The following is a 56619-nucleotide window of genomic DNA, read 5'->3' as shown; positions in this document are numbered from 1 at the left end:
CAAGGCTAGCCTTTCTGATCTCGAAGAAGACATCCGTAGCTGATTTGGCTGGCGTCCGCGATAGAGAACAGGAGAAACGCAGTGCCTGATAACAAGATCACCATGACTTCCAGTCGCCCCTATTTGGTGCGCGCTTTTAATGAGTGGATACTGGATAATGACTGCACTCCGTACATAGTAGTGGATGCGGGCATTCAGGGTGTTCAGGTGCCGACAGCGCATGTGGCGAATGGCCAGATTGTTCTGAATATTAGCCCGGGTGCAGTGCGTTCGCTGGTTGTTGGCAATAGTGCTCTGGAGTTCAGTGCGCGATTTGGCGGTGTGCCTATGCAGGTGTTCATTCCTCTGCAGGCGGTCATGGCCATTTACGCGAAAGAGAATGGCGAAGGCATGGTGTTTGGTAGTGAGCCGGGCTCTCCGGATCCGGACGGCACTAATGATCGCGAGAATTCCAGGCAGAATGGTCAGGAAGAGCGGCCTTCTGGGCGGCCTACGCTGAAGGTCGTGAAGTAAGTTACAAGTATTAGGTTCAAGTTCTGACAAAAATGCCGGCGCAAGCCGGCATTTTTGTTCAGCCCCCAAATAGTTTTCCGTCTACCAGCGAACACAGGGCATTGATCACCAGCATAAGCATAGGTGTGGCCTCAGTGGGAGACAGGTCGTTTAATGCGATCTCGTGGTCTTCTGAGTGCATCAGGGAGGTTATGTCGGACTTCTCCCGTGCGCTTAGCACAACCACATTCATTTCCCTGTCGTGGGCTGCCTGGATAGCCTGAATGAGGTTGGCTTTGTGGCCGTCATCAACAATCACGAACAGAAGGTCTCCAGGTTTGCCTATGGCTTTAACCTGGCGTGAGAAGGTGTCATTAAAACGGTTGTCACGACAGATAGCTGAATAGGTAGTGGCGTCTGCTCCCAGGTTGATGGCTGGAAGGGCTGGCCGGTCTTGTTCAAAGCGATTAAGAAAAGCCGTACAGAAATACTGAGCGACTACGTTGGCGTTACCATTGGCGCAGGTGATGATTTTCCCGTCATGGAGTAGTGCGTTTACGAAGGCGTCCGCTGCCTGCTCTATGGCTGGGCCAACACTGCTTGCCGCTTGTGCAGTGTGCTCCATGTGGCTGGCAAATAACTGGTTGATCATGTTGCCCATGTCGTTCATCAGAGTCTATATATCCGCCTGGATTGCATTTTTGATCCATTGTACCCGGTATTTTTTTACGGTTCCCGGGCTGATTGCCACTACGTCTATTCGGGTGTTGGCGTCCCAGAGGTGGTGGCGATGCAGATAGAAGGATGCAGCTTTCAGAAGCCGCTTTTGCTTCGGGTAAGAAATCGAGCTGGCTGGGTCAACAAGACTGCCACTGCCTCGGTATCGCACTTCGAAGAAAACGAGGGTGTCCTGGTCTTGCCCTATTAGATCTATCTCGCCGCCGCGGCTGTACACGTTGCGCTCCCGGATATGTACTCCGTGAGCCTCAAGGTATCGCGCGGCTACACCTTCAAAATACGTTCCAATGGCTTTTCGGCCTTCCATGGCGCTTGTTTTCCATGTGAGAGTGGCTGTCAGTTTGTCAGCATCTGAGGGCTCGCTGCGTCTTCATTGTTTTCAGGGGCTGGTTCGGGTAGCCGTTTGGGTGTCCCGTTCCTGAATTGAGCCCAAAGTTGCTGCCTGTGAATGCTTCCTTCAGGGGTCATGGTAAGTTGGCCTGTTTGTCCATCGATTGAAGCGGTCTGGACCTGGCGAAGCAAGGGGAGACGTTTGCTCAGTTGCCATGCATCGGCTCCCATGGCAAATAGCCGACCGAGTTGGCCTCGGGTACCCGGTAAGGCCTTGGCTGCCTCTTCACGCAATGGGTTTTTATCGTTTAGCACCCAGGGGATGTCCGTGAAAACTACCCGGTTGAGATCGCGATCGCGGCCAGCATCTGGTGTGCCTTCGTAAATAATTGAAGGTGAATAGACCGGCAGGTCGCCTCCAAAATAGTAGGCGAACAGGGGTTTGAGTTGGCGAGCAACGGCTGGCTCGGCCACCATGACAATCGCCTCTGCATCCTGTCTGCGGCGCGGTTCGAACTCTACGTTCAGTCCAATGGTTCGCTCAACCTGAATGGCTCGGTCCCGCGACACGGTGATGCCTAGCAGGTCTGCAGTGACAGCTCGCAGGTTGTCCTCGCGGAAGAAGCGTTCTATATCCAGAGCAATTGCGCCGTTCTGCTGCATACGCTTCAGCAGGGCTGCCTCGACGCGGTCACCCCACTCACCCTGGGGAATCAGCACCAGAACCTGGTTGATGTTTTGCCCAGACAGTCTGTCTGCAATTTGACGGGCTTCGTCCTCAGCCGATAGGCCAAACTGGTACAAGCCATCGGGCAGCGTTGTGCCATCAGGCAGGTAGTTAAGTCCCAGCGCTGGCACGGGCAGGGTTTTCATATTTGTAAGGCTTGCCAGGGCTTCCTTCTCAAGGGGGCCGATAATCAGGTCAATATCTTCAGCAGCAAGTTCTTTGTAGAGTTTTTCAAACGGTTTGCCGGATGTATCAATGACGCGAATGTCGGTTTTGCTTCGATCTGCTGATTTATCCTGATAGTAAGCCGCCAGGAACCCATCTCGAATGGCTTTGCCAGCACTGGCCAAAGGGCCATTAAGTGGCAGGGCGAGCGCGATTTTTTCTGGCCGGCTTTCCGCCAGGTTGGCGATGAGTTGAAGTTCTGACGGCAGTATCTGCGCAGCAGGGTGCCCGGGCCGGCTATTTTGCCAGCGCCTGATAATTCGGCCTTGATCGTCGATGCTGAGTCCGGGTGTACGAATGCTGACTGCGAGTTCGAGCCATCCCTCAGTTTCAAAACCGATGCTCCGCTCTTTTGCGGCTGCGAGTTTTTGATCTGGAACCGCTTTCAGGAATGCCCAGATCTGGTCATGTATCTGCTGCGGATTTACATTGCCGTCAGATTGGGAGAGCAGCACTAGTGTCATGGCGGCGGAGAGACGGTCATCTACGAGGGCATAGGTTTCGGCCTGAAGGTTGGCAGCCCGGCTAACGAGTTCCGAGTTGTAGCCTTTGAAGTTGTCTGGAGAAATTTTGGTGACAATGCTACCTGCCCACTCGCGATCTTCGAGCGCCACTGCGCTGGCCATGGAGAGTAGTTGCTTTTGTGCATGGAGGGCAGGTGCAGGTTGCGCCAGTTGAGTGCTCTGCAGTAATGTGCGGGCGGCGCGGTGGTCATCCCGATCCTGGAACTGGCTGGCGACCTTTAGAAGGTATCGCTGCGCAACTTCAGGGTTGCTTTCTTTTGCCGCAAGCTCAAGTGCCTGGGAAGGAGACTGGGCAATGTGCGAGTCCAGGTCGATACTGGCGCACCCTGCAAACAGCAGGGTGAGCATGAAAATACCGGCCAGGGCACGATGATTAGCAGGATTCTTTGTCATGGCAAGCTCTATAGATTCCGGAGTTTTGGCTTGTGGCGTCGATCTGATGGTGGCAAGTTTAACAGCTCCCGGGCCAATTCACATGACGCAGGTGTCATGGTGGCGCCGTCTCTCCATGCGAGGCACACATTTTGAAATCTGAATCGGATCAGCCTGCCGTGCAGGTAATAAGGCCAGGTGATAATCGGGGAACGCTCTATATCGTTGCGACCCCTATTGGCAATATGGATGATCTATCACCGCGCGCGGTTAAGGTGCTTTCGAGCGTGGCCGTCATTGCGGCAGAGGATACTCGCCACAGTGGGCGGTTGTTACAACATATTGGTATCAGCAAGCCGTTGATCGCATTACATGATCACAATGAGCGGGGCAGGGTTCAGAATATACTGGAGCAGCTGTTGGCTGGTGCTGATGTTGCTTTGATCTCAGACGCGGGCACGCCGTTAATCTCCGATCCGGGTTATGTGCTGGTTCGGGAAGCCAGGGCGGAAGGGCTGCGGGTTAGCCCGATACCCGGGCCTTGCGCGCTGGTAGCTGCCCTGAGTGCTGCGGGTCTGCCCACCGACCGGTTTTTGTTCGTGGGTTTTCTGCCCGCAAAGGGTGCTGGTCGGCGCACAGCCCTGGAAGAGCTTCGCAAGGAGGTTGCGACGCTGGTGTTTTACGAGTCGCCTCACAGGATACTGAATACGGTCGCGGATATAGCGGAGGTTATGGGGGCGCAGCGGGAGATTGTGCTTGGTCGCGAGATCACCAAGGCCTTTGAAACGTTCTATTCTGGTACGGCAGCAGATGTGCACGCCACCTTGACGGATGACCCCCACGGCAGTCGTGGCGAGTTCGTTGTGATGGTGCGAGGAGCGGAAAAGGCCGAGGCCGGGTTGATGGCCGGTGAATTGGATGTTGATCATTTGCTGGGCCTTCTGATGGCGGAGCTGCCGCTGAAAAAAGTGGCAAAGATAGCCTCCGGTTTGAGTGGCCTGAGCAAGAACGAACTGTATCAGCGTGCCTTGGAGCTCAAGGAGGGTTGACCTTTTGTTCTGCGCTTTTCCTTGCATGGTGCGTGGTGCAATAGTATTGTCTCGCCCGAGCTCGCCAGACAGTCGCCGCCGGTTTTTACCGGGGGAGGAAAGTCCGGGCTCCGCAGGGCAAGGTGCCAGGTAACTCCTGGGCGGCGTGAGCCGACGGAAAGTGCAACAGAAAGTAGACCGCCTAAGTGTTCGTGATTCGTTCGCGGACACCGGTAAGGGTGAAACGGTGCGGTAAGAGCGCACCGCGTGGCTGGCAACAGTCCACGGCGATGGTAAACCCCACCTGGAGCAAGACCAAATAGGAGTCCTATGGCGTGGCCCGCGCTGGACTCGGGTAGGTTGCTTGAGGCCTGTGGTGACGCAGGCCCTAGATGAATGACTGTCCAAGACAGAACCCGGCTTATCGGCGAGCTCGCCTTTTTTCCCTTCATGAAGCCTGTTTATTATCACTGCACATTTCTTATAGCCAAAAAATCTTAAACCTCACTTGTCTTCTTCAGACATTTTTGCAGGTGTTTGATTTTCCTTCTTTTCTTTTCCGTAATGTCACCTCTGACTCACACGAGTCGCCGTAACCTGTTGTCATAAAAGGAACTTTCCCAAGAGTGGCGTCGTTGACGGCGCTTGCATTGTGAATTGCGTGTTTCTATAGTGTGCACAAGTGGGAAAAAGTGGTTTCTAGTGGTTATTTGTGGAATTTGAGTCTCCAGAGACGGTGTAAATGAGCAATTTTCTCGGCAGTCATGCCATCAATATGGATGCAAAGGGTCGCTTGGCGATCCCCGCCAAGGTGCGCGAGACCCTCGCGCAAGCCTGTGGTGGCCGCATTGTATTGACTGCAAATGCTGATGAAGAGCGCTGTGTACTGGTTTACCCGGAGCCTGAGTGGGAGATTCTTCGTGTGAAGATCGAAGATCTTCCCAACATGAAAAAGCCAGTTCGTCGTCTGCAGCGCCTGGTCTTAGGTAATGCAGCGCCCATGGAAATGGACTCGGCCGGTCGCATTCTGGTACCACCAACCTTGCGCAGGCACGCCAATCTGGAAAAAAAGCTGATGCTCGTCGGGCAGGGCAAGAAGCTGGAGTTATGGAGTGAAGAGCGTTGGTTCGAATGGCTGGACGAGACTTCATGCGATGAAGACATTCCGCCCGAGATGGAGGCGCTTTCCCTATGACCTCTGATCGCAAGCCGGAGGCCGGAGCGGAATTTTCCCATCGCTCGGTGCTCCTGGATTCGGCGGTCGACTATATGGTCAGCGATCCCGATGGTAGCTATGTAGACGCAACATTCGGCCGCGGTGGGCATAGTCAGCTCGTTTTGGGGTGTTTGGGTACCTCTGGCCAGTTGCTGGGCATCGACAAAGACCCCGAGGCGATCCTCGTAGCTGAAAAGCTTGCGGAAGCCGATTCCCGTTTCAAGTATTTTCACGGCTCCTTTGCTGAGCTCGGCCGCGCTGTGTCTGAAGCAGGTTGGGAGCAGGTTGATGGCGTGCTGATGGATCTTGGTGTCTCGTCGCCGCAGCTGGATGATGCGTCCAGAGGCTTCAGCTTTATGCGTGATGGTCCCCTTGATATGCGCATGAACCCCCAGCAGTCGCCAAGTGCGGCAGAGTGGTTGATGTATGCCGAAGAACAGGAAATTGCAGATGTGATTTTTCGCTACGGCGAGGAGAAGTTTTCCCGCCGCATTGCTCGGCAGGTCGTTGAGCGGCGTAAAGAAGCACCGATCGAAACAACACTTCAGTTGGCCGCATTGGTCAGCGAAGCCGTGCCCAGGAAAGAGAAGCATAAACACCCGGCAACCCGGACGTTCCAGGCGATACGAATCTTTATAAATCGCGAGTTGGAAGATCTGGAAATCGGGTTGCAGGCGGCGGTCGACAGGCTTGCGCCTGGTGGACGGTTGGTTGTGATCAGTTTTCACTCGCTGGAAGACCGGCTGGTAAAGCGCTTTATGCGAGATCTCGCTCGCGGCCCCAGGTTACCCAAGGGTATTCCGGTAACGGCGGCACAGGAGACTTCGGATTTCAGGTTGATAGGCAAGGCGAGCAAGGCCGGTGCCGGTGAGGTTAGTGAGAATGTTCGGGCCCGTAGTGCTGTTATGAGGGTTCTTGAGCGTATCGACAATACAAAGACGTCGCAGGGGAGCGCGTAATTATGGGCGCCATAGCCATAGAAACGGCTGTAAAGCCGGCAAAGTTGAACAAGGAAAAGGTTCGTGAGGGTGTCGTGGCAGCTGTGCGAATCTCCCGACGGGTTTTCGATGCCACGCGCCAAAAAAATGTTTTGGTGTCTCTGGGCTTGGCTGTGCTGCTTGTGGGTTCGTCCATAGGTGTTGTTGTGAGTGCCCATGAGAACCGCGCGCTGTTCAATACCCTGTCTCAGCTGCAGGCAGAGCGTGACAGTTTTCAGGCCGAATGGAGTCAGTTGCTTCTGGAGCAAAGCTCCATGGGTGGCCACGGTCGCGTCGAGCGGCTAGCGGCAGAACGTTTCAATATGGTGGTGCCTGGGCGTCAGGATATTGTTCTGGTGCCCCTGATGTCGCCGCTGGCATCCCGGTAATTTACAACAATAACAACTTCAGGGTGATCTGATTGTCCAATCAGGAGTCAGCAAGAACATTGAGCCAGAGAGTCGCGGCGGGCCTGAAAGCCTGGCGCTTTGGCTCTGTGCTGGGTGTGTTTCTGGTTGTTGTGCTGGCCCTTGGATGGCGTCTGGTTGATCTGCATGTTGTGGATAACGATTTTCTGCGCAAGCAGGGTGACGTGCGCACGATTCGCGTAGAGACCATTGACGCCCACCGTGGCGTAGTGACCGATCGTTATGGTGAGCCCCTGGCTGTAAGTACCCCGGTTCAGACACTCTGGGCCAACCCTTCCGAGACCGATCCCGCCGAGCCACGCCTGACCAATCTGGCTCGGGTGCTGGACATCAGTGAAGCCAGGCTGCGGGAGCGGCTGGCAACATACGCTGGCCGCGAATTCATTTATCTGCGCAGAAAGGTGCAGCCCGGGCTGGCCGCAAAGGCTATGGAGCTGGATATTCCTGGCATCTACACGCGGCAGGAATACCGTCGTTATTACCCTGCGGGCGAGGTGACATCGCATGTTGTCGGGTTTACCAATATCGACGAGCGAGGCCAGGAAGGCCTGGAACTGGCTTATAACGATTGGCTATCTGGTGAGTCGGGTCGCAAGCGTGTTCTAAAGGATAATCGCGGGCGGATCATCAAGGATCTGGCGCTCATCCGTGATGCGGCTCCTGGTCACAATCTTGAACTCAGCATAGATCTGCGCCTGCAGTATCTGGCTTATCGTGAGCTGAAAGCTGTGGTTAGTTCACATAAGGCCCGCGGCGGCACTCTTGTGATGCTGGATGTCGAGACGGGTGAAGTGCTCGCGATGGTCAATCAGGGATCCTATAACCCCAACGATCGCAGCCAGTTCGCATCGGAAAATCTCCGTAATAAGGCCATTACTGATTTGTTTGAGCCTGGCTCAACCATGAAGCCCATCTCTATGGCAGCGGCGCTTGAATCCGGGCAATACACCGCTAATGAGACCATTGATACCTCGCCCGGTTATCGGCGTTTTGGCAGGTTCACAATCCGCGATTACCGGAATTACGGCGTTATTAGCCTTACCGACATCATCGTGAAATCGAGCAACGTAGGTATCAGCAAGATCGCTACGGAATTGGGTGGTGACACGATTCGCAACCTCTACGCCCGCCTCGGGTTTGGTCAGCCAACAGGTATTGGATTTCCGGGAGAAGCTGTAGGGGTATTGCCAGCACCACCGAAGTGGCGCCCCTCCGAGGAAGCAACGCTCTCATACGGTTACGGAATGAGCGTGAATGCACTTCAGTTAGCTCAGGCCTATATGGTTATCGCCAATGGCGGTGTGCGTTACCCCCTAAGCCTGATGAAGCTGAACGAAAAGCCTGTTGGTGAAAGGGTTCTTTCCGAGCGGGTAACAAGTGATGTTCGGGCAATGCTGGGAGAAGTGGTTTCCAGAGGTTCTGGCAAACGTGCTCAGCCTGGCTTTTATAGTGCCGGAGGCAAAACAGGAACGGTTCATCTGGTTGGTGCCCAAGGCTACGAAGACAGCCAGTACAAGGCAATTTTTGCCGGTATGGCCCCCATCGACAACCCAAGAATTGTCACAGTTGTAGCAGTGGATGCGCCGCAGTCAGGTGAATACTACGGCGGCGAAGTGGCCGCGCCAGTGTTTTCTCGGGTGATGAGCGATGCGCTGCGTCTGCTTAACGTAAAGCCTGAGCTGGAGGTTGGCGCAACAAGTCGGCAGCCGGTAAACATCGGGGCGAGGGGGTAGGCCTATGTGCATAACATCTCTCAGTACGTTGTTGCAGGGTATTGCGCCCGTGCCTTCTGTTTTCGATGTGACCATCCACGGGCTGCAAACGGATAGCCGTGAAGTTCGTTCCGGAGATGCATTTGTTGCTTTGGCAGGCGCAAAGACGCCGGCTGACCAGTATGTGGATCAAGCAATAGCGGCAGGCGCCACAGTTGTGCTTCTGGAAACGGAGAGCAGCGGCGAGTGCCAGGAATATCGGGGTGCATTGATTGTGCCTGTTCCGGAACTCCGACAACTACTGGGGAAAATTGCAGCCCGCTTTTACGAGCACCCTTCGCGCAGGCTGCGGTTGATCGGCGTTACCGGTACCAACGGAAAAACCTCGGTGAGCCATTACATCGCCCAGTTACTAGGCGCGGCAGACACGCCCTGTGGTGTTCTGGGGACTTTGGGTTACGGCATGCCCGGTTCCTTGCAGAAGGCCAGCCATACTACGCCTGACGCGGTTCAGATTAATCGTGCTTTGTCGGGCATTCTTGCCAGTGGCGGCCGCGCAGCAGCGATGGAAGTGTCTTCCCATGGTCTGGATCAAGGCAGAGTAGACGGCCTGGCAATAACCGGTGCCGTGTTTACCAATCTGACGCGGGACCATCTGGACTATCACGGTTCAATGGAGTCCTACGGTGCGACCAAGGCACGATTGTTCGAGCGTGAGGATGTGCACTTCTCGGTGATCAATTTTGATGATCCCTTTGGTCGTCAGCTCTATGAAAAGCTTGAAGGTAAGTGTGATCGCATTCGCTACAGCCTTCACGAATCCGAAGTCGAGCTGTGGCTGAAAGAATTTCGTCCCACAGATAACGGCTTTGATGCTGTGGTTGATGGCGAGTGGGGCGAATTTGGCTTTTCCGCGCCGCTGATGGGGAGTTTCAATGCCAGCAACGTGCTTGCGGCAATTGCAGCGGTTATGACCCTGAATGTGACGGTCGAACAGGTACGGCAGGCGGTAGAACTGTTAACACCGCCACCCGGGCGGCTTGAGCGTTTCTGTGGCGCAAGCGGCGTTCGTGCTGTGGTTGATTATGCGCACACACCCGATGCGCTCGCGAATGCTTTAGCTGCGCTGCGGCCTCACGTAACAGGCAAGCTGATCTGTGTGTTTGGTTGCGGTGGCGACCGGGATAGCGGCAAACGGCCTGAAATGGCGAAGGAAGCTGAAAAGTGCGCCGATGTCCTTATCGTTACAGATGACAACCCGCGGACAGAAAACCCGGTGGAGATTGTGCAGGACATTCTGGCGGGCTTCTCCCGGCCGGATGCCGCCACAGTTATTCACGACCGGGCTGAGGCGATTCGCACAGCCATAAATATGTCAGAGCCAGGCGACCTTGTTCTTGTTGCAGGCAAAGGCCACGAATCCTGGCAAGAGATAGCGGGTCAGAAGCTCCCGTTCAGTGACGCAAGTCATGTGCGCCAAGGCTTGAATATCGAGGGGGCGGACCTATGATGCGCGCCTTCTCTATCGCTGAGGCTGTGGGTTTTACCAGCGCAAAGTGTGTGTCGCAGGGGCTGGATGCGGTTCAGTTCACTGGCGTGTCCACAGACACGCGCGTATTGAAAGCAGGTGAGCTATTTGTCGCCCTGCGCGGTGACAACTTTGATGGTCACAAGTTTTTACAGGCTGCTCAGAAGCTGGGTGCCAGTGCTGCCGTGGTTGATACGCCGGTAGATAACAGCCCCGATATGCCGCAGCTGGTTGTGGCAGACACCGTTGAGGCGCTGGCGAATCTTGCTGCGGGCAATCGCAATGAAAGCGACGCGAAGCTGGTTGCGATTACAGGTAGCAGTGGCAAAACCACTGTTAAAGAGCTGGTCGCTGCCATTCTGGCACGAATGGGGGAAACCCTTGCGACACGCGGCAACCTGAACAATCACATTGGTGTGCCCTTGACCCTGTTCGGCCTGGAGCCCAGGCACGAATATGGTGTTGTTGAATTAGGTGCCAGCGGGATTGGTGAAATCGCCCATACCGTTGCAATGACCAAGCCTCAGGTTGTGATTCTCACGAATGCGGGAGAAGCACACCTCGAGGGCTTTGGCAGTTACGAGAATATCGTGCGGGCCAAGGGCGAAATTATCGAAGGTGTCAGCGATGCCGGCTTGGTGGTTCTGAACCGGGATGACCCTGCGTTCGAACAGTGGCTTGCCCGAGCCGGGAACCGACGGGTTGTCAGTGTCAGTCGCTTGGGGCACCCCGAGGCGGACTACAGTGCAGTTATCCAGCCAAAGCAAAGCATACAGGCGGAAGTTGTGTGTGCAGGGCCTGACGGATGGGGGCTCACGTTCCTGTTGCCCCTCGAAGGCGAGCACAACGTAACCAACGCTCTGCTGGCGATTGCAGCAGCCCGTGAGCTGGGTGCAACGGATTCGGCAATCAAAGACGGTCTGGCCGGGGTCCAGCCAGCACGTGGGCGCCTCCAGGTAGTCAATCTTCCGGGAGAATTGTCAGTTATTGATGACAGTTACAACGCAAACCCGGCCTCCATGAAAGCAGCGTTGGGTGTTCTGGCAAAGCGCCAAGGCGCGCATATTGCGGTTTTAGGAGCGATGGGCGAACTCGGGCCAACCGCTCGCGAACTTCACCGTGAAGTGGGTGCCTTTGCTTCGGAGTTGGGCATTGCCCGCCTGGTAACGGTAGGTCCCGGCTGCGAAGGCTATGCCGAGGGTTTTGGTGAAGGGACAGAGATGTATGAAACACACGATGAGGCCGTGCAGGTCATTTATCGGGCTAAAGAGCGGCCAATGACCGTGCTGGTTAAAGGGTCCAGAAGTTCCGCCATGGATCTCGTGGCGGATGGAATTATAAACAAGGTGAATAAAGCATGTTGCTCTGGCTGACAGGGGTTCTTTCAGACTATTTTTCGGCGCTGACGGTGTTTCAGTACCTGACCGTGCGCGGAATTCTGGGCACGTTAACCGCGCTCCTGATCTCTTTGCTTATCGGACCAGTGATGATCCGCAAACTGAGTCAGTATCAGATTGGTCAGGCGATTCGTGATGATGGTCCCCAGACACACCTCAGTAAAGCTGGAACGCCAACCATGGGCGGCGCGCTGATTCTGGTCTCTATCGGCATCAGCACATTGTTGTGGGCGGACCTGTCCAACCGTTATGTGTGGGTGACGTTGCTGGTTACCTTGCTGTTCGGCGCTATTGGCTGGGTGGATGATTACCGGAAAGTGGTTGAGCGCAACCCTCGTGGCCTGCCTGCACGGTGGAAGTACTTCTGGCAGTCTTTGATTGGTGCAGCCGCAGCCATAGTGTTGTACTTCAGTTCCGCTTTGCCCCAGGAAACCTCGTTGTACCTGCCATTTCTTAAAAATGTGTCACTGACCCTCGGGCCGGTGCTCTTTATCCTGCTTACTTATTTTGTGATTGTCGGTAGCAGCAACGCGGTGAACCTGACAGATGGTCTGGATGGCCTCGCAATCATGCCCACCGTCATGGTTGCAGGTGCCTTGGGCATTTTCGCCTACGTATCCGGTAACGTGCAGTTCGCAAATTATCTGCTGATCCCGCACTTGCCGGGTACCGGCGAACTGATTGTCTTTTGCGGGGCCCTCGTGGGCGCCGGTCTTGGCTTCCTCTGGTTTAACACTTATCCCGCCCAAGTATTTATGGGTGACGTTGGCGCCTTGGCTTTGGGTGCAGCTTTGGGTGTGGTTGCAGTGATCGTGCGCCAGGAAATCATTCTTTTCATCATGGGCGGCGTGTTTGTAATGGAAACAGTGTCAGTGATCCTTCAGGTTGCCTCGTTCCGGCTGACTGGTCGCCGGATATTCCGGATGGCACCACTGCATCACCATTTTGAACTTAAAGGATGGCCAGAACCGCGTGTGATTGTGCGTTTCTGGGTCATCACTGTAATTCTCGTTCTGATTGGCTTGTCCAGTCTGAAATTACGATAGGAAGCCGGACTGATTATGAGTGTCATCACTTCAGATCGTCGCACACTGGTAGTAGGGCTCGGTAAAACCGGGCTCTCCTGCGTGCGCTATCTGACTGCGCAGGGGCGAGAGGTTGCCGTGGCGGATAGCCGCGAAGCGCCGCCGTGCCTGGATGACCTTCGCGCCGAATGGCCTGATATTTCGGTGCATCTTGGATCGTTCAACTCTGAGCTGTTTGCCGGTTTCAATGAACTGATTGTAAGCCCGGGAATCAGCATCGCTGAGCCTGCCATCGCCTATGCCGCCGAACAAGGTGCTCGCATACGGGGCGATATTGATCTGTTTGCTGAGGCTGCCGACGCGCCTGTTGTGGCCATAACGGGCTCCAACGGTAAGACCACTGTTACGACCTTGCTGGGTGAAATGGCGCGTTCTGCGGGTCGCAAGGTTCAGGTTGGCGGGAATATCGGCACACCGGCACTGGATTTGCTGGGCCTGGGCGCCGACTTGTACGTGCTTGAACTCTCCAGCTTTCAGTTGGAAACCACTACAGGTCTGAATGCGCTGGCGGCAACCGTGCTGAATGTCAGTGATGATCATCTGGATCGCTATCCGGACAAGATGGCTTATTTCCAGGCAAAGCAACGAATCTTCCAGGGCTGCAAGAACGCTATCGTGAACCTGGACGATGCGCTCAGCACTCCCATGGCGCGGGACAACCTGCGGTTTGTGTGTTTTGGCTTTAATCGGGTGAACCCGCAAACGTTCAGTACCCGGGAAGACGATCAGGGCCTATGGCTGACCTTCGGCTTCGATAACCTGCTCAATGCCAGCGAGCTGAAACTGATGGGCTGGCACAACCTCAGCAACGTAATGGCTGCGTTGGCACTTGGGCAGGCCGCGGGACTGCCAATGGACATCATGTTGGATAGCGCGCGGAACTTCAGTGGGTTGCCGCACCGCTGTGAGCTTGTGCGCAGGCTTGCAGGCGTGGATTACATCAATGACTCCAAGGGCACGAATGTTGGAGCCACCGTCGCCGCCATAAAAAGCCTGGTGCCGGAAGGCGAAGGGAAACTCGTGCTGATTGCTGGTGGAGAAGGCAAGGGTGCCGAGTTTACAGAGCTGGCGGCCCCCGTCAGTGACGGTTGCCGCGCGGTTGTATTGATTGGCCGCGATGCAGATCGTATTGCTGGGGCTCTGGCCTCCGAGACGCCGGTATACCGGGCCGAAACCTTGAAGGCTGCGGTGGAAAAATCTGCCGAGCTTGCGCAGCAAGGCGATCGGGTACTCTTTTCCCCCGCTTGCGCGAGCTTCGATATGTTTGCGGACTATATGGATCGTGGTGAGCAATTCCGCACCCAGGTCCAATCACTGCGGGAGGTGAACTGATGCAGTTAGGGCTATCAGCAGCACCCGCAAGGACACAATGGTTGGGCGAAATTCAGCCCCTGCCGGTTCTGGTTATCAGCTCGGTTGCCTTGCTGATTATCGGGGTTGTGATGATTTCCTCCGCTTCCATGGACTTGGCGGTAGAGACCATGGGCAATGGTTATCACTATGTGATTCGCCAGCTCATGTTCGCGGTTATGGGCTGCATGCTGGCATTGGTGTCGGTCAACGTGCCAGTGGCCTGGTGGGAGCGCAGCGGTTGGTTGTTGCTCGGGATAGGGCTGCTGGTGCTGGTCCTGGTTCTTACGCCACTGGGTCGCACCGTGAACGGTTCTACGCGCTGGATCCCGTTTGGGCTGTTCAACGTGCAAGTGTCGGAAGTGGCAAAGCTATGCCTGATTGCATACCTGGCCGGCTACGTTGTAAGGCGCCGCGATGAGTTGCTGAATACCTGGCCGGGCTTTTTGAAGCCGCTGGTCGTTCTTGGCGTGGCATCTGCCTTGTTGGTTATTCAGCCTGACTTTGGGGCGACAGTGGTTCTGGTGACCGCAGCTGCGGGCATGATTTTCCTTAGCGGTGTGCGGCTTAGCCGGTTTGTACCGCTGATTGCCATTCTGGTGGTGCTCGGGGTGATTCTGGTACTGACGCAGCCCTACCGGCTGAAGCGCGTAGTGAGTTACCTCGACCCCTGGAAAGATCAGTTCGACAGCGGCTACCAGCTAACGCAGTCATTGATTGCTTTTGGTCGCGGCGACTGGAGTGGCGTTGGCCTCGGAAACTCAATACAGAAGCTGTTCTTCCTGCCGGAGGCTCATACAGACTTTATTTTCGCCATCATCGCGGAAGAGTTCGGGCTGATTGGCTCACTGATCGTGCTGGGGCTGTTTACTGTGCTGGTTGTAACCGGATTCGTGATTGCACGGCGGGCAGAAAAGGCAGATATGCCGTTTGGTGCCTGCTTCGCCTACGGCATCACATTGCTGATCGGCTTGCAGGCCGGAATCAACATGGCAGTCAGTACCGGATTGCTTCCCACCAAAGGGCTGACCTTGCCGTTGGTGAGTTATGGCGGCTCCAGCTTGATGATCAGCTGTGTGTGTATCGGCATTCTCGCTCGGGTTGAAATGGAACGGCTGGATAAGGAAAAGCAGGTTTCGGAAAAGACGGCCCCCCGGAAGCGAGGAGGTGCGCGCTATGAATGAACCTCGCCGCTTTCTGATGATGGCTGGAGGCACTGGCGGCCACGTGTTTCCAGCACTTGCCACCGCACGGGCACTCGAAGCCAAGGGGCATGAAGTGCACTGGCTGGGTGCTGTCGGCGGCATGGAGGAACGGTTGATTTCTGACACTGGCATACCTATGTCGTTGATCCACATTTCGGGGCTCCGGGGAAAAGGCAAGCTTGCTTTGCTGGCAGCGCCGTTCCGCCTGATGCGTGCTCTGGGTGAAGCGTTCACCATCATGCGCCGCATTCGCCCGGATTGTGTGGTTGGCATGGGTGGGTTTGTGACGGGCCCTGGAGGCTTGGCAGCCTGGCTTACGAAAACGCCGCTGGTGATTCATGAGCAGAATGCCATTGCAGGCATGACCAACCGGATTCTGGTGCGGTTTGCAAAAACGGTACTGGAAGCCTTCCCGGGAAGTTTTGGAACAGACGTGGTCACCCGGTGTACCGGTAATCCGGTGCGGGAAGATCTGGCGACCTTAGCGTCCCCGGAAGAAAGAATGGCCGGGCGCTCGAACGAATCCGGAGATCAGAACAATTCGCTGCGAATTCTGGTGATCGGTGGCAGTTTGGGTGCCCAGGTGTTCAATCAGCAATTGCCAGAAGCCCTGGCAATGCTGCCAGAACAGGAGCGACCACAGGTGCGGCATCAGTGTGGGGAACGACATCTTGAAGATGCCCGCGCCTCTTATGAGCAGCACGGCGTGAGTGCCGATGTTGAACCGTTTATTAAGGATATGGCGGAAGCCTACGGTTGGGCCGACGTAGTGTTGTGCCGCGCTGGCGCACTGACGGTATCTGAATTGTGTGCCGCAGGAATCGGCGCAGTGCTGGTGCCATTCCCCCATGCGGTGGACGATCATCAAACGAAAAATGGTCAGCAATTGGTGAGTGCCAAAGCGGCCATCCTGATACCACAGTCACGGCTTACACCGGCCGTGCTGGCAGAAACCCTTGGCGACCTTGCCGGGGATCGCGCCCGAGTCATGGAAATGGCCAAGGCTGCACATACTTTGGCTCGCCCCGATGCAACGGAGCGAGTCGTAAATTATTGCCTGGAGGCCGCTAATGGCTGATACAAACAATCCGCCGCTTGCTTTTCAAGTACCGGAAATGCGCCGGATTCGCCACATTCACTTTGTGGGTATCGGTGGTGCCGGCATGAGTGGCATTGCAGAAGTGCTGAAAAACCAGGGCTACGACGTGTCTGGCTCAGACATCAAACAAGGTGTAGTTACAGATCGTCTCAAAGCCATGGGCATTGAGATTCAGATTGGCCACCGTGAGGAAAACAGCGCTAAGGCCGACGTGGTTGTAGTGTCGTCTGCTGTTGCATCTGACAACCCCGAGATGGTTTCGGCCCGCAGTCGGCGGGTGCCTATTGTGCCCCGTGCTGAAATGCTGGCGGAAATCATGCGTTACCGCCACGGCATTGCCGTAGCCGGAACCCATGGCAAAACCACTACAACCAGCCTGATTGCGTCGGTGCTGGGTGAAGCCGGGCTTGATCCCACTTTCGTGATCGGCGGCAAACTGAACAGTGCAGGTACCAATGCCAAGCTGGGTGGGTCCCGATATCTGGTTGCTGAAGCGGATGAGAGCGATGCCTCCTTTCTGCACCTGACGCCGACCGTGTCAGTGGTCACCAACATCGAAGCCGATCATATGGACACCTACGACGGCGACGTGGAAAAGCTTAAACAAACGTTTGTGGATTTCCTTCATAACCTGCCTTTTTACGGCTTGGCTGTGATGTGCGTGGATGATCCCTATGTGAACGAAATCATCCCCCGAATCTCCCGTGCCATCATCACCTATGGCATCAGTAACCAGGATGCAGATTATCGGGCTGAGAATATTGTTTCTGATGGTTTGAGAACTCATTTCGTGGTGAAACGCCCCGGCGGCCGAAGCGACCTTACTGTGGAACTCAAAATGCCCGGGCGGCACAACGTTCTGAACGCCTTGGCCGTGATCGCTGTGGCGACGGATGACGGTATTGCAGATGAAGCAATTTGTCGCGGGCTGGCAGCCTTTGCCGGCGTTGGCCGCCGCTTTCAGGTTTACGGCGATTACAAAATACCCAAAGGCACCATCACTCTGGTGGACGACTATGGACACCACCCTACAGAGGTCGAGGCAGTCATTCGTGCTGCTCAGGGTGCCTGGCCCGGGCGTCGCATAGTGATGCTGTACCAGCCCCACAGATTCAGCCGGACTCGTGACTTGTATGAGGACTTTGTTCGAGTGTTGTCGGAGGTTGATGGTCTGCTGCTGATGGATGTGTACTCTGCCGGAGAAACTGCAGTTCCTGGTGCCGACAGCAGGGCCTTGTGCCGCAGCATAAGGCAGCGGGGCAAGATAGAACCTCTATTTGTCGAAGATAACCGTGAGATTGAGGGTTTGCTGTCCAACGTTTTGCAAGACGGCGATCTTTTGATTACCCAGGGTGCTGGGGACATTGGTGGGATAGCGATCCGGTTGGCGGCGCAAGGAGTTGTTTCAGGTGAGTGATATGCAGCATCCCGGAATACCGGCGTATCAGGCCGATCCAGAGGTGGTTAAGGCGCTTGGGCGCGTCGCTGTTTTTATGGGCGGGGACTCGGCTGAGCGGGATGTCTCCCTCAAAAGTGGCAAGGCGGTTCTCGCAGCTCTGATTTCTGCGGGCGTAGATGCCTTTGCAATGGATGTTCAGGGGTGTCTTCTGAAGACTGCAGAAAATCCGGACTTTGACCGGGTCTTCATTGCCCTGCATGGCCGTGGCGGAGAAGACGGAACCCTGCAAGCCATTCTTGCTCAGGCGGGAATTCCTTATACCGGCAGTGAGGTAATGGCTTCCGCTCTGGCGATGGATAAATTGCGAACCAAGTACGTGTTTGCTGGCTGTGGTTTGCCAACACCGAAGTTCAGAACCATGACGGCAGCCAGTGACGCCGAACAGATTGTTCAAGCGTTGCGTATGCCTTTGAGTGTTAAGCCGTCAAGGGAAGGTTCCAGCATTGGAATCCGCAAAGTGAATACTGCTGCAGAGCTGGTAGAAGCCTACGAGGCTGCCGCCGCACTGGATACCCAAGTGTTGGTAGAAGAGTGGGTTGAAGGCCCTGAGTTTACGGTCAGCTTATTGCAGGACAAGGCTCTGCCGGCCATCGGCTTGAGCACCGATCACGTGTTCTACGACTATGACGCGAAATATCTGGCGGACGACACCCGTTATCGGATTCCCTGCGGTCTGTCGCCTCAGGATGAAGCGAAGTTGCAGAATCTTGCGCTGGAGGCATTCCGGGTCGTGGGCTGCCGCACTTGGGGCCGTGTAGACATCATGCAGGATGCAGAGGGTGAATTCTGGCTTCTGGAAGTCAACACAGTTCCGGGCATGACTGATCACAGCCTGGTGCCAATGGCGGCAAAAGCTGCTGGCATCAGTTTTGAAGAACTGGTTGTGAGGATTTTGCACGACACGTTGGAGGGAGCCGATGCTTGACACACTGCTAATCCGGAGCCGGGCGATACCGTCCGACCCTCCCCGGCGCCGGGGAGCAACAACCCTCGGCCCCGAGAAGGACCGGTTTGGAGTGTTAAAAGCAATTCTGGCTGCGGTGCCCTGGCTTCAGGCCGGTATGGGCATTGCGATTCTGCTAGCGGCGGGCCTTGTGCCTTGGGCAACGGGCAAAGTGCTGGGGGCCATGGATCAACAAATTCTGGCTATTGATGTGAATGGCGATTTTGTCGGCGATAGCCGCGTTGCCATTGAACGTCAGGCCGGCAACTGGGTCGGTAAGAGCTACTTTTCGACGGATCTTTCGGACATCAAGGCAGATCTTGAAAGGCGCCCCTGGGTTGAAACCGTAGCGGTGCGACGCGTATGGCCGGATCGACTGGAAATTAACATCCGGGAGAAAAGGCCGCTGGCTTACTGGACGGACGGCCGCCTGGTTAGCCGCACTGGTGAGCTGTTCATGCCGCCAAACCCGGAAGTTGCGGGAAGGTTGCCACAGCTTGCGGGCCCCGATGAGCGGGTGCGTGATGTGATCGACATGGCTCGCACCATGAGTGACAAGTTGGTCGGGCACGGCCTGGGATTCGCAGGGCTTTCACTTGAACGGCGGGGTGCCTGGACGCTCAGTCTCTCAAATGGAATTGAAGTGGTACTCGGCCGGGATCAGGTCGCGAAGCGCTTTGAGCGCTTTATCACAGTGTATGAAAACCGGCTGATATCGCGGTCGGATGAAGTTAGCCGGGTAGATGCCCGTTACACCAATGGTGTGGCGGTTCAATGGAAGCAGGCGCAGGCTGCTTCCGGCCCGAAAACATAGAAACAGTAAATTCAGACCTACGGTTTGGTGGAACGCATGTCATCGGTTGAAACGGAAAACATGATTGTCGGCCTCGATATTGGAACCTCGAAAGTGGTTGCTATTGTCGGCAAACGCAAGATGGACGGAACCATTGAGGTGGTGGGTATTGGCTCCCATCCTTCCCGGGGTCTGAAGCGGGGTGTGGTGGTTAATATCGAAACCACGGTTCAGGCAATCCAGCGAGCGGTTGAGGAAGCCGAGCTGATGGCCGGTTGTCGCATTCATTCTGTGTATGCAGGGATTGCAGGCAGTCATATCAAGAGCCTCAACTCCCACGGCATTGTCGCTATTCGTGACCGGGAAGTGACTCAGGCTGACATCGACCGGGTTATAGACGCTGCACAGGCCGTCGCCATTCCTGCTGATCAGAAGATCCTGCACATTTTGCCGCAGGAATTTGTGATTGATAACCAGGAGGGCATCAAAGAGCCAATGGGTATGTCCGGTGTGCGTCTGGAGGCGAAGGTGCACCTGGTTACCTGTGCCGTCAACGCAGCCCAGAATATTGAAAAGTGCATTCGCCGCTGTGGTCTAGAAGCCGACGACATCATTCTGGAGCAGCTGGCGTCGAGCCACGCAATTCTCACAGATGACGAAAAAGAACTGGGTGTCTGTGTAGTGGATATGGGCGGCGGCACCACGGATATTGCCGTGTTCACCGGCGGGGCCATTCGTCACACCGCTGTTATTCCCATTGCTGGTGATCAAGTTACAAACGACATAGCCATGGCTCTGCGTACGCCCACGCAGAACGCAGAAGAAATCAAGATCAAGTATGCCTGTGCCTTGACTCAGCTGGCTGGCGCAGATGAAACCATCAAGGTGCCCAGCGTTGGCGACCGGGCACCGAGGGATCTCTCACGGCAAGCCTTGGCAGAAGTGGTAGAGCCCCGTTACGAGGAGCTGTTTACCCTCGTGCAATCAGAGCTGCGCCGTTCAGGATTTGAAGACATGATTCCGGCGGGAATCGTGATTACAGGCGGCTCCTCCACCATGGAAGGCGTGGTGGAGCTTGCTGAAGAAATTTTCCATATGCCGGTACGCTTGGCGTGTCCGCACGCAGTGTCCGGCATGACAGAAGTTGTTAATAACCCTATCTACGCCACCGGCGTGGGGTTATTGATTCATGGTTTCCGGCAGATGGATCTTGGCCGGGTACCGGTGCTCAAGGGTGAAGACGCACCCTCGCTGTTTGAGCGCATGAAAGCCTGGTTTACCGGTCATTTCTGACGGTTCCGGGAAGGTAGTAAACGAAGGTATCTCGAAAAATACAATCTCGAATTAACAGCCTGGAACAAGGCTGAAAACAGCACGAAGGGGAAGGGGAATGTTTGAACTAGTCGATAATGTCCAACAAAACGCTGTCATTAAGGTAATCGGTGTGGGCGGTGGTGGCGGTAACGCCGTACGGCACATGCTGAACAGTGACATTGAGGGTGTAGATTTTATCTGCGCCAACACAGATGCCCAGGCATTGGCTGGTATGGATGCACGCCAGATCATTCAGCTGGGCGGTAACATCACGAAAGGTCTGGGCGCAGGCGCGAATCCTGAAATCGGGCGGCAGTCTGCTCTGGAAGATCGCGACCGTATCGCCGAAGCCATCAAAGGCGCGGACATGGTGTTCATCACCGCAGGAATGGGTGGTGGCACCGGTACCGGTGCTGCACCTGTGGTTGCAGAAGTTGCGCGGGAAATGGGCATTCTGACCGTTGCCGTGGTAACCAAGCCGTTCAACTTTGAAGGCGGCAAGCGCATGAGCTTGGCCGTAGAAGGGCTCAGAGAGCTGGAAGAATGCGTTGACTCGCTGATTACCATCCCTAACGAAAAGCTGCTGGCGGTTCTGGGTAAAAAGACCAGCCTGCTGGACGCATTCGCTGCTGCGAACGACGTTCTGCTTGGGGCGGTTCAGGGTATTGCTGATCTGATTACCCGCAACGGTATGATAAACGTTGACTTTGCGGACGTTAAGACAGTCATGTCCGAGATGGGCATGGCAATGATGGGTACGGCAACCGCCACCGGTGAGAACCGTGCGCGGGAAGCTGCCGAAGCGGCCATCCGCAGCCCGCTGCTGGAAGACGTCAACTTGCAGGGTGCCAAGGGTATTCTGGTCAACATTACTGCCGGTATGGACCTGAACCTGGGCGAATTCTCCGAGGTTGGCGACATTGTGCGTGAGTTTGCATCGGATACCGCTACCGTTGTTGTTGGTACCGTTATTGATCCGGAAATGACCGACGAACTTAAGGTAACTGTTGTTGCCACAGGCCTGGGCGGAGACCGTGAAAAGCCTACCAAGGTGGTGGATAACACCCGCTCCCTGGACGGCAAAACAGATTACAAACAGCTGGATCGCCCTGCAATCCTGCGTCGCCGTGCGGTATCTCACGGTAATGTTGCGATTGATCAGAGCAAGGAAAGTGAAGAGCAGGGTGTCGACTATCTCGATATTCCCGCATTCCTTCGCCGGCAGGCTGACTGATAATCTGTTGCAAATGACATCCGGTAGGGAGTGATTGTTGTCATCATTAATCACGATCCCGGATAACGATACGCTGGCTGCTGCAGCTATGTTGCTTAAAGTTTAGGCAATACAGGGCCGCGCAAATGGCAATCAGTCGTATTTTTTGGTATTCTGAGCGCACATTTTTGTTTAGAATATCGCCAATTTTTACGGAATAACGAACCGATGATCAGACAACGGACACTTAAAAACACGATCCGTGCTACCGGAGTCGGGCTGCATTCAGGGGAAAAGGTTTACCTTACCCTGAAGCCTGCACCGATAGACTCGGGAATCATTTTCCGTCGCACCGATCTGGACCCAGTGGTCGAGATTCTGGCCTGTGCTGAAAATGTGGGTGAGACCATGCTGTCCACGACGCTGGTAAAAGACGGTGTCCGTGTGGCAACAATCGAGCATTTGTTGTCAGCCATGGCTGGTCTCGGTATCGATAACTGCTATGTGGAACTGAGCGCTGCAGAAGTGCCGATCATGGACGGCTCTGCCGGCCCATTCGTCTTTCTGCTGCAGTCTGCCGGCATTGCCGAGCAGGAAGCGGCCAAACGTTTCATTCGCATCAAGCGGGAAGTCACGATTGAAGAAGGCGACAAGAAGGCTACCTTCCTGCCGTTTGAGGGCTTCAAGGTGAGCTTCGGCATCGACTTTGATCATCCGGTGTTCAAGGGCCGTGCCCAGACCGCGACGGTAGACTTTTCAAGCACGTCTTTCGTGAAGGAAGTCAGCCGCGCAAGAACTTTCGGGTTCATGCGTGACATTGAAAAGCTTCGAGCGATGAATCTGGCGCTAGGTGGCAGTGTAGATAACGCCATTGTGGTAGACGACTACAAAATCCTGAACGAAGACGGCCTTCGTTATGAGGATGAGTTCGTCAAGCACAAAGTACTGGACGCAATCGGTGATCTTTACCTGTTAGGCAATAGCCTGATTGGTGAATTCCGTGGCATCAAGTCCGGTCACGATCTGAATAATAAGCTGCTGCGCAAGCTCAGGGCGGAAGAGGATGCATGGGAAGTGGTAACCTTCGATAACGAAGAGACCGCACCTATCTCCTATATGAAACCTGTGCTGGCGGTGCCGGCTTAAGGCTGGATGCCTTAATCCCGTACGTGGCTTGCGAGTTTTTCGAGAACCTCGCGTAGTTTTTTATCCTTCGTGTGCCCGGCTTCCTCTTTGAGGAGCTGGGCATTTTCTTTACTAAGCGTCAGTTTTTTCGCCGGTGGTTTTTCGTTAAACCTTGGTGGTACTACCTTTACTTTGAGTTTCCACACGAACCGGAACAGTTCGTTCTCCCGTAGTTTTTCCATGATCTCGTGCTGGCGGAAACGAATCTGGCTGGCCTTTCCGGCGCTTTCGGTAGAGAGGGTTAGTTCTCCTTCCAGGCAGCAGACAAATCGGGTGCCGGGCGCCAGTGTTGGCGGTAAAGAGGCAATAACCTCCTCTTCTGCCTTGCGGTGAGTGTTGGCTTTTGCGACCAGATCGCGCAGGACCGGCGTTCTGCCCAGGTTGTCGAAGGTCATTTTTTGCTCATTTTTTCGTTTCATAAGGCGTTTTCTTCTCGACGACCACGATAACGATTGGTTACACTTCGGCACGCTTTGTGCGTAGCACCGGTGTTACTCTTGTTTTACCTTGTTGTAAATCAGTATGTCTACCGGGCGCTGCGATATATCAGTACGTAGTTGTTGCTAAGGATGGCAAACCCACTCGGATTATTCGGGGCCGCAACACTACAGGAGATGGTTGCGGTTCATTGATGAAATCAGAAAACACTATGAATATCATTCTTGTTGGCAAGAGTCACGGCAAGTCCCGCGTATTGGCGCTGAATAGCACGGTTGTTGTGGCTATGGCACTTGTGGGTGTTGCGCTGATAACAGCTGCAGGCTGGGCAGGATATAGCGTGGCGGAAAGTAAGGCTGAAGCGCGTGAGCCGACTGACTCCGAGCTTGTTGCGCATTGGCGGAGCAAACTGGGGGAGCAAAAAGTTGAACTTGCCGGTTTACAGCAGAATGTTCAGGACCAGGTAGATGCTCTGACCCTGCGCCTTGGTGAGATTCAGGGTCGTTTGTTGCGCCTTGATGCCTTGGGACAGCGCTTCGTGGAGTCTGGACTGGTTGCCAGCGATGAATTTGACTTTAATCAGCCAGCAGCGGTTGGTGGCCCGGAAGACTCGCATCCTGCAGATTCGTTCTCAGCACCCGATTTAACCCGGATGATTGATGAACTGGAGCGCAAAATGCTCGACCGCGAACAACAGTTGCGCCTCCTTGATCAGGTTTCCTCCCGCCAGAAGCTGGAGGATGAGTTGTATCTGGAAGGTCGCCCTATCACTTGGGGTTGGTTGTCGTCGCGTTATGGCTACCGTTCAGACCCGTTTACTGGCAAGCGTACCTGGCACGCCGGGGTTGATCTGGCCGGAAAGGATGGCAGCGATATTATTTCTGTCGCTGGTGGTGTAGTGACCTATGCCTCGGAACGCCATGGCTACGGCAACCTGGTTGAAGTTGACCACGGTGATGGCTTGGTTACCCGCTACGCCCACAGCAAGACAATCAAGGTAAAAGTGGGTGACGTGGTTCAGAAGGGGCAGGTGCTTGCGCTGATGGGAAGCACTGGTCGCTCAACGGGTCCCCACGTGCATTTCGAGGTGATTCGTAACGGTAAAACAGAAAACCCCGAAACCTACATGAAAAGAGCCAGTCGTTAATTGCTCAGGTGTCGCCTGACGTTCGCTTAGCCCCCGCCAGCCTCATCAGGTTCTTTAGCTCCCGGTATTTGGCACAGGATAGCCGCATAACTTCGGCTATGTGAGCCCTGCCTTTTGTACTCCCGCAAAATAAGGTTAGAATGCCGGCTTCCTCCGTTTAATCAAAGAAGCAGTGGTCTATGTTCTCAAAGTTTGCAACCAAGATGTTCGGCAGTAAAAATGCCAGAGAAATCAAGAGAATGCGCAAGCTGGCCTTGGGTGTTAATGAGCTTGAAGAGCAGTTTGGCAATCTTACGGACTCCGAGTTGCAGGGCAAGACTGCCGAGTTCCGTCGTCGGCTGGACGAGGGAGAGAGTCTCGATGCATTACTGCCTGAGGCTTTTGCTACTGTACGTGAAGCTGGGCGCCGGGTTATGGGCATGCGCCACTACGATGTGCAGCTGATCGGTGGTATTACCCTGCATGAAGGCAGGATTGCTGAGATGAAGACCGGTGAGGGTAAAACCCTGGTCGCCACTGCTGCTGTTTATTTGAATGCCTTACCTGGCAAAGGCGTACACGTAGTAACTGTAAACGACTACCTTGCCAGTCGTGATGCTGAATGGATGGGTAAACTCTATCGCTTTCTCGGTTTGCAGGTTGGAGTAGTTGTCGCTGGCCAGCCTCCCGAAGAGAAACGCGCCGCCTATCAGGCAGATATCACCTACGGTACCAACAACGAATTCGGTTTTGATTACCTCCGTGACAATATGGCCTTTAGCACAGATGACAAAGTGCAACGTGGCCTTTACTACGCGATTGTCGACGAAGTTGACTCCATCCTTATTGACGAAGCCCGGACGCCGCTGATCATCTCTGGCGCTGCGGAGGATAGCTCCAAAGCATACCTGGCTATCAACGAGCTGATCCCCAGCCTTGAGAAAGGGGAGGTCAGTGAAGAGGGGGAATCCTCCGGCGATTTCACCATCGACGAGAAATCGCGCCAGGTTGAATTGACTGAAGGGGGCCACGAGCGGGTTGAAGAACTTCTGCTGGGTCGCCAGCTACTGGAAGAAGGTGAGAGCCTCTACTCAGCGGCCAACCTGAGCTTGCTGCACCACGTGCACTCAGCGCTTCGTGCCCATCACTTGTTCCAGAAGGATGTAGATTACATTGTTCAGGGTGGCCAGGTTGTTATTGTTGACGAGCATACAGGGCGCACTATGCCCGGTCGTCGCTGGAGTGAAGGGCTGCATCAGGCGATAGAGGCTAAAGAAGGTCTGAAAATTCAGGCCGAAAGCCAGACGCTGGCTTCAACAACATTCCAGAACTATTTCCGGTTGTATGAAAAACTCGGCGGCATGACGGGTACTGCAGATACCGAAGCCTTTGAATTCCGCCAGATTTACGGTCTTGACGTGGTGGTGATACCGCCCAACAAGCCGATTCAGAGAATTGATTACAACGACCTTGTTTATCTCACCCAGGATGAAAAATTCCACGCCATCATTGATGAAATCAAAGATGTGACAGCGGAGGGACGGCCAATCCTGGTTGGTACCGCTTCCATCGAAGCCTCTGAATTACTCTCCATGCTGCTGAAAAAGGCGCGCATTGAGCACAAGATCCTTAACGCCAAGCAGCATGAGTCAGAGGCGCAGATCATCGCCCAGGCAGGGCGGCCGGGTGCTGTGACCATCGCTACCAACATGGCTGGACGGGGCACGGATATTGTACTGGGTGGTAACTGGGAGCACGAGGTTGCTGCCCTGGATAATCCCACTGAAGAAGAGGTTGCTCGCCTCAAGGCTGAGTGGACAGAGCGCCACAATCAGGTTCTGGAAGCGGGTGGTCTGCACATTGTGGGCACCGAGCGCCACGAATCCCGCCGTATAGACAACCAGTTACGCGGCCGTGCCGGGCGTCAGGGTGACCCGGGTTCTTCCCGTTTCTTCCTGTCTCTGGAAGATAACCTGATGCGTATCTTTGCGCCGGATCGGGTCAAAAGCCTGATGCAGGCTATGGGAATGAAGAAAGGCGAGGCCATTGAGCATCGAATGGTTACCAACGCCATTGAGAAATCCCAACGCAAGGTCGAGGGTCGTAACTTCGATATGCGTAAAACGCTGCTTGAGTATGACGATGTAGCGAACGATCAGCGTACGGTTATTTACGATCAGCGTAACGAAGTGATGTCCTCAGAGGATGTCTCCGAAATGGTTGATACCATCCGTGCGGATGTTGTTGATTCGCTGGTCAGCGAGCATATTCCGCCCCAGAGCATGCCAGAGCAGTGGGATGTGGCCGGGCTGGAAGCGCAGTTACAGTCTGAAATGTCTATCGACTTGCCTGTTCAGGCATGGCTGGAAGAGGACAAGAAACTATACGAAGACAACCTGCGCCAGAAAATTCTGGACGAAATCGTTGCAGCATACCGGGCGAAGGAAGAGATTGCTGGCGCAGAGTCCATGCGCAGGTTTGAAAAGCAGGTGTTCCTGCAGGTCCTGGATACCTTGTGGAAAGAACATCTTTCCAACATGGATCACCTGCGGCGCGGCATCCACTTGCGTGGCTATGCTCAGAAGAATCCCAAGCAGGAATACAAGCGCGAAGCGTTTAATCTGTTTGAAACCATGCTGGAAACCATGAAGCGCGATGTAACCCGTGTGCTGTGTCATGTTCGGGTTCAGAGCCGGGAAGAAATGGAAGAGGTTGAGCGTCGCCGCAAGGAAGAACTTGAGCAGGAGCTGGCACGGGCACGCCTGCGTCACGATGAATCCAGTGCGACAGCGCAGGGCGAAGGCGAGCGAAGGGATGAAGATCAGGGTGCGCCAGAAACCTTTGTGCGCCAGGAGCGTAAAGTGGGCCGTAACGAGCCCTGCCCATGCGGATCCGGCAAGAAATTCAAACAGTGCTGTGGCAAGGTAAGCTGACCACCCTGCACAGACAGGAAGTAAAGTACGGAGCCCGCAATCGGCCAGTTAACTGGCAGACTGCGGGTTTTTCGTTTTCAGACCTATTCATACTAGTAGCATTATAAAAAGGAGCGGCAGGATGGCGGTTGGACCAGGAACCTTACCCGAGTTTTTCCCCGTAGCAGGTGTCAAGGTGGGTATTGCCAGCGCGGGCATCAAGAAGCCTGGACGCAAGGACATTGTGGTGTTTGAGTTGGCACCGGGAAGCCGTGTTGCCGGCTTGTTTACCCGCAACCAGTTCTGCGCAGCCCCGGTAACCTTGAGTCGCAAACATCTGGCTGAAAAAGCCCCGCGTTACCTTTTGATCAACACAGGTAATGCCAATGCGGGTACAGGTGCCCGTGGCATGGATGATGCGCTTGCTTGTTGTCAGGCCTTGGCAGAGCATGCCGGAGTCACTGCTGCAGAGGTACTGCCTTATTCAACAGGGGTGATTGGTGAGCCATTGCCGGTTCAGAAGATTGTGGGCGCTCTGCCAGAAGTCTTGGGCAGCACGGCGGACAATCGCTGGGCGGAAGCGGCGAGCGGTATAATGACCACAGACACGCGGCCGAAGGGTGCGTCGGTTCAGGTTGATCTGGGCGGCCACACAGTGTCTATTTCCGGCATCAGCAAGGGCGCTGGTATGATTCGCCCCAATATGGCGACCATGCTGGGCTTTATCGCCACCGATGCGCGTATTGCGCAAGATGCGTTGCAGGCTTTGGCATCAGAACTGGGGGAGCAATCCTTCAATCGAATCACTATTGATGGTGACACCTCCACCAACGATGCCTGTACGCTCATCGCCAGCGGCCAGTACTCCGGCCCTGAAATTACCCTCGACAGCCCGCATCTGCCGGCGCTCAAGGCTGCGCTAAAAGATATCTACATGGATCTCGCCCACGCCATCGTGCGTGACGGTGAAGGCGCCACCAAGTTCATTACCATTCAGGTTAGTGGTGCAGCCGCCCAGCAGGAGGCCCTGGATGTGGCCTATACAGTCGCTCACTCACCTCTGGTGAAGACCGCGCTGTTTGCATCAGACCCCAACTGGGGGCGCATTCTGGCGGCCGTAGGCCGGGCTGGAGTAGTGGATCTGGACGTTAATGCCCTGGAAATCCACCTCGGAGATGTATGTCTTGTGAGAGACGGTGGACGTGCTGAGGATTATTCCGAGGAGCGGGGTCAGGCAGTAATGGATCAGGAGGAGATTACGATTGCTATCAACCTTAAACGGGGCGACATAAGGGAAACCGTCTGGACCTGCGATTTCTCCCATGACTATGTCACCATCAACGCAGATTATCGCAGCTGAGCATGGCCAAAACAGACGTTGGTGTTCGGGAGATCCACGTGGCCGTTGGCGTCATCGTTCGTGATGGGTGTGTACTTATTGCCCGCCGCCCGGACCATGTCCATCAAGGTGGTTTGCTTGAATTTCCCGGTGGCAAAGTTGAGCCGGATGAAACGGTACAGGCTGCCTTGGTTCGGGAGATTGCCGAAGAAACCGGTTTACACATACCGGAGGGCTCCTTGCGACCAGTGATTGGTATCCGCCACGACTACGGCGACAAGCGGGTCTTTCTGGATGTTTGGCGAACGGATCAGGCCGAGGGTGACGCTCATGGCCGTGAAGGGCAGCCCATAGAGTGGATTCGCCCTGAAAGCCTGCGGGATGAGGATTTTCCGGCAGCTAACCGGCCAATTATCCGGGCGCTGCAACTCCCTTGCTTGCTGGCGTTAACCGGCGAGTTCAGTCCTGATGCCGATCCTGGTCAACTACTGGGCAGGGCCCTTGAGCGTTTGTCAGAGCAGGATCGTTCGGCGTTGATTCTGTTGAGAGCGCCAGCTTTGGATTCAGAGAGCTATGCTTCTGTTGCTGAAACTGCACTGGAGCTGTGCGAGCGAGCTGGAGCCGGCCTTTTGGTGCATGGCTCGCCTGCAGCATTCGATGACACCCCCGATGCGGCTGGGCTGCACCTGCCGTGGCGAGAGGCCCAAAAACTTGAGGCAAGGCCTGTGCCTGATGGGGTATGGCTTGGGGTTTCCTGCCACAACGCCCGTGAGATAGATCATGCAGTGGCGATTGGGGCAGACTATGTGACGCTTGGCCCGGTAAAGCCCACAGAGACGCACCCGGGCGCTCCCGTACTGGGCTGGGCGGGATTCCGTGATCTGGTCGCAAACGCACCCATTCCGGTTTTCGGGCTGGGAGGGCTGCAGCCAGAAGATCTTGATGAAGCTCAGCAGGCAGGCGCTCAAGGTATCGCCGGGATCCGGTACTGGTGGCCTCAGGGTTGACCTGGATTCGCCGCGCTGTCCTGCATCTCTGGTATGCTCCGGCCCTTGATACTTTATTTTAGTGCAACCTGCTCACCACTTACTGAAACTGAAACCCGGGAGACACCGTGAGTAAACTGACGCATCTTGACGACAAGGGTGAAGCCCGCATGGTGGACGTTACGGAGAAAGCCGTAACGGAGCGTGAAGCGCGCGCCGAAGCGACCATTCATATGGCGGCAGAAACCCTCCGGATGATCATCGACGGGGAGCACCCGAAAGGTGATGTGCTGGCCGTCGCCCGTATTGCCGGAATAATGGCCGCCAAACGAACCCACGATCTGATTCCATTGTGCCACGCCCTGAACCTCACCTCAGTGAAGGTGGAGCTTACTGCGGGAGCAGACGGCGCATCGGTGCATATACTGACCAGGTGCAAGCTTGCCGGCCAGACCGGTGTGGAAATGGAAGCCCTGACAGCCGCCAGTATCGCAGCCCTGACTCTGTACGATATGTGCAAGGCCGTCGACAAGGGTATGGAAATTGGCAAGGTGCGTTTGTTGGAGAAGAAGGGCGGTCGCAGTGGGCATTGGATTGCCGACGACCACTGATGCCTGATGGGCGCGCCCGTGATAGAATACGCGCCCAGATTTATTGAACCACGAGGAAGCACTGTGGCTGTTCGTTACATCGAGACCTGCCGGTTGCCGACCCCTTTCGGGGTATTCGATATGCATGGCTTTGAAGAACCGGACACGGGAAAGGAGCATGTTGCCCTGACCCTGGGGTCGCTGGACGGCGACGAGCCCATGCTGGCCCGCACGCACTCTGAATGCCTTACAGGCGATGCGTTGTACAGCATGCGTTGCGACTGTGGTTATCAGCTTGAAGAGGCGTTACGCAGCATTGCTCGTGAAGGCCGCGGTATTCTGATGTATTTGCGTCAGGAAGGCCGGGGTATCGGCTTGCTGAATAAAATCCGCGCCTACCGTCTGCAGGATCAGGGCGCAGATACCGTTGAGGCAAACGAGCGCCTGGGTTTTGCCGCAGACTTGCGCGATTACAGCATGTGCAAGGATATGCTGGAACATCTGGGTATCAAAAGCCTGCGCCTGATGACGAATAATCCTCGCAAGGTCAAAGCACTGACCTCTTATGGCATTGCAGTAACCGAGCGCGTTCCCTTGCATGTTGGTCGCAATCCTCATAACGAGCATTATCTCGACACCAAGCAAAGTAAGCTTGGGCATTGGCTGGAAACCCATCAGGACGATGACCCCCAGCTATAATTCCAGTTTTGGCCTGGTACTTCTGGCAGACACAAAAAAGCCCGCCTTATTAAATAAGCGGGCTTTTTGCGTATTGGTAAGAAGACTTCTGGCTGGCGGTGTTATTTGACCGCTTTGAGCCTTTGGTGCTGCAGGCGTTCCATGCGCGTGCTTATGGCGGCGAATATGCCATTGGCATCCAACCCGCAATCCTTGAGCAGTTCTTCGTGTTTGCCGTGATCAATAAAGCTGTCTGGCAACCCGAGTTGAAGCACCGGCATGGAAACCTCCTGGCTGTTCAGAAACTCCGTAACAGCACTCCCTGCGCCGCCGGCAATGGCATTCTCTTCGAGAGTAACCAGCAGGTCGTGTTGTTCTGCGAGTTCCAGAACCAGCGCCTCGTCCAAAGGCTTGACAAAGCGCATGTCGGCCACGGTTGCCCCCAGCTTTTCGGCGGCTTCCAGAGCCGGTGTGAGTAGCGTGCCAAAGTTGAGAATAGCGATGCCGCTGCCTTCGCGAACCTTGCGTCCCTTGCCGATTGCCAGTGGGGTAAGTTCTTTCTGGATCTCTGCACCTGGCCCGGTTCCGCGCGGGTAGCGCACAGCTGCTGGGCCATCAAACATCAGGCCAGTCTGAAGCAGTTGACGGGTTTCGTTCTCGTCCGATGGCGTCATCAACACCATATTCGGTATGCAGCGCAGGTAGCTGATATCAAACGCGCCTGCGTGGGTCGGCCCGTCTTCACCGACCAGACCCGCCCGGTCGATAGCGAACAGTACATCCAGATTCTGGATGGCCACATCGTGAATCAGCTGATCGTAGCCGCGTTGTAAAAACGTCGAGTAGATTGCAACCACCGGTTTTGCGCCATCGCAGGCCATGCCCGCTGCTAGCGTTACGGCATGCTGTTCCGCAATGGCGACATCGAAATATCGGTCCGGGAAGCGTTCAGAGAACGCCAGCAAATCCGAGCCTTCGCACATGGCGGGGGTAATACCGCTCACACGATCATCCAGTTCAGCCGCATCACACAGCCACTGGCCGAAAACGTTCGCATACTTTTGCGTCGTCGCGACAGATTTGACTGGCTCTGGCTTGCTGGCGGGTACAGGTTCAATTTTGTTTATAGCGTGGTAGCCAATGGGGTCGGCTTCCGCCGGGGCAAAGCCCTTGCCCTTGGTCGTTACCACGTGGAGGAACTGAGGCCCCTCAAGCTCGCGGATATTTTCCAGCGTCTCAACCAGTAAGGGCAGGTCGTGGCCATCAATAGGCCCGATGTAGTTGAAACCCAGTTCTTCAAACAGCGTGCCCGGCACAATCATGCCTTTGAAGTGCTCTTCGGTTTTCTTTGCCAGGGCCATCAGGTGGGGTGCACCCTGAAGAACTTTTTTGCTGCTGTCGCGAACCTGGTTGTAGGTACGGCTTGATAGCAATTTGGCGAAATAGTTGGATAGACCTCCGACATTGCGCGAAATCGACATGTCGTTATCGTTCAGGATCACCAGCATATCGGCGCGCAGGTGCCCAGCGTGGTTCAGTGCCTCAAAAGCCATGCCTGCTGTCATGGCGCCATCACCGATTACGGCAATGCTCTTGCGGCCAGTGTCCTGCTGTCGGGCGGCGATGGCCATGCCCAAGGCTGCGCTGATGGAGGTGCTGGAATGGCCCACACCAAAGGTGTCGTACACGCTTTCCGCACGTTTGGGGAAACCGGCAAGGCCGTCTTTGCGCCGGATGCTGCCCATTTGCTCACGGCGGCCGGTCAGGATCTTGTGTGGGTAGGCCTGGTGGCCAACATCCCACACCAGTCGGTCTTCCGGTGTGTTGAAAACATAGTGTAAGGCTACCGTGAGTTCGAGCACGCCCAGCCCGGCGCCAAAATGGCCACCGGTCTGCCCGACAGACCACAGCAGGAAGGCCCGTAGCTCTCTCGCAAACTGGGTCAGCTGATCAGACGGCAGCTCCCGCAGTTGGGCGGGTACGTCAATCCGGTCCAGCAACGGTGTGTTGGGTCGCTGTGACGGGATTTCCTTGAAAATATAAGTGTCCTGCATCTGTACGGGTCTTTTCCGGGATGTTCGATAACTGGCTGGCATTATAAGGGAACAGGGAGGCCTGTTTCACATATGTCAGCAGGTTCAGTGAGTTCTTGCCACTACGTAATCCGCCATGGCTCTGAGAGGGTCGGCTTCCGGCCCGAAGTCCTGCAGGCTCTCAAGGGCACTGTTCAGCAAAGAGGAGAGGTGCTGCCGCGCTCCGTCCAGCCCAAGCAGTGCCGGATAAGTCGGCTTGGCGCGGGCGATATCGGAGCCCTGAGGCTTACCGATGATTTCAGTATCGCCTTCAATGTCCAGGAGGTCATCCTGAACCTGGAACGCCAACCCGAGCGCTTTGGCGTAGGTTGTCAGGGCTTCCAGTGAGCGTTTGCTGACACCAGGGGCGGTCAGCGCACCAATGCGAACGCTGGCTTCAATTAATGCACCGGTTTTATGTCGGTGCATATTTTCAAGTTGTGCCAGTGTCAGGCTCTTGCCGACAGATTCAAGGTCAATAGCCTGGCCTCCGACCATACCACTATGGCCACTTGCGTGGGCCAGTTCCTGAATCATGGCAAGCCGTGCTGGAGCTTCTATCCCGGGCGCTTCTGCCAGCCACTCAAACGCCAATGCCTGCAGGGCATCGCCGGCAAGAATAGCTGTAGCCTCATCAAAAGCAATATGGGCAGTGGGCCGGCCCCGGCGCAGTTCGTCGTTGTCCATGGCTGGAAGGTCGTCATGAACAAGTGAATAAGCGTGGATCAACTCGACCGCACAGGCGGGCACCAGAGCGATCTCCATATCCTGTCCCAAAGCGCTTGCAGCGGCCAGACTTAACGCCGGGCGTATACGTTTACCTCCGCCCAGAACACTGTAGCGCATGGCTTCCTGAAGTCGCTTAGAGGTCGACCCGGATGCAATGAGGCGGTCCAGCTCAGCATCCACACGGCTGCGGCAGGTTTCAAGGTAATCCATGGTCGGCAGGGTTCCGTTAGGCATCAGTCGGCGTCGTCCGGAGAAAAAGGGCGGGTTTCCAGGGTGCCGTCATCATTCTGCACCAGTTGTTCAACTCGCTGCTCAGCGCCTTTGAGGGCCTGCTGACAAGCGCGGGTAAGCTTCACGCCGCGCTCGAAGGCCGTCAGGGATTGCTCGAGAGATAACTCCCCCTGTTCGAGGTTGCGAACAAGTGTTTCCAGCTCATCAAGAGACTTTTCAAAGTCGGCAATGGATGTAGCGTCTTGTTGACCGGCCATCTGCGGCCCTCCGATCGGGTGGACGAATTTCGCGGATTATATCAGAGGCTGAGCGCTATCGCTGCCAGTGGAACTCCCGGTATTCCACAGGATGCCCTTCAGGTGCCCAGCTTTGCTCACTCACATGGATTTCGCCGGTGTTGGAGATGCTGATTACGGTAGTGGCGCGGGTGCCGTATTCTGTGCCGGTTATAAATGGAGATGAAAGAAAGCGCTCGGTATCACGGTGTACGCCTGAGTTTGGGAGCAGGTGGTCTGGCGCGGGCGTGGTGTCTTGCAGCAGGCTGGTAAGCTCTTTGTGCAGAGTGTCTGTGTTCCTGTCAGCAGATTTAACTGTGTGGCCAACCGCTTCCCTGAGGCGCAAAAGCTTGGGCCAAGGTGTTTGGAGCAGGTGATTGCTCAGACCATAAGTGCCACGGTAAATGTTGCGGCCCGGGTGAGCATCGCGGTTGCTGTAGTACCAGCCAGAGCTCTCACCGAGGCGAACCAGATTGAACCCTGAGTAGCAGGATGATGTGCCTTTCAGGCTGTTTTGCAGTTGCACTTCTGATTCTGCAAGCGCCCTGAGGGGTAGCTCTCCACGGCTTATACTGCCGGCTTCTGGCGACCCTTCTCGGACATTCGTTACCGCGGTGACCAGCCCTTCCGGGGACACGGCCAGCCAGGTGCCGCCGGATTGCAAATCCCGGCCGGAGAGCACTCGGTTGCCAGCATCTGTTGTCCACCAGTCCATAGGTGCGGTGGGTCTGCGAAAAAACTCATCACGGTTAGCGGCTACCACCAGCGGAAATCGGGCGCTCTGGCCAAGAGAAAATGCGATCAGGCACATGCGACGTTGCTCTCCAGTAGGTGATAGGGGTGATGCTTGTGGTGAAGTTGCCACGGCCGATGTGTATCATACCAGCCTTGTTTTCCCGGATGTGTGAGTGTGTATGTCCCTGTTGTCCGTATTTGCCATCTATCTGATACTCGGCGCCTTTGCGGGCACCCTTGCAGGCCTTTTTGGAATTGGCGGCGGCCTTATTATTGTGCCTGTGCTGATTTTCAGTTTCGGGGCTCAAGGCTTTAGTCTGGAAATTGCGGCACATATGGCCGTTGGAACCTCACTTGCGACCATCGTATTCACATCTCTCAGCTCCATTCGCTCGCACCACGGCCACGGGGCTATCCGCTGGGATATATTCCGGCCGATGGCCTTTGGCATTATAGTCGGCGCACTTATTGGCGCCTGGACAGCGGCGCTGTTGAGCGGTGCCGTGCTGGAACTAATTATTGGTGTGTTTGTCATCCTCGTGGGGCTTAAAATGCTGCTCGATGTAAACCCAACGCCCGGCAGGAATGTTGCTGGTAAACCCGGCCTTTCGGCGGCCGGTGCTGGCATAGGCTGGGCCTCCGCCATTTTCGGCATAGGCGGCGGTACACTCACTGTTCCATACCTGAGCTGGAGCAACGTTCGCATGCAGCAGGCGGTAGGCACATCGGCCGCGTGCGGTTTGCCAATTGCCATTGCCGGTGCACTTGGCAATGCCTGGACAGGATGGAATGAGCCGGCCCTGCCGGAATACAGCCTTGGTTTTATCTATTTGCCGGCTTTTATCGGAATTATTCTCACCAGCGTACTGTTTGCACGTGTGGGAGCAAATCTGGCACACCGGCTTAACGCCAAGGCCCTGAAACGCGTGTTTGCCATCCTGCTGCTGCTGGTTGGCTTACGTTTTCTTTTGAGTTGAGAGGTTATTGATGCTTCAGCATCCACAGATAGACCCCGTAGCCATCGCCATCGGGCCGCTCAAGATTCACTGGTACGGGCTGACCTATCTGGTTGGCTTTCTCGCAGGCTGGTGGTTGGGCAGGCTGCGCACACGCAAGCCCTGGTCGCCGATTACTGAAGAGCAGATGGGCGACCTTCTGTTTTACCTTGCTTTGGGGGTTATCCTGGGTGGGCGTTTTGGTTACGTCATTTTCTACAATTTTGATGCCTTCCTGGCAGACCCTCTTTGGCTCCTGCGGGTATGGGAAGGTGGAATGTCCTTCCACGGCGGGTTGCTGGGTGTCATGTTCGCCATCTGGTGGTACGGCCGCAAGATAGGAACCGGGTTCTGGCACCTTGCGGATTTTGTTGCACCCTTGGTGCCAGTAGGCCTTGGGGCTGGGCGAATCGGTAACTTTATCAACGGTGAGCTATGGGGCAAGCCCACGGATATGCCTTGGGGCATGGTATTCCGCCAGGCCCCGGATGCGCTGGCTCGCCACCCTTCCCAGCTTTACCAGTTTGCCCTTGAAGGGGTGCTGTTTTTTATCATCCTCTGGTGGTTCTCTGCAAAACCGCGCCCAAGAATGGCAGTGTCAGGGTTGTTTCTGATTTGCTACGGTATTTTCCGCTTCCTGGTTGAGTTTGTGCGCCAGCCAGATGCGCAATTAGGGTACCTGGCGTTTGATTGGCTCACCATGGGGCAGGTGCTTTCCCTCCCAATGCTTTTGGCTGGCATGGCCTTGATGTTTATTGCTTATCGGAGAAACGCGGAATGAAAGCCTATCTCGATCTGATGCGTGATGTGGTTGATAATGGGTTCGACAAAGGCGACCGTACCGGCGTTGGTACCCGCTCTGTTTTCGGACGCCAGATCCGGTTTAACCTCCAGGAAGGTTTTCCTCTGGTTACCACCAAAAAAGTTCACCTGCGCAGTATCATTTACGAGTTGCTCTGGTTCCTGAAAGGCTCCACAGACAACAACTGGCTGAAAGAACGCAAAGTCTCCATCTGGAACGAGTGGGCGCTGGAAAATGGCGACCTTGGCCCGATTTACGGCAAGCAGTGGCGAAGCTGGGAGTGCCCGGACGGACGGGTAGTCGACCAGATCAGCGAAGTAATCGACCAGATCCGCAAAAAGCCAAACTCCCGTCGCCTGATCGTATCCGCCTGGAACCCGGCCGAGCTTCCGGATGAATCTATTGGACCTCAGGAAAACGCCGAGAAAGGCCTGATGGCACTGGCACCCTGCCACTGCCTGTTCCAGTTCTACGTGCTCGACGGCAAGCTCTCTTGCCAGCTTTATCAGCGTAGTGCAGATCTTTTTTTGGGCGTACCCTTCAACATTGCGTCATACGCCTTGTTAACGCATATGATTGCGCAGCAGTGTGAACTGGAAGTTGGCGAGTTTGTGCATACCTTTGGCGACTGTCATCTGTATCAAAATCACCTCACCGATGACATCGTTTTCGAGCAGCTAAAGCGCGAGCCAAAGGCCCTGCCTAAGCTGGTTATCAAGCGTAAGCCAGATTCAATTTTTGACTACGAACTGGAAGACTTCGAGTTCGAAGGCTACGACCCTTACCCCGGCATCAAAGCACCTATAGCTATTTAAGCTCGGCGCGTGCCTTTAAAAATCTGACCGTAAACCTGGGGGGCGGACGAGCGGGAAGGGCATTCCGAAAAACGCTGTGAATACGTCCGTGTACGCTTGGCTCCGCCATCCATGGCTCCGCACATTTTCGGAATGCCCTTCCCGCTCGCCCGGTCCAAATGTAGGTGTACGAATTCGAGAGGAAAAGAAATGCGAAAAGCTTTGATTGTTGCCATGTCCCGAAACCGCGTTATTGGCCGGAACAACAATCTGCCATGGTATCTGCCGGGTGATCTCAAGTACTTCAAACAGGCCACCATGGGCAAGCCCATCATAATGGGGCGCAAAACCTGGGATTCCATTGGCAGACCACTGCCGGGCCGGATGAACGTCGTCATCTCCCGCAATCCAGATTGGGAAGCACCCGTAGGAACGGTAAGCTCAAAATCACTGAATGACGCGCTGATAAAAGCCGAAGCACAAGCAGAGTTGGACGGTGTCGATGAGGTAATGGTGATCGGGGGAGGGCAAATCTATGCGGAAGCGCTACCCATGGTAGACCGCATTTATATTACTCAGGTGCACGCCGAGGTGGATGGCGATGCGTACTTCCCGGAAGTGAACTGGGATGAGTGGGAAGAAATCGGACGGGAGGATTTCTCCGCGTCCGATAACAATCCTTACGACTACAGCTTCGTCGTCTATCAGCGCTTGGCGTCAGACTGACGGGGAGGCCGCTTACCTGCAGGCTTGCCGCCTTTACCGGGTGGCTTGCCACGAGCGCCGGCACCGCCAGGGCCACCGCGTCCTTTGTAACCACCTTTAGGTGGTCCCTTGCGGAATTCACCCGGGCGACCACCGCCACCTTTGCGATCACGGCGAGCAGGTGCAGAAGCAGACACTACCGGCAGCGCTTCTGGTTGTTCCAAGGGTAGCAAACCAGGCTGCATTGCCTCCATCCAGCACGCCAAAGCACCCGCAACCATGGCAATATCCATCTCGTTGCGCTCAGCGATCTCATCCAGCAGTGCCATGGACTTGGCGAGCTTTTTGTCTTCAGCATAGCCCAATAGCTGGGTTTCAAACTGCTCTTCGCGCATTTTCTTCAGTTCAACCGGCGAGGGCAGTTCATAAGCCATCATAGGCGAGTTGGTGGCGCGCTCAAGTGTGCGCAACCAGCTCCGCTCACGTGGAGTGACCAGAAGAATAGCCTTGCCTACGCGACCGGCGCGGCCGGTACGACCCACCCGGTGGATGTAGGCTTCGGTGTCATAGGGCACATCATAGTTTATAACGTGAGTGATTCTGGGCACGTCCAGGCCACGAGCGGCAACGTCCGTTGCAACGATAATATCTTTCTTGCCACGCTTCAGATCTTCAACAGTCTGCTCGCGCTGACGTTGGTTCAGATCGCCGTTCAGGGGTGCCACTGCATGCCCGCGGGCACTGAGCTTCTCGGCCAGCAGTGTGGTTTCAGCCTTGGTGCGTACAAAGATAATGGCACCTTCGGTTGGCTCCACTTCCAGAATGCGGGTCAGAGCGTCGAGCTTTCGCTCTGCATAAACCGGCAGGAAATACTGGGAAATACGCTCAACTGTGCGGGTTTCGCTCTCGATTTTTACTTCCACAGCATCGCGCAAGTAGGTTTGAGCAACCTTTTTGATCTGCGGAGGCATGGTGGCTGAGAACAGTGCACGCTGACAGTTGGCTGGTGTTTTGGCCAGAATGGCTTCCACGTCATCAATGAAGCCCATGCGCAGCATTTCGTCGGCTTCATCCAGTACCAGTGCCTTCAGGTTCTCCAGACGCAGGGTACCTTTGCGCAGGTGGTCGAGCATACGGCCTGGTGTGCCGACAATAACCTGCGCACCACGCTTGAGACCCTTGATCTGAGGATAAAAGTCCTGGCCGCCGTAAATTGGCAGTACGTGGAAATTGCGAAATTTTGCAGCGTAAGAGGTAAAAGCCTCCGCCACCTGGATAGCCAGCTCCCGGGTAGGGGCCAGAACCAGAATTTGAGGTTCAGTTACAGATGCATCAACCCGGCTTAGCAGCGGTAATGCGAAGGCGGCGGTTTTACCCGTGCCGGTCTGGGCAACGCCCAGTAGATGTTTGCCAGCGAGCAGTGCAGGGATGCACTGGGCCTGGATGGGCGTTGGGGTTTCGTAGCCAATAGCAGATACAGCTTCAAGTACGGCTGGATCAAGCCCCAGTTCGGCAAAGGACAATTCAGACATTGATTTACTCGGTATTCGGAAGGTAAAGCATTGCCGGGCAATGCATATGTGGCGATATTATAACCGCTTTTAGTCTGATTTAATACGTGAAATCCATCACGCTCTGTAGGTAGTTGCCGGGGCACTGCCATTGCATTGTTTTCGCGTTTTGTGCAGGCTTTCATTTTGACTGATAGGTTGCTAACAGGGAAGCGCTATGACCTTTGATGAACTGATTGCTGCTGGCCGTGCCGGCAAAGAACTGGTAATGCCTGCAACCTGGACCCAAGGGCGCGCAACGTTTGGTGGTCTGGTGGCTGCCCTGGTTTTTGATCGCATGGAGCATGCGGTGGTAGATGGCCGGCCAATGAGGTCCATGAGCGTATCTTTTGTCGGGCCGGTAGAGGCAGAGGTACCAGCCGTTTTCGATATCCAAATACTACGTGAGGGAAGAGCGGTTATTCAGGTAGAAGGGCGAATTATTCAGAACGGAGAACCTCGTGTGGTGTGCATTGGTGCTTTTGCAGGCGACCGGGAATCGATTGTGCAGCTTGAGGGGGAATCCGCTCCGGACGCGAAGCCGGTTGAAGGCTGTCAGGAACTGCCTTTCATCGAAGGCGTAACCCCAGGTTTTATAAGTCACATAGAGATGCGCTGGGCATACGGAGGCATGCCGTTCAGTGGTGTGGGCGGGCGAGAAATGGGAGGGTGGATGCGCTTTCGGGAGGAGCCTGCAGAGCTTACAGACGCTCATATTGTCGCCCTGGTTGATGCCTGGCCCCCGGCGATTCTCCAGCATTTTAAATCGGCCGTACCAGCTAGTTCTCTATCCTGGGCATTGGATATTATCCATCCCCGGCCGGCTCTGAAAGCCGACGACTGGCTTTTGTACAAGGCGACGATTGATCAGTCAGGAGATGGCTATTGCCATTGCGAAGCCCGGATATGGACACCTCGTGGCGAATTGTTGGCACTGAGCCGCCAAACGGTGGCTGTTTTTGGTTAATGGTAGCTCAGGCCGCCAATTCCGCCTTTAATGCATCAATTATCATTCGTGCAAAATCTTCGGGCGAGTCTTCCTGCAGGTAGTGTCCGCCGCTCAGGGTAATGTGAGGCTGCCCCAGTGCGCCGGGGATGCGGCGCTGCATGTAGCGGTCTCCGCCTCGGGTGATGGGGTCGCCACTGCTGAAACAGGTGATGAATGGCTTCCGCCATTTTTCCAGCACTTTCCACGCGGCCTTATTGGCGCTGCTTGCCGGATCCCCGGGCGATAAAGGTACCAGTTTCGGGAATGCTCGCGCCCCTGCTTTATATTCTGCTGAAGGGAAGGGTGCTTCGTAGGCTGCTAACTCGTGTTTGTTCAAGGTTCGTTCGGTGCCCAATTGTACAATTCGGCCAATGGGAAACCAGGGGCTGTGGGTGGCAAAGGCTTTCCATACGCTGAACGCTGCGGGCGCGCGGGTTTCTCCGGTCGGCAACATGCCATTACCCACAATGATGCGCTGGAACCGGTTTGGTAGTGCAGCAGCAAGGCGCAGGCCCAGAAGTGAACCCCAATTTTGGCAAACCAGGGTGATATTCTGGAGATCCAGAGCTTCCATCCAGTGGGTGAGCCATGCCAGATGGCGATCGTAGCTGTAGTCGTCAACAGATGCCGGCTTGTCGGATTTTCCGAAGCCTACCAGATCTGGTGCCAGCACCCGGTGGCCTTCAGCCGCGACAATAGGGATCATGTGGCGGTACAGGTATGACCAGGATGGCTCTCCGTGGAGCATCAGAACAGGCGAGGCGCCAGTTGGGCCTTCGTCAACGTAATGCATGCGGAGGCCGGGCTCTACATCCATATAATTGGGGGTGAACGGGTAATCCGGAAGACCTGCGAAACGGCTCTCATCGGTTCTCAGAATACGCATGCCATCGACTGTCCTGACTGATTGGTTGCGTGATCGTTGCCGGCTTTGCTAATCCAGAGCCTGTTCAACAATCTTCAATCACTAGGATAAGTCAGTTCACAAGTTGCTGTGTTTGAGTTGCGTAACAGTGCGTTGTGGCTTTGAATCAGGAGTTGTCCGGGGCCACTACAGGGCGGCGATTGGAGCGCTTGTCTTCCCAACTGAGGTTTTTGGGGTCATACCAGCCGATGGCGTTGAGCACTTTTTTACGGGTTGCTGCAGAAAGCGTTGGCCAGAGTTCCTGGAAATCATCCAGCCCCTGGTCCCGGAACCGTTGTTGCTTGCTCTGAAGGCGGTTGATAATGCGCGGCAGTTGAAGAGCTTCGCCCAGTTGCCCCGGTACTATGACTTCCTGGCCCAGCACTTTTCTGCGATGCGTTCTGGCAGCGAGCACCCGGCGCAGTTCTGCTGCGGCGTCAAGAGCCGTTTCCGTGGTAAAGGTTTCCAGTTCCAACACCATGACCTGTTTAATAGTTGATCAACAACAGTCCACTATACCCTGAAGCATGCTCCGGTGGCCATGAGGTCATGTTAGGCTATTATTCGACTGAATCTGCCAGGGATAAAACGGAATTATGTACGCAAAACTTGAGACACGAACTTTTCTTGCCATGTTGGTCGGTGTAACACTTGCCTTCGTGTTGCTCATGAAGCCTTTTGTCGGGCCCATATTCTGGGCAATCGCCATTGCGTTGATCTTTCATCCGTTTCAGGTCTTTCTGGTGCGGCGGCTTGGTGACAGGCCAAATATAAATGCGTTGATAACCCTGACGGTGTGCATGCTGATCGTGGTTATACCGGTATTGTTGCTGGTGACTTCTCTGGTGAGTGAAGGGCTGGGGATTTATCAACAAATTCAGGACGGCAATATCAAGCCTGGCGAATATATTGATCAGGTGAGCAAATCTTTCCCGGGCATACAGACTTTCCTTGCGCAGTTTGATGTCAACTTCAGCGAAATCCGGGACCGGGTGGTTAGTCTGTTCGTGGGTGGTAGCCAGTTTCTTGCAAAGCAAGCGCTGGGTATTGGCCAGAATACCTTTCAGTTTTTCCTCGGGTTGGCTCTGATGATGTACTTGTCGTTCTTTCTGCTCCGTGATGGGAGCAAGCTGATAGAGCTGATGATACGTGCACTTCCTCTGGGCGATGAGCGTGAGCGGTTGCTGTTTGCCAAGTTTGCTGAAGTCACGCGGGCGACGGTTAAAGGCAACCTGTTGATTGCTATTATTCAGGGTGCGCTCGGCGGCATTATTTTCTGGATTCTTGGCATTAGTGGCGCCTTGTTGTGGGGTGTGGTCATGGCCATCTTTTCACTACTGCCAGCAGTAGGCGCCGCTTTGGTCTGGGTGCCTGCGGCAATTTACCTTGCTGCTGTGGGTGACATCGTTCACGCCGTGGTGCTTACGATATTCGGTGTGGTCGTGATAGGACTTGCGGATAACGTTTTACGTCCGATTATGGTGGGTCGGGATACAAAGCTACCGGATTATATTGTGCTGCTGTCCACACTGGGTGGCTTGGCCATGTTTGGCATTAACGGCTTTGTTATGGGGCCTTTGGTTGCAGCCTTGTTCATGGCATTTTGGGGAATATTTATTCGCGAGTTCAGTGAGGAGGCCCAACGGGTCGAAACCACAGGGGACGAGGTCGGTTAAGGCGACATGAGACAAAAGTATGTTAGGCTTTTATCCGTTCGCCTCAGCCTGTGGAGATTGGCACCACATAACAAGAAAGAAACGGATATCGTTAAGGTATCAGGAGTAAAGCAGGTGAGTATCATGAAATACACGACTACCCGAGTGGGCCGCTTTGTCGTTGCAGTTGGTACAACCGTTATGCTGGGTTTCGCGCCCGCCGCGTTCGCTGATGAAACGGTTGCGCTCAAGAACGCCCTTCACGGCGCTGGGTACAATATTACTAATGTAGACCCTGGAATGGATACCAACACCCGGTCTGAACTGTCTCGCTTTCAGAAGGAAAATGGGCTTCAGGCTACCGGCATTCTGGATGAGGCAACAAAAAAAGCGCTGGGAATGATCAGCGTTAATGTTGCCGCTAATACGACCGTGTCGACGCCGGCAAAAGCCAAGGCAGCAGCGCCAAGCAACCCGGAGCCGGTTGAAGAGGAAGTTATTGAAGAAGAGGAAGATGGCGGCTGGTCACTGTTCTAAGGCTGTCACAGCAAGCACATCAAAACATAAAAGCCCGCGCAGACAGCAAGTTCTGCGCGGGCTTTTATGTGTAAGGCTTGGGATCAGCCGAGCTTTTCCAGATCTCTTACGGCACCTTTGTCAGCGCTGGTTGCTAACAGTGCGTAGGCTTTCAGAGCTGCGGATACAGCGCGGTCGCGGGGTTGTTCAGGTTTCCAGCCTTTGGCATCGCGGGCTTCGCGACGACGGTCCAGTTCCTGCTGGTCCAGCTGCACATTGATGGATCGCGCCGGAATATCGATCAGGATGGTATCGCCGTCTTCGATAAGCCCTATCGCGCCACCTGCAGCAGCTTCGGGTGATGCATGCCCGATGGAAAGCCCGGAGGTGCCACCGGAGAAACGCCCGTCGGTGAGCAGTGCACAGTCCTTACCCAGCCCTTTGGATTTCAGGTAGCTTGTGGGGTAGAGCATTTCCTGCATGCCCGGGCCGCCCTTGGGGCCTTCGTAGCGAATAATGACGACATCACCGGCTTTGACCTGGTCTCCCAGAATACCTGCCACCGCAGCGTCCTGGCTTTCGAACACTTTCGCCTTGCCTTCGAAGACAAAAATGCTTTCATCCACGCCAGCGGTTTTCACGACACAACCGTCAACGGCAATGTTGCCATACAGAACGGCCAAGCCGCCCTCCGCACTGTAGGCGTGTTCAACGGAGCGGATGCAGCCGGCTTCACGGTCGCCATCCAGGCTGGGCCAGCGTGTGCTTTGGCTAAAGGCAGTCTGGGTAGGAATTCCGGCCGGCCCTGCTTTATAGAACTCAACAACCTCGGGGGTCGGGGAGCGCATGATGTCCCAGGTTTCGAGGGCTTCTTTCATGGTTTTGCTGTGTACGGTTGGTAGATCGGTGTTGATCAGGCCGCCGCGCTCCAGCTCGCCAAGAATCCCCATAATGCCACCTGCACGGTGCACGTCTTCCATGTGGTATTTAGGTGAGTTGGGTGCCACTTTGCACAGCTGCGGAACCTTGCGGGAAAGCTGGTCAATCTCGTTAAGAGTAAACGGAACCCCGCCTTCCTGAGCCGCTGCCAGCAAATGCAGAATCGTGTTAGTAGACCCTCCCATGGCGATATCCATGACCATGGCGTTTTCGAATGCGGCCATGGAGGCGATGCTGCGAGGCAGAACGCTTGCGTCGTCCTGTTCGTAATAACGCTTGGTATTCTCCACAATCTGGCGACCGGCTTTCAGGAACAGCTGTTCACGGTCGGCGTGGGTTGCCAGCATAGAGCCATTGCCTGGCAGTGCCAGGCCAATGGCTTCGGCCAGGCAGTTCATGGAGTTGGCGGTAAACATACCGGAACAGGAGCCGCACGTGGGGCAAGCGGAGCGCTCGTACTCTGCAACCTTTTCATCGTCGGCTGTCGGGTCGGCGGCAATCACCATTGCGTCCACCAGGTCCAGCTTGTGTTCAGATAGCTTGGTTTTGCCGGCTTCCATCGGACCGCCAGATACGAAAATGGCCGGGATATTCAGGCGCATGGCCGCCATGATCATGCCCGGGGTGATTTTGTCGCAATTGGAGATGCACACCATTGCGTCGGCGCAGTGGGCATTCACCATGTATTCAACCGAATCGGCAATGATTTCCCGGGAAGGCAGGGAGTAAAGCATGCCGTCGTGGCCCATGGCGATGCCGTCATCCACCGCGATGGTGTTGAATTCTTTGGCAACGCCACCCGCAGCCTCAATTTCGCGGCATACGAGCTGCCCCAGATCCTTGAGGTGTACGTGTCCGGGCACAAATTGGGTGAAGGAGTTAACAACGGCAATAATCGGCTTGCCGAAATCATCATCTTTCATGCCGGTGGCGCGCCAGAGGGCGCGGGCGCCGGCCATGTTGCGGCCTGCGGTGGAAGTCCGCGAACGATACTGAGGCATGGTGTTCTGATCTCTCTTTGTATGAAAAAGTGGTGATTGCAGATGCAGATACAAAGGATACCAGATTAGACTCCAGGCGCATGGCTGTTTTGCGGCGTCATGGTTACAATCGCTAACAGATGTTATAAAACGCTGTTGCCCCGCTTTTAGTCAACTTAGGAGATTATCTATGGCTAGCCAGGAAAGCCTGCCGCTGCGCCGCCTGAAGGAATTTCAGCCGCTGAACCGGCTAACAGACGATCAGTTGGTGGTGTTGGCCAGTCGTGCTGAGCGCAGGACTCATGGTCCTGGCCAGCGAGTGCTGGAGCGTGGTGTGCGCGATGGCCTTGATTATTTTCTGGTAACCGGAAAAGTTGAACTGGAGTCTGTGGATGGACGCAAATCGGTTATTGAAGCTGAAACCGATCAGGCGTTGAACCCCATCGCCAGGCTGCAACCAAGAATGTACGACGTGACCGCGGTTAAACCTTGTGAGTTTCTTGTGGTGGAGCAGGATGTGCTCAACCAGTTGTTGCGTTCTGCGCCTGTGGCTCAGGTAGAGATGGATTCTGGCGAGAGTCATGGTGGTGAGAGTGAGGAACACCATCTTTTGATGGAGTTTTACGCAGAGCTTCGCTCTAACCAGCTTAAACTGCCTAGCGTTCCCGATGTGGCCTGGAAGGTGCGGCGTCTGGTAGACCGGGATGACTCCACAGCGGATGAGGTGGCCACTGCAGTGTCAGCTGATCCGGCCATGGCGGCCAAATTGGTGCGAGCCTGTAACAGCCCTCTTTATCGTGGTTTTAGCGATGTGCGCAACGTGCGTGAGACGGTGGTTCGCCTGGGTATGCGGACAACACGCCAGCTGGTGACCGTGTTTTCCATGCGGGAAGTGTTCAAAAGCCGGCACCCGTCATTGCAAAAGGAAATGGAAAAGCTCTGGCGACATTCCCGTGAGGTGGCAGCGCTTTGCTGGGTTTTGGCGGATCACGCAACCCGATTGAATCCGGAAGAGGCGCTACTGGCGGGCTTGCTTCACGATATAGGTGTGGTGCCCGTTCTGGTCCAGGCAGAACATCACGTAAATCTGTTTGCGGACGATACCAATCTGAAGAATGCCATCAGTGAGCTGCGGGCTGACGTGGGTACTGCCGTGCTGGGAAGCTGGTCATTTCCGCCGGCCTTCGTAGAGGCTGTGCGTCATGCAGAAGACTGGGCCTACGAGAGCCGCGAGGCCGAGCCGCAGTTGGTTGATGTTGTCATTGTGGCGCAACTGCACGCCATGATCGGATCAAGCCAGAATGAAGGTTTGCCCGCATTTGACGAAGTGCCGGCCTATCGCAGGCTGGGCAACCTTGAACTGAATGCATCCCGCAGTCTGGAACTTCTCACCGAGGCGCGAGCCCGGGTTGATGAAGTCCAACAGTTGTTGTCGATTCGATGAAGGCACCGGTTTTCCCTCTCAATTCCGTTGTCTTGCCGGGTGGAAGAATCCCCTTGCAACTGTTCGAGCCTCGATACATCGATATGCTGAGCCGTTGCATGAAAGAGGATAAAGGCTTTGTTATCAGCTTGCTGCGCAATGGCAATGAAGCCGGCCGCACGGCATCCTTCTATGAAACAGGCACCTATGTGCGCATTGTCGATTTCAAAAAGCTGGACAACGGGTTGCTGGGAATCACCGTTGAAGGCGATTCAAAGGTGTCCATCACGGATTTCTGGCAACAGACTGATGGGCTGCACCTGGGTGAGATGGAGTTTTTGCCTGCCGAGTCCCAGGCAGATATACCCACTGTATTCCACGAGTTGCCATCTGTACTGCGCGCTTTGTTTCGACACCCCGTGATTGAAGAGTTGGGGATGAGTGTCGATTATGAGGATGCCCGCGATGTTAGTTGGCGATTGACGGAGCTGCTGCCTTTGGATAAACAGGACAAGCAGCAGCTTTTGGAAATGCAGGATCCATTGGCGCGACTCGCCCGTCTGCAGGAGTTGCTGGATGCTCTTGACGAAGGCTGAAGGCGTCAAAGAGCCGGCGCGTAATGCTGTATGGCTTCAGACCACATGAGCCATATGTAGCCCCCGCAAAACGACAACCAGGCTAGTGCTGCCGATACGCTGAATACATCCAGAGAAATAGGCACCCGGTCAAACCGGCTGAAGCTGGCTCTTGTTGCGCCAGTGATCGCCAACCCGAGTAACAGCCCCCCGACAATATCGCTGAACCAGTGTACGCCCAAGTAGAGCCGGCTAATGGCGACAGGGATCAGTGGCAGTGAAATCAGTATGTAGGTTTGCCAGCGTTTCCGGGTGTGTGTTTCTGCGGCTATAAAGCTGGCCAGCATAGTGACAAGCACCGTGATGCCCGTGGTATGGCCGCTGGGAAAGGCGCCTGATGATGGCGGGTTCATAACCTGATCCGGGCGCACGGAACCAATGGCGTGTTTCAGCCCCCAAACCAGAAAAATCGTCAGAATTGCTGCTGAAAATATATGCACAGCGGCTGCATAGTGGCCCCTGAAGGCTAATGCAAGGCATGCCAGCAGGGCTGCAGCGATAAGAACGGGAGGGTCTCCCAGGAGTGTGGCTGCAATGGCGGGTGCATCCAGCAAAGGTTGGCGCAATTCACTGAACCACAGCATCGCCAATTGATCGAACGGTTTGATCACGTCGGTCATGGTTGCCAGTTGGCTCCAGAGGATAAACAGGGCAAATGCACCAAATGCAAGCATCAGTGAGGCCAGAGGGAATTCGCTTTCTTTGGCCGGGCGTTCATTGGAATAGAGACGCCAGAAACGGTGGGTTGTTTCATACTGTGCCATCTTTCTCTGAAGCCACAAGTAAAGGCGGCTATTGTCGCCAAGGCCCAGCTGAAAACGGAAGATAACCAGGTAGATGGCTGCCAGCGTTGCCAGGCTAATGCCTGTCACCAAATAAACATGCGCTGGCGGCTGTAGTTCACTGGCCAGTGCGCCACCCACAAGAAAGCCCGGCAAAATATAGGCCGGCGCCCAGCCAATGGCTGATCCGATGTTGAAAGCCAGAAAGCGGCGCCAAGGCATCAATAGAGCACCCGCAACGAGGGGTATTATGGGGCGCAAGGGCCCAACAAAACGCCCGATAATAACGCTTTTCCCGCCATGTAAATGAAAGAAGATTTCGGCTTTTCTGATGTGTTCCGGGTAGCGGCTTAGTGGCCATACACTTGCCAGACGCCCCTGAAATAACCTGCCAATTGCAAAACTTACAGTGTCGCCGCTGACCGCACCTAACCAGGCCCAGGCCAGCACGGTCATAAGAGGCATGTCTATCTGGGCTGCCATAACCGAGATGGTGAACAGGAAGGCAACGCCGGGCACCAGAATGCCGGCGATCGCCAAGGATTCTATAAATGCGGTGCTGAACAGGGCCAAAGATAGCCAGCCGGGGTTGGCGCTAAGCCACGCAGTCAGGTCCGAAAGCCAGGCGCTGCTCATGTACGGAGCGTCTCTCCCGGGCTGAACCATGCCGTGTCAGCCCCGCGCTTACGGGCTTCAAGCATTGCCTGATGGGCACGTTTGCGGAGTGTATCGGTGCGGGTGTCGCTGCTCCCCCGGGTGGTGCAGCCCAGGCTCACTGTGGCTTTGCCTGTCACCGGCCACTCATTTTCAGAGATTGTGCGCCGGATACGTTCCGCAATAACGCGCACACCTTCTTCCGGCGTGAAAGGCAAAATCAGGAAAAATTCGGAATCATTCAGTGTGTAGAGCGTGTCGCCAGCGCGGATTACGCCGAAAAGGTGCTGGGTCATGTTGCAAAACAGCGCTTGCATGCCTGGCTCCCCATAGAGTTGAGTGGCCTCATCGGCATGATCAATGGTGAGGTTTATCACAGACAGGTTATGGCCGGTAGCAATGGCCCGGCTTATTTCTTTTTGCAGGGTTTCGTCAAGAAAGCGGGCATTGTGAGCGCCAGTAACCGGGTCAGTAATGGCAAGATCCTCGGCAGATTGAGCCATGTGGTCGTACTGCCATATATAGAGTGCAGCAACCGTCAGTACGATGAGCAAGCCGCTGACGGCGGTGATTGCATCCGCTGCCGGCTGTTTTACAAGTAGCAGGATAGACATGGGTATCAGCAGAAGCAGAGAAAGCATCAGCGCGTGGCGAAGGGGCAATATCAACAGGTTGAGCAGCAACAGTGGCATGGCCCAGTGGGTAATGCTGGTGCTGCCGATGACAAACATGGCTGCCAGAAGACCGCTGTTCAGAGTTGCAAGAATAATCAGGTGGCCCGGTGCCGAGAGTTGGCGCCGGCGACTCAGGAGCGTGTAAGCCAGTCCGCCAAGGGTAAGGGCAGCCATGCCGGCAGCAAGGTAGAAGAGCTCGTAAAAACCGTATCGAAGGTTTTGCAGTGCCAGAGTAAATATAAACAGAGTGGCAGTGCCATAGCCAATGCTGTGAGTCCAGGTTCTCAGCCGGGTTTCTGTCATGGCGCAGATCCCTCCGCACGGGGCTGGGTTGGGGGTGTGGCTGGTGACCATGTGCTGTATGCCTGAGTCCGGTTGCCGCCTTGTTGCTGTGCGCGGCGTAGAGCGTTCGCGGCGCTCTGCTGCAGGCTGTCGGCATTGTCGCCAATGTTCAGCCCGGCGATACCGGTACTGACTGTCAGGTTCATACCGTGGGTTTCCAGCAGTTTTCCCAGGCCTTTGCGGATTGATTCCGCCCTGAGGATGGCCTCTTGAGTGGCTATGCCCGGCAATATCACCAGAAACTGCAGGTCTGCTGCCCGGTAGTAGGTATCGAAATCCCGTAGTTGAGAGTGCAGAAAGCGGCCAATTCTTGGAAGAATCGAACGAATGTCTTCGTCAGGGTCGTTGTCGCTGGTATGGGCGTCTAGGCCGATCATAATGACCGACATGTCTGTGCCCTCGCGCTCGCTGCGCTGAATTTCTTTATGCAGATCGGCAGAAAGATATTCCCGGCTGGCGGCTTGAGTTAGCTCATCGGTGCGCCTCAGAGGCGCCAGTTGGCGAGTTTTATACTCTCGCAGGAATATCAGCACGGCAGAAAGGAGTACCGTAAGCAGGAGTGCGCTGATCATCTGATGTCGGTCAGCTATGCCTTCTGCCCAATGGGCGGCGATCACCGCAAGTACCACTATTACCAAGGTTATGATAGCCGCGATGCCGCGGGGCATAAGGGCAAATACAACCAGCGGCAGCCCGTAGAGCCAGTGGCTGAGAGCCCAAGGACCTGTCCAGAAGCTGGTCATCAACAGGAGTATAAGAGCTACAAAAAACAGCCTTTGAAGCATTGGCCATGGGGGGGTGCCTCGGCCAGGGTGAAAGCTGCGCCCGCTGATGATAACGCCGGCCGCAGCTGCGGCGCTTGCCGCGGTAAGCGGCTCGCCCAGTAAGGCGCACAAAACAGCAATGGCCACAAAAACGGCGAGGCTGGCGCGTGATAACCGGTTCAGCAAAAACTTATCGGCCGTCTGGGCCATGGTATTCGTCCTTTTTCGGGGTTCCCGTTGTACCGCAACGGTATAATATCTGTTTGGGGTGCGTACTTGAAACGGGAAAGGTAAAGTTAGGCTCTAATTACTGAATTCTGGCAAAAAATACATAAGGTAAAGGGATGGATATTGCAGCTTATATGACCGAAGTCGGGCAGCAAGCCCGGGCAGCGGCGACACTCGTTGCCCGGTCTACCACCGAAGTGCGAAACCGGGCGCTCCTGGCAACCGCTGACGCGCTGCATGCGGCGCGCAGTGAGCTGGCTGAGGCAAATGCTCGTGATCTTGTCTCCGGGAAAGAGAGTGGTCTGGATGCTGCCATGCTGGACAGGCTTGAACTTACGCCAGCACGGGTTGATGCCATGATTGAAGGTCTGCGGCAGGTTGCTTCCTTGCCTGACCCCATTGGTGCAATTACCGACATGACCTATCGCCCATCCGGCATTCAAGTGGGCAAGATGCGTGTGCCCTTGGGTGTTATCGGCATTATCTACGAATCCCGGCCTAATGTGACGGTTGAGGCTGCCAGCTTATGCTTGAAGTCTGGCAACGCCACGATTTTGCGCGGTGGTTCCGAATCTATCCATTCCAACCAGGCCATTGCCTTGTGTTTGGCCCGGGGACTTGCAGATGCCGGCTTGCCGGAAACAGCTGTTCAGGTTGTCAAAACGACAGATCGAGCGGCGGTTGGTGAGCTGATTACCATGCCGGACTATGTGGATGTGATTGTGCCCAGGGGCGGTAAAGGCCTGATTGAACGCATCAGCCGGGACGCGCGGGTGCCCGTTATCAAGCATCTTGATGGCGTTTGCCATGTGTATATCGACAGCCATGCTGACCCAGAAAAAGCTTTGAATGTGGCAATTAATGCGAAAACGCACCGCTACGGCACATGCAACACAATGGAAACCCTGCTGGTGGACACAGAAATTGCTGCCGATATGCTGCCGCTGTTGAGCTCTTCTTTTATTGAAAAGGGTGTGGAGCTGCGAGGATGCCAGCAGACCCGTGAAATTCTTCCGGATATAAACGCGGCCACAGAGGCAGACTGGGAAGAGGAATATCTTGCGCCCGTTCTGGCCATTCGTGTGGTGGATGGGTTGGATGGTGCCATTGCGCATATCAACCGTTACAGCTCTCAGCATACTGACAGTATCATTACAGAGAACTACACCCGTGCCCGGCGTTTTATCACCGAGGTGGATTCAAGCTCGGTGATGGTCAATGCCTCCACCCGTTTTGCGGATGGCTTTGAGTATGGCCTTGGCGCTGAGATTGGCATCTCCACCGACAAGATACACGCCCGTGGGCCGGTTGGGCTTGAAGGTTTGACCTCGCAAAAATACGTGGTGTTCGGCGATGGGCACATTCGGGCCTGATGCAGATGCATGTAATTTATGGCGGAACCTTCGATCCGATACATCATGGGCATTTGCGCCTTGCGCTGGAGGTTGGCGAGCGGCTTCGAGGCGTGCCTGTAAGTTTGATGCCCTGCCATATTCCACCGCATAAGGGTGATACTGGCGCAACAGCCGAGCAAAGGCTGCGCCTGCTTGAGTTGGCGATTGCCGGGGAGCCGCGCTTAAGCGTTGACGATCGCGAACTGCGCCGGGGAGGCGCTTCCTTCACGGCGGATACCTTGCGCCAACTTCGCAAAGAGTTGGGTGCCAAGGTGCCGCTAGCCATGGTTGTAGGTACCGATGCCTTTGCCGGCCTTGATCGCTGGAATGAGTGGTGGGCAATTCCTGAGTTGGCTCACATTATTGTTGTGCAGCGCCCGGGCATAGTGTTGGATCCGAAAGGTGAGCCTGCCAGGCTGCTGGAGGAGCGCAGTGTTGGTAACGCCGAAGATCTATACAGCAGTGCCTCCGGGAAGATTCTTAACCTGAATCCGCCCTGGCTGGATATTTCAGCAACCGGCATCCGTGACCGGATTGGTCGTGGCCTGTCACCCCGTTATCTGGCTCCGGATGCAGTCTTGGCGGAGATTCAGAGTATGGGGCTTTACGGGGCATGCCCCGCAAAGAACTTTTAGTGCTACAATCGCGATCGAAAATGACTTTTCGGGTGGCCATTCCGGCCGGCACCCGGACTACAGGGTAATTATGCAGGCAGAGCAACTCAAAGATCTGATAGTGAATGCACTTGAAGACGTGAAAGCAAAAGACATCAGCGTTGTTGATGTGCGGGACCGTACCAGCGTTACCGATTTTATGGTTCTGGCATCCGGAACATCCAATCGCCACGTTAAATCCCTTGCGGATTCGGTTGTTCTTGACGCCAAAGAGAAGGGCGTTCGAGTCAACAGTGTGGAAGGTGGTGGCGGCAGCGACTGGATTCTGGTGGATATGGGGGACGTGGTTGTACACCTGATGCTCCCCGCCACACGTGAATTTTATGATCTGGAGCGCTTCTGGCGTGACGCGCCGGATGTCGAGGCTGAGGGTAGCGAGTAATCATGCGGCTGCGCCTGATCTGTGTGGGGCAAAAAATGCCCGACTGGGTCAGTAAGGGCTACGACGACTATGCTCGTCGTATGCCTCCGGAAATGCCCCTTGAGTTGGTAGAAATTGCCATGCCTCATCGTGGCAAAAACCCTGATATTCCCCGGTTGATGCAGCGCGAAAGCGACGCAATTCTGGCCGCTACCGGTTCCAAGGACAGGGTGGTCGCGCTGGAAGTGACAGGGCGCCCCTGGACTACGGAAAAGCTGGCCAGCCAGTTGGAAAGCTGGCAGCAAGACGGAAGGGATCTGAGTTTTCTTGTTGGTGGGCCAGATGGTTTGGCCGAGCCTTGCCGTCAGCGCGCAGATCAGCAATGGTCGCTGTCCCCTCTCACTTTACCTCATCCTCTTGTTCGGATTCTGTTGGCAGAACAGCTGTACAGAGCCTGGTCGATTACCCGTAACCACCCGTACCACCGGGCTTAGGAAACATCCATGCCGTGGGGTGAATTCAAGGATACTGCCGCCGAGCGCAGACTGTTCCAGCGTCGCGTCACTGTTATGCTGGCGCTCGTATTCTTCCTTTTGTCGGTGCTTGTCGCCCGTATGTATCAGCTCCAGATTGTCGAGCATGATATTTACACCACCCTCTCTGATAAAAACCGTGTGCAGGTCCAGTCTGTGCCGCCTCCCCGTGGTCTTGTTTATGATCGCAACCAGGTTTTGCTGGCAGAAAATCGCCCCGTTTTTAGCGTGACCGTAGTGCCTGAACGGGTTGGCGAGATTGATGCCGCACTGGAGCAGCTTGTCGGTATTCTTGATATTTCCGATGAGGATCTGGAACGGTTTCAGCGCCGCTTGCGCGAGCCTCGCCGTCCATTTCAGGAAATTCCACTGCGCTACGACCTTAACGAAGACGAGATTGCCCGCCTGGCTGTGCACCGACACGAGTTGCCTGGGGTAGAGGTGGAGGCGGAGCTGGTTAGATATTACCCGCACAGTGAGCTGACTGCCCATGCTCTGGGTTTCGTTGGCCGGATCAATCGTGATGAATTGCAGCGGATTGACCCGGTTAATTACGCCGGCACCAACTACATTGGCAAGTCTGGTGTCGAGCGATTTTATGAAGAACTGCTGCACGGCAAGGTTGGTTACCAGCATGTAGAAACCAACGCCCGAGGTCGTACTCTGAGAGTGCTGGAACGCGAAAATCCGGTGCCCGGTGAGGATCTCAAACTGCATCTGGATTTGCGTTTGCAGGCGCGGGCTCACGAACTCCTTGACGGACGCCGGGGAGCAATCGTTGCCATTGAGCCTGCCACAGGCGGGATATTGGCGCTGGCCAGCGTGCCGGGTTTCGATGCCAACAAGTTTGTGACTGGAATCAGCGTGCCAGATTATCGGGAGCTGAGTGAGAGTAATGACAAACCTTTGTTCAATCGGGCTCTGAGGGGGCAATACCCCCCGGGATCAACGCTCAAGCCCATGTTGGCGATTGCGGCACTCGATAGTGGCGCAGTAACAAGAGATCACACCATTTGGGACCCGGGGCACTTTCAGATCAACTCCTCTGGGCGGCGTTGGCGGGACTGGAAGCGAGGCGGGCACGGTTGGGTTGATCTGACCTACGCGATGGCGCAGTCCTGTGACGTTTACTTTTATGAAGCGGCTGTGGAAATGGGCGTGGATACCATGGTCAACTATTTGGCCCGCTTTGGCTTTGGCGAGGATGCAACTCTGGACGTGTCCGGCGCATTGAGCGGAATTCTGCCGTCCCCGGATTGGAAGCGCGCCACGCGTAATGAACCCTGGTATCCGGGAGACACTGTTAATCTCGGTATTGGTCAGGGGTTTATGTTGTCTACGCCACTGCAGCTGGCCACAGCAACCGCGTTGATTGCCAATCGCGGCGAGTGGGTAGAGCCGCGGTTGCTCAAAGACATCCAGGGTGACCGATCCGTTGAAGAGTTTTTACCGTCGGAAACCCACGAACCGTTGAAACTCAAGGACCCGAGTGACTGGGAGTTTATTGCTGAGACCATGGCTGAAGTTATGCATGGAGTGAAGGGCACTGCCCGCGCTGCCGGCCGTGGTGCCCCCTACCGCATGGCTGGAAAAACCGGTACCGCCCAGGTGTTCAGTCTTGCAGAAGATGAAGAGTACGACGCCGAAGAGGTGCGGGAGCGGTTACGCGACCACGCACTGTTTGTTGGTTTTGCACCGGTCAAAAAACCACAGATTGCTGTCGCTGTGATTGTTGAAAACGGCGGCGGAGGAAGCAGCACAGCAGCTCCTGTAGCTCGGGCCCTGTTCGATGCCTGGATATTGGAGTTTTCTGCCGCTGCAGGTTCTCTGGTCAGCAAAACCGATTCGCAAAGAGAGGCTCCTTGATGGCCCCCCG

54 protein-coding genes, 1 other RNA gene and 1 pseudogene (2 of these 56 only partly in view) are annotated in these 56619 nt (G+C 55.3%); 41 read left to right on the top strand and 15 right to left on the bottom strand.

Translation table 11 applies throughout. The annotated features are described in order from the left end of the window. Positions 1-43, top strand: partial view of a glutathione S-transferase N-terminal domain-containing protein gene (locus RKA07_RS17820; RefSeq protein WP_200202091.1) — the 3' portion only. It extends 587 nt beyond the left edge of the window; 43 of the gene's 630 nt are visible here — the last part of the coding sequence; its start codon lies off the left edge, out of view; it ends in the stop codon at positions 41-43. A gap of 59 nt (positions 44-102) precedes the next feature. Then, positions 103-513: a ClpXP protease specificity-enhancing factor gene (locus RKA07_RS17815; protein ID WP_200202123.1), complete on the top strand. Its 411-nt coding sequence runs from the start codon at positions 103-105 to the stop codon at positions 511-513. Positions 514-571: 58 nt separating this feature from the next. Here RKA07_RS17815 and RKA07_RS17810 read toward each other — a convergent pair whose 3' ends face one another. From RKA07_RS17810 to RKA07_RS17800, 3 genes are read right to left on the bottom strand one after another with little or no spacing between them, the layout of a single operon-like run. Beyond that, entirely contained in the window at positions 572-1162 is a 591-nt protein-coding gene (locus RKA07_RS17810) for a D-sedoheptulose-7-phosphate isomerase (RefSeq protein WP_310966980.1), read from the bottom strand. Between the two features lie 6 nt (positions 1163-1168). Next, on the bottom strand, positions 1169-1537 hold the full coding sequence (locus tag RKA07_RS17805; RefSeq protein WP_200202089.1) for a YraN family protein: 369 nt from the start codon (positions 1535-1537) through the stop codon (positions 1169-1171). 29 nt (positions 1538-1566) lie between these two features. Next, positions 1567-3429, bottom strand: a complete 1863-nt coding sequence (locus RKA07_RS17800) for a penicillin-binding protein activator (RefSeq protein WP_310966978.1) — start codon at positions 3427-3429, stop codon at positions 1567-1569. A gap of 131 nt (positions 3430-3560) precedes the next feature. Between RKA07_RS17800 and rsmI the strand changes: the two genes are divergently transcribed. The 18 genes and pseudogenes from rsmI to lpxC all read left to right on the top strand — a co-directional run bounded on the left by rsmI (position 3561) and on the right by lpxC (position 23301). Continuing rightward, positions 3561-4457 carry a 16S rRNA (cytidine(1402)-2'-O)-methyltransferase gene (gene rsmI, locus RKA07_RS17795; RefSeq protein ID WP_200202087.1) on the top strand — a complete coding sequence of 299 codons (897 nt, stop codon included), beginning with the start codon at positions 3561-3563 and terminating at the stop codon, positions 4455-4457. A 56-nt stretch (positions 4458-4513) separates the two neighbouring features. Further along, positions 4514-4876: RNase P RNA component class A (rnpB, locus tag RKA07_RS17790), an RNA gene on the top strand. 302 nt (positions 4877-5178) lie between these two features. Continuing rightward, positions 5179-5631, top strand: coding sequence for a division/cell wall cluster transcriptional repressor MraZ (mraZ, locus tag RKA07_RS17785; RefSeq protein ID WP_200202086.1), 453 nt, complete (start codon positions 5179-5181; stop codon positions 5629-5631). Then, positions 5628-6611: a 16S rRNA (cytosine(1402)-N(4))-methyltransferase RsmH gene (rsmH, locus tag RKA07_RS17780; protein WP_200370315.1), complete on the top strand. Its 984-nt coding sequence runs from the start codon at positions 5628-5630 to the stop codon at positions 6609-6611. The genes mraZ and rsmH overlap by 4 nt, the downstream gene beginning before the upstream one ends. A 2-nt stretch (positions 6612-6613) precedes the next feature. Further along, entirely contained in the window at positions 6614-7018 is a 405-nt protein-coding gene (gene ftsL, locus RKA07_RS17775) for a cell division protein FtsL (RefSeq protein WP_200370313.1), read from the top strand. 32 nt (positions 7019-7050) lie between these two features. Beyond that, the gene (locus tag RKA07_RS17770; RefSeq protein ID WP_310966975.1) at positions 7051-8790 is read left to right on the top strand and encodes a peptidoglycan D,D-transpeptidase FtsI family protein; all 1740 of its coding nucleotides are present in this window, start codon (positions 7051-7053) and stop codon (positions 8788-8790) included. A 4-nt stretch (positions 8791-8794) separates the two neighbouring features. Beyond that, positions 8795-10279 (top strand): UDP-N-acetylmuramoyl-L-alanyl-D-glutamate--2,6-diaminopimelate ligase, encoded by a 1485-nt coding sequence (locus RKA07_RS17765; RefSeq protein ID WP_310966973.1) that lies wholly within the window; start codon positions 8795-8797, stop codon positions 10277-10279. Next, on the top strand, positions 10276-11670 hold the full coding sequence (locus tag RKA07_RS17760; RefSeq protein ID WP_310966971.1) for a UDP-N-acetylmuramoyl-tripeptide--D-alanyl-D-alanine ligase: 1395 nt from the start codon (positions 10276-10278) through the stop codon (positions 11668-11670). Before RKA07_RS17765 ends, RKA07_RS17760 begins: the two co-directional genes overlap by 4 nt. After that, on the top strand, positions 11655-12740 hold the full coding sequence (mraY, locus tag RKA07_RS17755) for a phospho-N-acetylmuramoyl-pentapeptide-transferase (protein ID WP_200202080.1): 1086 nt from the start codon (positions 11655-11657) through the stop codon (positions 12738-12740). The genes RKA07_RS17760 and mraY overlap by 16 nt, the downstream gene beginning before the upstream one ends. A gap of 15 nt (positions 12741-12755) precedes the next feature. Continuing rightward, complete coding sequence (gene murD, locus RKA07_RS17750) at positions 12756-14111, top strand: UDP-N-acetylmuramoyl-L-alanine--D-glutamate ligase (protein WP_310966969.1); 1356 nt, start codon at positions 12756-12758, stop codon at positions 14109-14111. Further along, entirely contained in the window at positions 14111-15313 is a 1203-nt protein-coding gene (gene ftsW / locus RKA07_RS17745) for a putative lipid II flippase FtsW (RefSeq protein ID WP_310966967.1), read from the top strand. The genes murD and ftsW overlap by 1 nt, the downstream gene beginning before the upstream one ends. Beyond that, positions 15306-16412: an undecaprenyldiphospho-muramoylpentapeptide beta-N-acetylglucosaminyltransferase gene (murG, locus tag RKA07_RS17740; RefSeq protein ID WP_310966965.1), complete on the top strand. Its 1107-nt coding sequence runs from the start codon at positions 15306-15308 to the stop codon at positions 16410-16412. The genes ftsW and murG overlap by 8 nt, the downstream gene beginning before the upstream one ends. After that, positions 16405-17850 carry a UDP-N-acetylmuramate--L-alanine ligase gene (gene murC, locus RKA07_RS17735; RefSeq protein WP_310966964.1) on the top strand — a complete coding sequence of 482 codons (1446 nt, stop codon included), beginning with the start codon at positions 16405-16407 and terminating at the stop codon, positions 17848-17850. The genes murG and murC overlap by 8 nt, the downstream gene beginning before the upstream one ends. A gap of 1 nt (position 17851) precedes the next feature. Further along, positions 17852-18817, top strand: a complete 966-nt coding sequence (locus RKA07_RS17730) for a D-alanine--D-alanine ligase (RefSeq protein WP_200370359.1) — start codon at positions 17852-17854, stop codon at positions 18815-18817. Then, the gene (locus RKA07_RS17725) at positions 18810-19649 is read left to right on the top strand and encodes a cell division protein FtsQ/DivIB (RefSeq protein WP_310966962.1); all 840 of its coding nucleotides are present in this window, start codon (positions 18810-18812) and stop codon (positions 19647-19649) included. The genes RKA07_RS17730 and RKA07_RS17725 overlap by 8 nt, the downstream gene beginning before the upstream one ends. Positions 19650-19685: 36 nt before the next feature. After that, positions 19686-20921, top strand: a complete 1236-nt coding sequence (gene ftsA, locus RKA07_RS17720; RefSeq protein ID WP_200202074.1) for a cell division protein FtsA — start codon at positions 19686-19688, stop codon at positions 20919-20921. A gap of 97 nt (positions 20922-21018) precedes the next feature. Continuing rightward, positions 21019-22060 (top strand): annotated as a pseudogene (ftsZ, locus tag RKA07_RS17715) (cell division protein FtsZ); the annotation flags it as partial. A gap of 323 nt (positions 22061-22383) precedes the next feature. Beyond that, positions 22384-23301: a UDP-3-O-acyl-N-acetylglucosamine deacetylase gene (gene lpxC / locus RKA07_RS17710; protein ID WP_200202072.1), complete on the top strand. Its 918-nt coding sequence runs from the start codon at positions 22384-22386 to the stop codon at positions 23299-23301. Between the two features lie 11 nt (positions 23302-23312). On the opposite strand, the gene RKA07_RS17705 is transcribed toward lpxC, so the two are convergent. Then, positions 23313-23759 carry a DciA family protein gene (locus RKA07_RS17705; protein WP_200202071.1) on the bottom strand — a complete coding sequence of 149 codons (447 nt, stop codon included), beginning with the start codon at positions 23757-23759 and terminating at the stop codon, positions 23313-23315. A gap of 212 nt (positions 23760-23971) precedes the next feature. On the opposite strand from RKA07_RS17705, the gene RKA07_RS17700 reads away from it, so the two are divergent. From RKA07_RS17700 to ribA, 6 genes are all read left to right on the top strand, one after another. Beyond that, positions 23972-24925, top strand: coding sequence for a M23 family metallopeptidase (locus tag RKA07_RS17700; RefSeq protein WP_200202070.1), 954 nt, complete (start codon positions 23972-23974; stop codon positions 24923-24925). Between the two features lie 179 nt (positions 24926-25104). Then, positions 25105-27837, top strand: coding sequence for a preprotein translocase subunit SecA (gene secA / locus RKA07_RS17695; protein ID WP_200202069.1), 2733 nt, complete (start codon positions 25105-25107; stop codon positions 27835-27837). A 121-nt stretch (positions 27838-27958) separates the two neighbouring features. Next, complete coding sequence (argJ, locus tag RKA07_RS17690) at positions 27959-29176, top strand: bifunctional glutamate N-acetyltransferase/amino-acid acetyltransferase ArgJ (protein WP_310966959.1); 1218 nt, start codon at positions 27959-27961, stop codon at positions 29174-29176. 2 nt (positions 29177-29178) lie between these two features. After that, entirely contained in the window at positions 29179-30162 is a 984-nt protein-coding gene (locus RKA07_RS17685) for a Nudix family hydrolase (protein WP_310966957.1), read from the top strand. Between the two features lie 107 nt (positions 30163-30269). After that, complete coding sequence (gene moaC, locus RKA07_RS17680) at positions 30270-30752, top strand: cyclic pyranopterin monophosphate synthase MoaC (RefSeq protein WP_200202066.1); 483 nt, start codon at positions 30270-30272, stop codon at positions 30750-30752. 63 nt (positions 30753-30815) lie between these two features. After that, positions 30816-31430: a GTP cyclohydrolase II gene (gene ribA / locus RKA07_RS17675; RefSeq protein ID WP_200202065.1), complete on the top strand. Its 615-nt coding sequence runs from the start codon at positions 30816-30818 to the stop codon at positions 31428-31430. 101 nt (positions 31431-31531) lie between these two features. Here the strand turns inward: ribA and dxs are convergent, their stop codons facing one another. The 4 genes from dxs to RKA07_RS17655 form a co-directional block, all read right to left on the bottom strand. Continuing rightward, positions 31532-33463 (bottom strand): 1-deoxy-D-xylulose-5-phosphate synthase, encoded by a 1932-nt coding sequence (dxs, locus tag RKA07_RS17670; RefSeq protein ID WP_200202064.1) that lies wholly within the window; start codon positions 33461-33463, stop codon positions 31532-31534. Between the two features lie 84 nt (positions 33464-33547). Continuing rightward, positions 33548-34444, bottom strand: a complete 897-nt coding sequence (gene ispA, locus RKA07_RS17665) for a (2E,6E)-farnesyl diphosphate synthase (protein WP_310966955.1) — start codon at positions 34442-34444, stop codon at positions 33548-33550. Then, the gene (locus RKA07_RS17660; RefSeq protein WP_200202062.1) at positions 34444-34698 is read right to left on the bottom strand and encodes an exodeoxyribonuclease VII small subunit; all 255 of its coding nucleotides are present in this window, start codon (positions 34696-34698) and stop codon (positions 34444-34446) included. Before RKA07_RS17660 ends, ispA begins: the two co-directional genes overlap by 1 nt. A 55-nt stretch (positions 34699-34753) precedes the next feature. Further along, positions 34754-35527 carry an NRDE family protein gene (locus tag RKA07_RS17655; RefSeq protein ID WP_200202061.1) on the bottom strand — a complete coding sequence of 258 codons (774 nt, stop codon included), beginning with the start codon at positions 35525-35527 and terminating at the stop codon, positions 34754-34756. Between the two features lie 103 nt (positions 35528-35630). Here RKA07_RS17655 and RKA07_RS17650 point away from each other — a divergent pair, with 103 nt between their 5' ends. The 4 genes from RKA07_RS17650 to RKA07_RS17635 all read left to right on the top strand — a co-directional run bounded on the left by RKA07_RS17650 (position 35631) and on the right by RKA07_RS17635 (position 38768). Continuing rightward, positions 35631-36428 (top strand): sulfite exporter TauE/SafE family protein, encoded by a 798-nt coding sequence (locus RKA07_RS17650; protein WP_310966952.1) that lies wholly within the window; start codon positions 35631-35633, stop codon positions 36426-36428. A gap of 10 nt (positions 36429-36438) precedes the next feature. Then, complete coding sequence (gene lgt, locus RKA07_RS17645; protein WP_200202059.1) at positions 36439-37227, top strand: prolipoprotein diacylglyceryl transferase; 789 nt, start codon at positions 36439-36441, stop codon at positions 37225-37227. Beyond that, the gene (locus RKA07_RS17640; RefSeq protein WP_200202058.1) at positions 37224-38063 is read left to right on the top strand and encodes a thymidylate synthase; all 840 of its coding nucleotides are present in this window, start codon (positions 37224-37226) and stop codon (positions 38061-38063) included. The genes lgt and RKA07_RS17640 overlap by 4 nt, the downstream gene beginning before the upstream one ends. A 189-nt stretch (positions 38064-38252) precedes the next feature. Then, entirely contained in the window at positions 38253-38768 is a 516-nt protein-coding gene (locus tag RKA07_RS17635) for a dihydrofolate reductase (protein ID WP_200202057.1), read from the top strand. Here the strand turns inward: RKA07_RS17635 and RKA07_RS17630 are convergent. Beyond that, positions 38747-40279 (bottom strand): DEAD/DEAH box helicase, encoded by a 1533-nt coding sequence (locus RKA07_RS17630; protein ID WP_200202056.1) that lies wholly within the window; start codon positions 40277-40279, stop codon positions 38747-38749. The two genes, RKA07_RS17635 and RKA07_RS17630, sit on opposite strands and share 22 nt — an antisense overlap. A 196-nt stretch (positions 40280-40475) precedes the next feature. Here RKA07_RS17630 and RKA07_RS17625 point away from each other — a divergent pair, with 196 nt between their 5' ends. Further along, positions 40476-41264, top strand: coding sequence for an acyl-CoA thioesterase (locus tag RKA07_RS17625; RefSeq protein WP_200202055.1), 789 nt, complete (start codon positions 40476-40478; stop codon positions 41262-41264). Between the two features lie 7 nt (positions 41265-41271). Here RKA07_RS17625 and RKA07_RS17620 read toward each other — a convergent pair whose 3' ends face one another. Both RKA07_RS17620 and RKA07_RS17615 read right to left on the bottom strand, forming a co-directional pair. Then, positions 41272-42171, bottom strand: a complete 900-nt coding sequence (locus tag RKA07_RS17620; RefSeq protein ID WP_310966951.1) for a haloalkane dehalogenase — start codon at positions 42169-42171, stop codon at positions 41272-41274. A 145-nt stretch (positions 42172-42316) separates the two neighbouring features. Continuing rightward, entirely contained in the window at positions 42317-42670 is a 354-nt protein-coding gene (locus RKA07_RS17615) for a hypothetical protein (RefSeq protein ID WP_200202053.1), read from the bottom strand. Between the two features lie 115 nt (positions 42671-42785). On the opposite strand from RKA07_RS17615, the gene RKA07_RS17610 reads away from it, so the two are divergent. After that, a complete protein-coding gene (locus RKA07_RS17610; RefSeq protein WP_200202052.1) occupies positions 42786-43865 on the top strand; it encodes an AI-2E family transporter in 1080 nt (359 codons plus the stop codon). A 123-nt stretch (positions 43866-43988) separates the two neighbouring features. Continuing rightward, positions 43989-44381: a peptidoglycan-binding domain-containing protein gene (locus tag RKA07_RS17605; RefSeq protein ID WP_200202051.1), complete on the top strand. Its 393-nt coding sequence runs from the start codon at positions 43989-43991 to the stop codon at positions 44379-44381. An 83-nt stretch (positions 44382-44464) separates the two neighbouring features. Here RKA07_RS17605 and ilvD read toward each other — a convergent pair whose 3' ends face one another. Further along, on the bottom strand, positions 44465-46300 hold the full coding sequence (gene ilvD, locus RKA07_RS17600) for a dihydroxy-acid dehydratase (protein ID WP_200202050.1): 1836 nt from the start codon (positions 46298-46300) through the stop codon (positions 44465-44467). 169 nt (positions 46301-46469) lie between these two features. Between ilvD and RKA07_RS17595 the strand changes: the two genes are divergently transcribed. Both RKA07_RS17595 and RKA07_RS17590 read left to right on the top strand, forming a co-directional pair. Next, a complete protein-coding gene (locus RKA07_RS17595) occupies positions 46470-47723 on the top strand; it encodes an HDOD domain-containing protein (RefSeq protein ID WP_200202049.1) in 1254 nt (417 codons plus the stop codon). After that, complete coding sequence (locus RKA07_RS17590) at positions 47720-48298, top strand: LON peptidase substrate-binding domain-containing protein (protein WP_310966950.1); 579 nt, start codon at positions 47720-47722, stop codon at positions 48296-48298. Before RKA07_RS17595 ends, RKA07_RS17590 begins: the two co-directional genes overlap by 4 nt. 5 nt (positions 48299-48303) lie before the next feature. On the opposite strand, the gene RKA07_RS17585 is transcribed toward RKA07_RS17590, so the two are convergent. Genes RKA07_RS17585 through RKA07_RS17575 form a run of 3 tightly spaced genes read right to left on the bottom strand, consistent with a single transcriptional unit; the run spans position 48304 to position 51763 of the window. Further along, positions 48304-49755, bottom strand: a complete 1452-nt coding sequence (locus tag RKA07_RS17585; protein WP_310966949.1) for a bifunctional DedA family/phosphatase PAP2 family protein — start codon at positions 49753-49755, stop codon at positions 48304-48306. After that, positions 49752-50750 (bottom strand): GGDEF domain-containing protein, encoded by a 999-nt coding sequence (locus RKA07_RS17580; protein WP_200202046.1) that lies wholly within the window; start codon positions 50748-50750, stop codon positions 49752-49754. Before RKA07_RS17580 ends, RKA07_RS17585 begins: the two co-directional genes overlap by 4 nt. Further along, entirely contained in the window at positions 50747-51763 is a 1017-nt protein-coding gene (locus tag RKA07_RS17575) for a GGDEF domain-containing protein (protein ID WP_200370277.1), read from the bottom strand. Before RKA07_RS17575 ends, RKA07_RS17580 begins: the two co-directional genes overlap by 4 nt. A 134-nt stretch (positions 51764-51897) precedes the next feature. Here RKA07_RS17575 and RKA07_RS17570 point away from each other — a divergent pair, with 134 nt between their 5' ends. The 6 genes from RKA07_RS17570 to rodA all read left to right on the top strand — a co-directional run. Further along, the gene (locus RKA07_RS17570) at positions 51898-53154 is read left to right on the top strand and encodes a glutamate-5-semialdehyde dehydrogenase (RefSeq protein ID WP_310966947.1); all 1257 of its coding nucleotides are present in this window, start codon (positions 51898-51900) and stop codon (positions 53152-53154) included. 5 nt (positions 53155-53159) lie between these two features. Further along, a complete protein-coding gene (gene nadD, locus RKA07_RS17565) occupies positions 53160-53810 on the top strand; it encodes a nicotinate-nucleotide adenylyltransferase (RefSeq protein ID WP_200202043.1) in 651 nt (216 codons plus the stop codon). 70 nt (positions 53811-53880) lie between these two features. Next, positions 53881-54231, top strand: a complete 351-nt coding sequence (rsfS, locus tag RKA07_RS17560; RefSeq protein WP_200202042.1) for a ribosome silencing factor — start codon at positions 53881-53883, stop codon at positions 54229-54231. Positions 54232-54233: 2 nt separating this feature from the next. Further along, positions 54234-54704, top strand: a complete 471-nt coding sequence (gene rlmH, locus RKA07_RS17555; protein ID WP_200202041.1) for a 23S rRNA (pseudouridine(1915)-N(3))-methyltransferase RlmH — start codon at positions 54234-54236, stop codon at positions 54702-54704. A 9-nt stretch (positions 54705-54713) separates the two neighbouring features. Further along, positions 54714-56609, top strand: coding sequence for a penicillin-binding protein 2 (gene mrdA, locus RKA07_RS17550; protein ID WP_310966946.1), 1896 nt, complete (start codon positions 54714-54716; stop codon positions 56607-56609). Beyond that, positions 56609-56619 carry the 5' end (the start) of a rod shape-determining protein RodA gene (rodA, locus tag RKA07_RS17545; RefSeq protein WP_200202039.1) on the top strand. 1132 nt of this gene lie beyond the right edge of the window, so 11 of the gene's 1143 nt are visible here — the first part of the coding sequence; the start codon lies at positions 56609-56611; the stop codon falls past the right edge of the window. Before mrdA ends, rodA begins: the two co-directional genes overlap by 1 nt.

The organism is Marinobacter xiaoshiensis (assembly GCF_031631795.1).
GTDB classification, from domain to species: Bacteria; Pseudomonadota; Gammaproteobacteria; order Pseudomonadales; family Oleiphilaceae; genus Marinobacter; species Marinobacter xiaoshiensis.
Note: the sequence above shows the minus strand (reverse complement) of the source record. Positions and strands in the feature narration are given on the sequence as shown.

Excerpts from the sequence above, each read along its gene's own strand:
- lgt (WP_200202059.1), top strand. The coding sequence starts at position 36,439 with ATGCTTCAGCATCCACAGATAGACCCCGTAGCCATCGCCATCGGGCCG.
- mraY (WP_200202080.1), top strand. The coding sequence starts at position 11,655 with ATGTTGCTCTGGCTGACAGGGGTTCTTTCAGACTATTTTTCGGCGCTG.
- ftsW (WP_310966967.1), top strand. The coding sequence starts at position 14,111 with ATGCAGTTAGGGCTATCAGCAGCACCCGCAAGGACACAATGGTTGGGC.
- RKA07_RS17640 (WP_200202058.1), top strand. The coding sequence starts at position 37,224 with ATGAAAGCCTATCTCGATCTGATGCGTGATGTGGTTGATAATGGGTTC.
- RKA07_RS17725 (WP_310966962.1), top strand. The coding sequence starts at position 18,810 with ATGCTTGACACACTGCTAATCCGGAGCCGGGCGATACCGTCCGACCCT.
- RKA07_RS17760 (WP_310966971.1), top strand. The coding sequence starts at position 10,276 with ATGATGCGCGCCTTCTCTATCGCTGAGGCTGTGGGTTTTACCAGCGCA.
- murC (WP_310966964.1), top strand. The coding sequence starts at position 16,405 with ATGGCTGATACAAACAATCCGCCGCTTGCTTTTCAAGTACCGGAAATG.
- RKA07_RS17730 (WP_200370359.1), top strand. The coding sequence starts at position 17,852 with ATGCAGCATCCCGGAATACCGGCGTATCAGGCCGATCCAGAGGTGGTT.
- secA (WP_200202069.1), top strand. The coding sequence starts at position 25,105 with ATGTTCTCAAAGTTTGCAACCAAGATGTTCGGCAGTAAAAATGCCAGA.
- RKA07_RS17570 (WP_310966947.1), top strand. The coding sequence starts at position 51,898 with ATGGATATTGCAGCTTATATGACCGAAGTCGGGCAGCAAGCCCGGGCA.
- RKA07_RS17595 (WP_200202049.1), top strand. The coding sequence starts at position 46,470 with ATGGCTAGCCAGGAAAGCCTGCCGCTGCGCCGCCTGAAGGAATTTCAG.
- RKA07_RS17660 (WP_200202062.1), bottom strand. The coding sequence starts at position 34,698 with ATGGCCGGTCAACAAGACGCTACATCCATTGCCGACTTTGAAAAGTCT.
- RKA07_RS17605 (WP_200202051.1), top strand. The coding sequence starts at position 43,989 with ATGAAATACACGACTACCCGAGTGGGCCGCTTTGTCGTTGCAGTTGGT.
- RKA07_RS17700 (WP_200202070.1), top strand. The coding sequence starts at position 23,972 with ATGAAATCAGAAAACACTATGAATATCATTCTTGTTGGCAAGAGTCAC.
- RKA07_RS17575 (WP_200370277.1), bottom strand. The coding sequence starts at position 51,763 with ATGGCCCAGACGGCCGATAAGTTTTTGCTGAACCGGTTATCACGCGCC.
- RKA07_RS17615 (WP_200202053.1), bottom strand. The coding sequence starts at position 42,670 with ATGGTGTTGGAACTGGAAACCTTTACCACGGAAACGGCTCTTGACGCC.
- mrdA (WP_310966946.1), top strand. The coding sequence starts at position 54,714 with ATGCCGTGGGGTGAATTCAAGGATACTGCCGCCGAGCGCAGACTGTTC.
- RKA07_RS17620 (WP_310966951.1), bottom strand. The coding sequence starts at position 42,171 with ATGCGTATTCTGAGAACCGATGAGAGCCGTTTCGCAGGTCTTCCGGAT.
- ftsL (WP_200370313.1), top strand. The coding sequence starts at position 6,614 with ATGGGCGCCATAGCCATAGAAACGGCTGTAAAGCCGGCAAAGTTGAAC.
- RKA07_RS17635 (WP_200202057.1), top strand. The coding sequence starts at position 38,253 with ATGCGAAAAGCTTTGATTGTTGCCATGTCCCGAAACCGCGTTATTGGC.
- RKA07_RS17590 (WP_310966950.1), top strand. The coding sequence starts at position 47,720 with ATGAAGGCACCGGTTTTCCCTCTCAATTCCGTTGTCTTGCCGGGTGGA.
- rsmH (WP_200370315.1), top strand. The coding sequence starts at position 5,628 with ATGACCTCTGATCGCAAGCCGGAGGCCGGAGCGGAATTTTCCCATCGC.
- ispA (WP_310966955.1), bottom strand. The coding sequence starts at position 34,444 with ATGCCTAACGGAACCCTGCCGACCATGGATTACCTTGAAACCTGCCGC.
- RKA07_RS17810 (WP_310966980.1), bottom strand. The coding sequence starts at position 1,162 with ATGAACGACATGGGCAACATGATCAACCAGTTATTTGCCAGCCACATG.
- RKA07_RS17650 (WP_310966952.1), top strand. The coding sequence starts at position 35,631 with ATGTCCCTGTTGTCCGTATTTGCCATCTATCTGATACTCGGCGCCTTT.
- dxs (WP_200202064.1), bottom strand. The coding sequence starts at position 33,463 with ATGCAGGACACTTATATTTTCAAGGAAATCCCGTCACAGCGACCCAAC.
- nadD (WP_200202043.1), top strand. The coding sequence starts at position 53,160 with ATGCATGTAATTTATGGCGGAACCTTCGATCCGATACATCATGGGCAT.
- RKA07_RS17585 (WP_310966949.1), bottom strand. The coding sequence starts at position 49,755 with ATGAGCAGCGCCTGGCTTTCGGACCTGACTGCGTGGCTTAGCGCCAAC.
- RKA07_RS17685 (WP_310966957.1), top strand. The coding sequence starts at position 29,179 with ATGGCCAAAACAGACGTTGGTGTTCGGGAGATCCACGTGGCCGTTGGC.
- RKA07_RS17630 (WP_200202056.1), bottom strand. The coding sequence starts at position 40,279 with ATGTCTGAATTGTCCTTTGCCGAACTGGGGCTTGATCCAGCCGTACTT.
- RKA07_RS17805 (WP_200202089.1), bottom strand. The coding sequence starts at position 1,537 with ATGGAAGGCCGAAAAGCCATTGGAACGTATTTTGAAGGTGTAGCCGCG.
- lpxC (WP_200202072.1), top strand. The coding sequence starts at position 22,384 with ATGATCAGACAACGGACACTTAAAAACACGATCCGTGCTACCGGAGTC.
- RKA07_RS17800 (WP_310966978.1), bottom strand. The coding sequence starts at position 3,429 with ATGACAAAGAATCCTGCTAATCATCGTGCCCTGGCCGGTATTTTCATG.
- rlmH (WP_200202041.1), top strand. The coding sequence starts at position 54,234 with ATGCGGCTGCGCCTGATCTGTGTGGGGCAAAAAATGCCCGACTGGGTC.
- RKA07_RS17815 (WP_200202123.1), top strand. The coding sequence starts at position 103 with ATGACTTCCAGTCGCCCCTATTTGGTGCGCGCTTTTAATGAGTGGATA.
- RKA07_RS17705 (WP_200202071.1), bottom strand. The coding sequence starts at position 23,759 with ATGAAACGAAAAAATGAGCAAAAAATGACCTTCGACAACCTGGGCAGA.
- rsfS (WP_200202042.1), top strand. The coding sequence starts at position 53,881 with ATGCAGGCAGAGCAACTCAAAGATCTGATAGTGAATGCACTTGAAGAC.
- ilvD (WP_200202050.1), bottom strand. The coding sequence starts at position 46,300 with ATGCCTCAGTATCGTTCGCGGACTTCCACCGCAGGCCGCAACATGGCC.
- argJ (WP_310966959.1), top strand. The coding sequence starts at position 27,959 with ATGGCGGTTGGACCAGGAACCTTACCCGAGTTTTTCCCCGTAGCAGGT.
- mraZ (WP_200202086.1), top strand. The coding sequence starts at position 5,179 with ATGAGCAATTTTCTCGGCAGTCATGCCATCAATATGGATGCAAAGGGT.
- ftsA (WP_200202074.1), top strand. The coding sequence starts at position 19,686 with ATGTCATCGGTTGAAACGGAAAACATGATTGTCGGCCTCGATATTGGA.
- murD (WP_310966969.1), top strand. The coding sequence starts at position 12,756 with ATGAGTGTCATCACTTCAGATCGTCGCACACTGGTAGTAGGGCTCGGT.
- RKA07_RS17580 (WP_200202046.1), bottom strand. The coding sequence starts at position 50,750 with ATGACAGAAACCCGGCTGAGAACCTGGACTCACAGCATTGGCTATGGC.
- murG (WP_310966965.1), top strand. The coding sequence starts at position 15,306 with ATGAATGAACCTCGCCGCTTTCTGATGATGGCTGGAGGCACTGGCGGC.
- RKA07_RS17610 (WP_200202052.1), top strand. The coding sequence starts at position 42,786 with ATGTACGCAAAACTTGAGACACGAACTTTTCTTGCCATGTTGGTCGGT.
- RKA07_RS17655 (WP_200202061.1), bottom strand. The coding sequence starts at position 35,527 with ATGTGCCTGATCGCATTTTCTCTTGGCCAGAGCGCCCGATTTCCGCTG.
- RKA07_RS17765 (WP_310966973.1), top strand. The coding sequence starts at position 8,795 with ATGTGCATAACATCTCTCAGTACGTTGTTGCAGGGTATTGCGCCCGTG.
- RKA07_RS17625 (WP_200202055.1), top strand. The coding sequence starts at position 40,476 with ATGACCTTTGATGAACTGATTGCTGCTGGCCGTGCCGGCAAAGAACTG.